This is a genomic window from Ignavibacteriota bacterium (assembly GCA_016212665.1).
GTDB lineage: Bacteria > Bacteroidota > Ignavibacteria > UBA10030 > SZUA-254 > FW602-bin19.
Genome location: JACREZ010000038.1, coordinates 1 through 57,671 on the forward strand (window position 1 = coordinate 1; position 57,671 = coordinate 57,671).

The following is a 57,671-nucleotide window of genomic DNA, read 5'->3' on the forward strand; positions in this document are numbered from 1 at the left end:
AAATCCCGTCATGCCGAACTTGTTTCGGCATCTATTCCACGTCAAAACCACGGAATATCCTTAGATAAATCCTTCAACTCAGGATTCACGGATTTAATCAAATTCAATTTCCAATCACGATGCCAATTCTTTAACTGCTTCTCACGCGCAATCGCATCCTGGATGTTTGCAAACTCCTCAAAGTAAAGAAGATACTTCACATGATACTTCTTCGTAAACTCAGAACCGCCTTCCTGATGTTGTTGCAATCGCAGCCCAAGGTTACTTGTCACACCAATGTAGAGTGTTGAACGTGTGTAGTTGGAAAGAATATAAACATAACTCTTCTTCATAAAGATGTATCGTCACCATGAACTCCTGCCCGTCCGGTCGAAGACTCGACTTGTTGAGCAGGCGGGTGTTTCAGCGTCTATCAATAGCGTAATAGATGCCGAAACAAGTTCGGCATGACGGTGAGTTGTTTTTTGATTTCATATCTCTTTTGTTCCAACATAAGATAGGAATTGCCCCAGACACTCACAAGCAAACGAGTGATAGATTCACATCGAAACGTAGTAGCGGGTCACCAGACCCGCACACACGAAGGAAATTTATTCCTCGTCTTCGATTTTTATATGCTTATGAATCGCTTCTTCAATCACACCAAACCAATCAATCGAATCACCGACCGATTCTTCAACACAAGAAATTTCTTTGGTCGTTAAGGTTCTCCCAAGAACTTCTTCTGCAACATTTTGCACGTCTTCAACAGTGAGTGAGTAAATTATTCTTTCTGATTTTTTCATGGAATTCCTTTTTGATTGTGAACTCTACAACTGAAAAAGTCTCTAAAAGGTCCCTTGAACAACTATCTCCTATAGATCAATTTTTCTATAATTTCAGGACCCTTTTCTTTTCCCACTTCTCTATAAATATCTAATACTTCGTAATATGTTCCTTCGCCTCCAATGAAATCCCAAAATTCTTGCCCTATAAGAATTGATTGTTCGAAATCGCAGTAAGCATGTGGATAAGGATGTTTATACTCCTCCCTTTTTTGTCCATATGGATTGTAAGCAAATGTAAAAAAAGTATATATTTTTCGTTTTGTTGACTCTCTGAGCAGATGAATCTTTAGTGCTTTTTCATTATATGTTTCGCATTGCCCGCTGTTGGGCTTTGCTGTTTTCATTTCAAAATGGAATTCTTCATTAGAAGTAGTTTCAAAGAATAAATCTGAAATTACTTTTTTTATTTTAATCATATTCCCATTAGACAATTTCACTTCGTTTAGTGCATCTGAAAACCTCGTTTTATTTATTGATAACCTGCCTTTAAGGCTATCAATTTTTTCAAGGGCATCCTCAGGTATTTCACCTTCATTTCTTTTTGCCCTTTCAGCGATAGGATATTTAGATTTAGCAATTTGAAAAGCAACTTCTTCAAAAGAACTTCCTAATGCTGTGGAAAAGGATCGCTCAAATTCGTTTATTAATAATACGCCATGAGGTAAAATTACCTCATGAAAAGGTTTTAGTTTCCCCCTTTTGTCAAGTTCTCTCGGTGGTCTTATATCTTCCGGTTGGAGATCACCTAAGTTGAAAGACTTTATTTGGCCGTCAACAAATCCTTCAAGATACCCCTTAACTCGTAGTCGAACTTCTTCATTAATTTGTGTTTTCATTTTATTTTTTCATTAAAAATATACTCTCCGAATACGCCCCTTTATCCTTCTCCGTCCTATTCAACACCGGGCGTTTAAATTGTTGAACGATGTGTAACCCTGCTTTCTCTGCAATCAACGGATAAAGATTGTTCTTGTCATTTGCAACGAGAAAAATACTGAAATCTTTTGCAAGATATTTCTTGCAGTTATTCAGTACATCCGCTATTCCTTGAACATAAGAGTCACGCGCTTCTCTTCCGTTCCCTTTGTAAAGAGGTCCAATCTCCGATTCATCACTTCGCTTGAAGCCAAACAAATCATAAGCGTAAGCATGTTGCTCATGGTAATCAATCAACCCGACATACGGTGGACTCGAGAATATTCCTTGTATTTTTTGCTTCTTCGCCTTCTTTGCAAATTCAGGATAACGTTTCTCTAACTCAGAAAAAATATCAATCTCTCGCGAATCACCGGTAAGACAATACTGAGAAGTATCCGTTCTTAGGCTCTTGAACGTTGCTAATCTTGCAATAGTATCCTTGCAGTATCGTTCCCACCAACTTAGAATAGAGAATAGCGGCTTACAAATTTTTCCATGCTTACTGCAATAATATGTTGTTGAGATAGGTTCAAGCAGTGTTGCCAAATCGGAGTGCGTGGTTGCTCTGCATGAACGTATCGTTCGGCTGAGAATAACACTTACGACACTTTTCGTGCTAACGTTTTTTATTTTTTTTACAAGCCCGAAAACAAAATCAATTTCGTTCCTGATGTGCTGTAAATACCATTTTCCTAAAAATCGCTTGTTGTCAATTTGATGGAGTTGAATGTCATATTTTTTCACTAAACGTTTATAGACGGGAAGGAATTCGCGTTCCTTTTCATTTCCAAAAGATTCTTCATCAACTTGTTTCTGCTGCACTCGTCGCTTGAATTCAGGCGAAGGAAAATACTTGTTGTTAAACAGTTTCAGTTCTTCCATCAACTCGCTTTCAAACTTTACGGTATTTGAGTCTGCAATAAACTTTCTCAACGCTTTCGTGATGTTCCCAATTTCCTTTTGTACGTCAGCAAAATCATACTTGCCGACCTTCACATTGCTGATCAAAGCATTGAATGAAGAAATATCAATCCCGATTGCATTCATTCCAAGTTCGCTTGCTTGAACCAACGTTGTCCCGCTCCCGCAAAAAGGGTCAAGAATTATATCGCCTGCCCTGAAGAACGTTTTTTTCTTGAATTCATCTGTGTGGCTGTCTAAAAAATATTCAACTAACTGTGGTATGAACTTCCCTTTGTACGGGTGCAACCGGTGAACATGTTTTGTTGTGTCTGCTTCTTTCAGATAATCGAACGAAAGCCGCCAATCAATATCATCCCCAAGTTGCTTCTTCCATTCGATTTCTCTCTTCCCATAAAAAGAATTGTAATACGTTGTCAAATCATCCTTGCTGACCAACGTTGTTCCGTTCGAGCCGTACTTTGGAATTTTTCCGTACTGAACAAGGTACGAAATATTCGACGTCGTAACATTCTTCCCCAAAAACGTTGTCGCCCAAACGCTCGCATCACGGAGAGTCAGCAAATCACCCTCCCCAAAAAGTTTCACCGAAAGAGATGTTCCATCGCTCAGGTACACAACTTCCCGCTCAGCAATCCTTCCGCTATCCGGTTGTATATTTTTATATTTCTTCTTTTTCACGTGTCGTACGAAACTTAAACTTAAAACCTAAAACCCATAACCTATAACCAATAACCTACATCATTCTCCAAACAAATTCCTCCCTTCATCGGTCAACCGGTATCCCCCCATTTTCTGCCCACCGATACGACGCATCCAACCCTTCGCTGTCAACCGCCGGATGAGCCGTACACACGTATCCTCCGGGAGTCCGGTCAACTCCATCAACTGCTTCAAGGTCGCCATATCGTTTTCATACAACTTCTGAAGTAAGAGCATGATTTGTTCCCTTCTCAGGTCAAAAGCGATTTTCAACCCCATACTGCGCAACACGTCGTCTCCGAGCATCTTCTCCTGAACAAACCGCCTTGTTTGAGCAGTTTGCGGTGTTACAGTTCTCTCCGGATTTCGTTTTTCGTGCTTTTCCGGCTCATTTTTAAGTTTTTGTGAGGATTTTCTCCCATGTAATTCGGCAATCTGCTTCTGTAACTCCGCAATGCGAGATTCTAATACCGCATTGTGTTCATTTAATTCCGCAATGTGCTTCGTTAATTCCGCATTATGCTTGTCTAATTCCGCATTGTGAGAGTTTAATTCCGCATTGCGTTTGTTTAACTCCGCATTGTGCTTCGTTAATTCCGCAATGCGTTCATCTAACTCCGCATTGTGAGACGTTAATTCGGCAATGTGGTTCTGTAATTCCGCATTGTTCGCTTCTAACTCCGCAATGCGAACCGTTAATTCCGCATTGTCGGCGTTCCCTTCACCATTGTTTTTGTCTGTACGCACCATCTCTTCAGGCATACTTCCCTTTCTTCATTATTGAAAATGTTCCTTCAAAATTCTTTTTCATCAAACCCCGAACCCCAAACCCGTAACCAGTAACTCTCTATCGAGCATCCTGCATCAAGAATCGAGCATCAAGAAACAAGCATAGAGTATCAAACCTTCGAGAGTTCGCTCTTGAGATAATCAATCACCTTCACCGGCGTCGGGTCAACTTCGTTCAGCATCGCGAGGTAGAAACTTATCCAGTCGCCGAGATAGATGAGCGAGAACATCCGGGCAAGCGGCGACTCCCCCTCGCTCCAAACTTCAATCACGTTCGGACTGTACTTCCCGACAATCTCTTTCATAATTTTCATCCGCAGTTGAACGCGTGCGTGGTCTTCTTTATCGCGGAGAAACACGACAGTCATCGTCTTCATGTGCTTCTTCAAAACATTCCATCCGACAAGTTCGTTGTGGTTCATCTCCGGCAACACATGCCCGAACGCCAGCACCTTTGCATTCTCGGCAAGTTGCCCGCGCCAGCGCAGGTTCACCGCATCGAACCGTTCGGTCGAGGAGTAGATAATCGGAAGTTTATCCTTCAGTTCGTATGCAAGCCGGAGCGCCGGATTTTTCTTCCGGTCGAGCGAACTGTACAACTTCGCTTTCTCTTCCAGCAGTTTCACCGTTTCCCGGATATCCTTGTTCGGAAAGTCAATCAACTTCATTTTCTTGAAAACCATGAGGAGAGGAAAGAACGAGTAACCGAGCGCGGCACGCGGCGGCAACCCGTTCGGGAGTTTGATATACGGTTGCCCATACTTCTTTGCAAGTTGTTCCGTCTCGCCGTTCGTGCTGATGCAAAGAACTTTCGCCCTACTGCGCGTCGCTTCAAGATGCGCGGCGATTGTTTCTTCCGTATTGCCGGAGTAACTTGCAACAATCACAAAACTCCGCTGGTCAATGTACGCAGGAAGCGTGTAATGCCGGTTGACGATAAACGGAAGTTCAAGTTCGCTCGCCGTGAACGAGCGAAGCAAGTCTCCGCCGATGGCGGAACCGCCCAACCCGGTGAGGATGATATTGTTCAGCGCTCGTACCCGGTACGGCGCAACATATTGCTCGCTCATCGCTACCGCTTCTTCTACTTGTTTGGAAAAATCCACCAACAGTTTTCGCATGTTGGAGGGGTCATAAAGGTGAATATGTGATTCGTTCAAGTTATTCATGGTAATTTCATTTTCAATTAGTGAGTATCAGTAAAAAGACTGTTTCGAACATCGTTCCCGAATTGTTCAATCAGCCTGTGCAAATTTCGTCAATACGCGCCTGAGAAAAAACCGTTTGTATCACACCGCCGAATTCCCCGCCAAAGGAATATCGGGACAGTTTTTCTTCATGAAATTTTCCAAACATGCTTCTACTTCCTGTCGCGTCGCAAACGAAAGAATTGTGTGTGCAAGTTTCTGACATTCCGCATAGTTCAGGGAACGAATAATCTTCTTAATTTCTGGAAGCATCGAAGGGACAACGCTCAGTTCATCAATCCCGATGCCGAGCAGAGCAGGAACAGCAAGCGGGTTGCTCGCCATTTCGCCGCACACCCCGACCCACACTTTTTTCCGGTGCCCGTTCTCGACGACAAATTTTATCGTGTGAAGCACCGCCGGTTCGAGTTCATGATACATGTACGAAACAAAATTATTCCCGCGGTCAACGGCAAGCATGTACTGCGTCAAATCGTTCGTTCCAATGCTGAAGAATTTTACTTCCGACGCGATGACGCCTGCCATGAGCGCCGCAGACGGAACTTCAATCATCACACCGACTTCGATATTCTCATCGAACTTGATGCCGCTCTTCCGCAAATCCTCTTTCGCATCATTAAGATGGCTGATGGATTTCCGGACTTCCTGTACCGTCGTAATCATCGGGAACATAATTGCTACATTATTTTTCTGACTTGCACGCAACATCGCCCGGAGTTGTGCTTTGAAGAAGTCGGGATAATCCAGCATCATGCGGATACCGCGCCAGCCGAGAAACGGATTTCGTTCTTCCGTCATGTCGGGAATAAGTTTGTCACCGCCGACATCGAACGTGCGCATGATAACGCGCTGGGGATACATTCTGTCCGCAATTGTTTTATATGCCTGATACTGCTCTTCTTCCGTCGGAATGTCATCACGATTGAGCAACAATGTTTCGCTCCGGTACAACCCGACTCCCTGCGAACCCTGCATCACGACATAATCAATTTCTTCCGGCAATTCGATATTGGCTGAAAGTTCTATAGATTTTCCGTCGAGCGTGACAGCAGGTAAATCTTTCAACGATGAAAGTTGTTCCTCGAATTGCAGGAACCGTTCGCGCCTCAGTTCATATTCTTTGATGCGTTCCTGCGTCGGATGCAGAATAACGGTTCCGTCGTACCCGTCAAGAATCAACATGTCGTCCGGTTGAACGGTGATGCTCAAACCGTTCACTCCAACGACAGCCGGAATTTTCAGTGCGCGGGAAATCAGCGCCGCGTGCGATGTCACTCCGCCATGGTCGGTTCCGTACGCGAGAATATTGTTCCGGCTGAGAACCATTGTATCGGCAGGAGTCAGTGTATGTGCAATAACAATAGGCGAGCCGTCCAACTTTGAAAGTAATCGTACTTGCTGGAGATTCCTGACAATCCTGTTTTTCAAATCTTCAACGTCATGGGCGCGTTCGTGCATGTACTCTGTCCGCGCGGCAAGCATCATATCTGCATATTTCTGGAATTCCCCGCTCACAATAAACTCAGCATTCTTCATCTCCGAGCAGATCCGTTTCTTGATTGCATCGAGCAAATACTCATCCTGAAGAATCATCACCTGCGCCTCGAAGATTTTTGCTTTCGCATCTCCTAACTTCTGCTCGGCAAAGGCAAGAATCTTGAACAATTCCTTTTCTGATTTGGCAATCGCTTTATCGAGCCGTTCAAGTTCGGAAGGAATATCATCCTGAGCGAGCGTTCGCTCATCAACCCGCGGCTGTTCTTTTCTGAATAAATACGCGCGACCGATGGCAATACCCGGCGCGGCGGCGATTCCCTTCAGTATAGTTTCGTTTTTCTGCATCGTTCGTTTACTTGATAAGTTCGGGAATAATGTTCATAACCACTAAGCGCCAAGCTCTTCATCGAATCCCCGTTCAAACAAATCGGCAACGGCGGCAAGGGCTTCGTTCTCGTCGGCGCCATCGAATTGAAGCGTCAGTTTCGAACCGCATTCCGCCGCGAGTGTCATCACGCCGATAATGCTTTTGCCGTTGATATCCATTCCATCTTTACAAATAGTAAATTCCGATTTGAACTTTGCCGCTGTCTTTACCAGCGATGCCGCAGGACGAGTATGCAACCCTGCCCGGTTCCGTATTGTAACTTCGCGTTCGACCATCCTTCTTACGTATTCCGTTCGAGAAGTTGTTGTGCAAGCAAAGAAAGCATTGTCCTTGCGTTCGTCGGTTTCAGGCGATGCAACGCCTTCTGCGCGTTGTGTGTGAAAAATTCTACTTGCTCACGAGCGTGTTGCAAGACGCCTGTGTTCTGATAAATATCAAGCACAACCGGAATACTCGCGCGCGTCAACTGCTTCTTCTCAACAACCTTTTGCAATATCTTTTTCTCGTTTCCTTTCGCCCGTTCAAGCGCATTCAATAATAAATATGTTTTCTTTCCTTCCAGCACATCGCCTCCGATGGGCTTGCCGAGTTGTTGTTCCGTCCCGGTAATATCAAGCAAATCGTCCTGGATTTGAAATGCAAGTCCGAGCGACGTACCGTATGTCCGGAGAGCGTTGACTTCCCGCGCCGTTCCGTTTCCAATCAATCCGCCAATCTCACATGAAGCGGAAAGAACGCGTGCTGTTTTCTTCTCTATCATCATCAGATATTCATCGAGCGTAACATCGCATCGCGTTTCGAATTCTTTATCAAATCCCTGCCCCTCGCACACCTGAACAAACGCATCAGTGAATATCTTCATCAATCCATGTATGTTCGTTGATGATGTTTTCAAGAGAGAGTGATACGCGTACGCAACCATCTCATCCCCCGAAAGAATGGCAACATTCGTATCCCATTTTGTATGAACAGTCGCCCGACCGCGACGGAGCGACGAATTATCCATCACATCATCATGAACGAGGGTAAAGTTGTGAAGCGCTTCCATCGCAACGGCGGCATGAAGCGCGCCCTGCGACTGACCGGAGATTGCTTCACATGCAAGCAGAACCAACACCGCACGCACTCGTTTTCCTCCTGCTTCCAATACATACTTCATTGGCTGATAGACGCTTGCCGGTTCGTTCCTGTTCACTAATAAGCGAAGTTGACGTTCGATGCGAACTTTGTACCGCGAGTAACGTGTATGGAAATTCTGATTCGTCAATGAATGAGTGTCGTGAATTGTTGAATTTGAATGAATGATAATAAGAAAACAGAGGGTGAAAACAAAAGGCGGCTTGTTTCTGAAAAGGATTTTACTATCTTTGACAACCGAAACACAAACCCGTAACCAAACACACTATGAAAATTCTAAAATTCGGCGGCTCGTCTGTCGCCTCTCCCGAACGGATTCGCGGCGTTGCGAAGATAGTTCTTGAAGAATCAAAAAAAGAAAAACTCATTGTTGTCGTCTCCGCATTTCAAGGCGTAACCGATAAATTGTTGGAGTGCGCGCGTACTGCCGAGCGTGGCGATGCCACGTATGAAACTCAATTCAACATTCTTGCCGATAGGCATTGGGAAACCGCAAAGAGCCTTCACGCAGGAAAAATCCAGAAAAAACTTGCAGAACAAATCCGGCAATTGCTGAACGACCTGCACGATGTTTTGCATGGTGTGTATCTGCTTCGCCATTGCCCTCCGCGCGGGTTCGATTTAACTGCAAGTTTTGGTGAGCGATTATCGGCGCTGATAATTTCTTCGTTTATCAATAAAACTCACCCATCCTGTTTTGCCGATGCAAGAAACTTTGTCGTCACCGATGACCAGTTCATGCACGCTGAAGTGTTGTTCGAACAAACAAACGCGGCAACACAAAAATATTTCAAGCGCCTGTGGAAAGAACACCCGGCTACAACAATACCGCTCGTTACCGGCTTTGTCGGTTCTACCGAAGACGGTCGAACAACAACCATCGGAAGAAATGGTTCTGATTACACCGCGGCAATTGTCGGCGCGGCGCTTAATGTTTCCGTCATCGAAATCTGGACTGACGTTGACGGCGTATTAAGCGCAGACCCGCGTGAAGTGCATGATGCGTTCGTTCTTCCTTCTATCTCGTTTGAAGAAGCGTTGGAGTTATCCTACTTCGGAGCCAAAGTCCTCCATCCTGCAACCATTGCGCCGGCAATCGCGAGCAACATTCCCATTCGTATCAAGAACACAATGAATCCTTCCGCTCCGGGGACCATCATCGGAAAAGTCGAAGACGAAGGAGTAAGCGTTGCAAAGGGAATCACCTCTATTGATAATATTACATTGCTGAATCTGCGCGGCATTGCAATGGTCGGCGTACCGGGAACGGCAGAACGATTGTTCCGCGCTCTTGCATCGCATAAAGTCAATGTCGTGATGATTTCTCAGGCATCATCCGAACATACGATTTGTTTTGCTGTGAAAAACCATGACGTGGCGCGAGCGCGAAAAGCAATTCAACAGGAATTTCAATTCGAGTTCAGCACGAACCTGACTTCGATTGATGAAAAACCGGCGCAAACAATCATCGCTATCGTCGGTGAAGGAATGAAGGGCATTCCCGGTGTTTCCGGTAAAGTATTCCAATCGCTTGGACTGAATAACATCAACATCAGCGCAATTGCTCAGGGTTCTTCTGAACGGAATATTTCATTCGTTACCGATTCGTCGCATAAGATTCGCGCTGTCAACGTTCTGCATCAGGCATTTTTTGAAGAACGGAAGCGGCTCTATCTTGCAGTTATCGGCGTGGGAAATATCGGGGCAACACTCTTGAAGCAATTACAACAACAACACTCTGTTTTATTGAACAAGGGATTCGATATCCGTGTGTGCGCGCTCGCCGACAGTAAACATGTTGTTGTGAACCACAACGGGCTCAATCTCGAACATTGGCAGGAAGAATTACAACACTCATCGCACCGGCTCGATTTGCATTCGCTTGCTCATCGCATTGCAGAAATGAAACTGACGAATGTTGCGCTTGTGGATTGCACGGCAAGTTCCGACGTGGTCAACTCGTATCAGGCATTCGTCGAAGCGAACATGCACATCATCACGCCGAACAAGAAAGCGAACGTCCTTCCGTGGAAACAGTATAACGAACTTGTAGAACTTCTTAACAAGAGGAAGAAATATTTTCTCTACGAAGCAAACGTCGGAGCGGGGTTGCCGATTATCTCCACGCTTCACGACCTCATCGCAAGCGGCGACACAATCATAAAAATCGAAGGAATACTTTCCGGTACGCTCAGTTTTCTTTTCAATTCGTTCGATGGAACAACACCGTTCAGTAAACTTGTCGAAGAAGCACAAGTCGCCGGTTACACAGAACCCGACCCGCGTGAAGATTTATCGGGAGAGGATGTTGCGCGCAAACTTCTCATTCTCGCACGCCAACTTGGTTGGAAGATGGACTTGAATCAGATTCCTCACGAAAATCTCGTCCCTTCATCATTACAAAAAGGGACGTTCTCGAAGTCCTTCTTCAGTATGTACACAACGTTCGATAATCACATGAACAAACGATTCGCGTCGGCAGTACAACGTAATGCTGTTCTCCGGTACGTCGGTGTGTTATACAATAACAAAGCAAAAACCGCATTGCTCGAATATCCCAACTCGCATCCGTTCGCCGGAACGAAAGGAAGCGACAACATCATCGCTTTCACAACAAAGCGATATTCAAAAACACCTCTCGTTGTTCAGGGTCCCGGCGCCGGCGCTGATGTTACCGCAATGGGTGTCTTCTCCGATATTATTAAATTGTTGCACTATCTCCCGTATTGATTTCGTAACTCTCATCCAATGCTTGAAGAACATCGGAGAGACAAATTCAAAAAACGAGAGGCAATTTCTAAAAAATTCCGGAAGACAGGGATATATTTTTGTAACCGTTGAAGCTTTCTGCAGACTGTTTCAAATCAACCGTTAATAGTTTGAACGTGGTGTAGGCATGATATGGAAACGATAATTATTTTAGGATATGATTGCCATGAAAAATTGGAAAGTTAACTTGCCGATTCGCTTTTCCGGCATTGCAGAAAACAAGGGAGTTTTTGATTGCTACACCTAAATTTCTTACAATAGGCGCAATTATGCCAGCAACTCCCAATCAACATACCGGTTCTCCCGAAAGCGTTCGCAAACTCGCCGCCATCATGTTCACTGACATCGTCAGTTTTTCCAAACAGATGGGGAAAGATGAACATGCAACGCTCAATCTTTTGGATATTCACAACAGGATTGTTTCTGAAATTATCGGGAAACATGCGGGGAGAATTATCAAGAGCATCGGTGATGCATTCTTTGTGGAGTTCGATAGTTCCGTCAGTGCCGTTATGTGTGCGATTGAAGCACAAACCTCGCTGAAGGAATATAACGAAGCGCACCCCGATGAAAACCCGATTGTCATCCGTATCGGCATCCATGTCGGCGATGTGGTGAAGAAGAACAACGACCTCTTCGGCGACGGAGTGAATATCGCCGCACGCATCCAGCCGAAAGCGGAACCGGGAGGGATTTGCATTTCGGAAGATGTTGCCCGTCAGGTGCGGGGCAAAATCAATCTCCCGATGGTGAAGGCGGGAGTTGGAGATTTGAAAAACATTGATATTCCCATCGTTCTCTATCATATTGAACTCCCGTGGCAGAAAATACAACCCCAACCCGAACAGCCGACGAAGAACGTTCCATCCTCCAAGAAAAAAATGGTTGTGGCGTTGGGAATTGTTCTTGTTGCGATTGCGCTTGGTTCGTTCGGCTACTGGTTTTTCTCCAAACGAATTTCTGTTCCAGCGGGAGAACGTTCGCTGGTTGTGTTGCCGTTTCAAAATGCCAGCGAACCAGCCAATGATTTCCTTGTTAATGGAATCACGGATGAAATCAATAATCATGTGTCAAAAATTCCGGGAGCGCTCGTCATTGTAAAATCAGCAACTCAAAAATATCGGGGGACGAATTTTTCAAACGATAATATTGCAGAGCGGTTTGGTGTCCGGTTCGTTCTTTCGGGGAGCGTCCAAATGACCTCCTCGCAACTCAACATCTCCGCAACGTTGTATGATGCAAAAGAAAAAGCCGTTCTGTGGGAAGAACATTTTGAGAAACCCCGTTCGGAGATTATGAACGCAGGAGAAAGTATTGAATCGAAAATATTTGAACTGTTTGACGTGCAGGAAGATGTTCGCAATCTCCACTCTAAAACCATTTCTCCGGATGCATACGAAGCATATCTCCGCGGATTACATCAACTAACAAAACAGGGAAGCAGTGAGAACGCCCTTGCTGTAGAATATTTTTCAGAGGCAATCAGCAAGCAACCGGATTTTCTCGGCGCATCGTTGTTATTGGCAGAATCCAAAGTACGTCAATATGAAAAGGGGTGGGACGTGAGCATTGAATTATTGAACGATGCTGAATCTATCGTGAAAAATATATTGCAAAAAGAACAGACCAATGCACAGGCATTTGCAATCTATGGAAGCATCGAGCAACTTCGCGCCAACCAGTTGAAAGCATTAGAATATTATCAACGGGCAATAGCGCTGGATGAACATAATGTCGCGGCGTTGACGCGCAACGCGATTCTTTATCTTTACAATCTTGGAGAGCCTGCCAAGGCAGTTACCTATCTCAAGCGGGTGTATGAAATAAATCCGAACGATGGTCTCATCTCGTCCAATTTAGGTGTTGGATATGCACAGTTACAAAATTATTCTGAGGCAAAGCGCATGTTCTGGAAAGCAGTTGAACTCGAACCAAACATTGATGACCCGTGGATTAATTTGGGTGTTGCATACGAACGGCTCGGACTTACCGATAGTGCCATGTTTTGTTATGAACGAGCAATTGAAATCGAACCGACGAAAGTTTTAACGTATGAAAATGTTTTACCGTTACTTCTCTCCCTGCGCCAATATTCAACCGCAGAATCCCTTGTTACGACAGGAATGAAAGTCCTTCAAGGAAGTCATGAACTTTTTTATTTTCTTGGTTTGACAAATGAGTATCTCGGAAAAAAGGCGGACGCGGAACAATCATTCAACCAAGGTCTTCGCATGGTGAAAATGAAAACGGAAAAGAATCCGGGTCTTGCCGATTATTATATGTATGAAAGTTTGTTTCAAGCAAAACTCAAAGTCCGCACAGAAGCGTTGAGTGCGGCTCAAAAAGCAATTGACCTTGATTCGACAAATCCCTACGCAATAATGAACAGAGCAAAAGTTGCCGCGATGTTCGGAATGAAAGAAGATGTGTTGCGTTGGTATCAGCAAGCACGTTCGATGAATTCTGATTTCGACGCTTCGTATCTTACAACAGCCATTGAGTTCGAACAGTACCGCAACGACCAGGATGTATTGTTGATTGCGCGGACGAAATAAACCGAAACAGCCTGTCCATTAATCCACCAGCAATAACTTCAAGGGCAGGCTGTTCGATTGTCATATTTCTTCAAAAAAAGAAACCGCCTGAAAGATAAAGCCCACAACCATCATAATCCTTAACTTGAATTAGTCTAACAGTGTGGGCTTGTTGTTTACTTATCTTATCATTTGCTACTTTGTTAAAGTAAGTTTCCTTATTTGACTAAACGGTTCTGCTTCTCCGTGAAGCGGAGTTGCCAGAAGTTTGTAGAAATACAATCCACTCGGTAAACCATCTGAGTGAAATTCCACCGAACGGAATCCTCCTGCCTGAACGCCTTCAACAAGCGTAGCAACTTCTTTTCCGAGTACATCATACACTTGTAATGTTACGCGGCTCTCCATTGGCAGTTGATAGTTGATAACTGTTGAAGGATTGAACGGATTGGGATAATTTTGTTCAAGAATAAATTGTGTTGGCAATGGCTTGAGTTCTTCTACTCCGGTTTTGTACCGAACATCGGGAGTGGATAGAGGGATGATGCCAGCCGCAACCGTGCCCCCTTCATTGATTGTTTCCGCGATATTTTTTGCAATTTCATAGTTGCCGCCGGAATTATCTATGAGATTATCACAATAGGTAATTGCCTGAGCAACCGTTGCGCCGTCAGCGCTGATGACGGATGCCTGATGGATAAATCCCGATGCAACGTTCAACAGAAAAGCAAAAAGGTGCTGACGAGCCTGAGATATTTTCGAAACCGAACCTTTAAGGTTCATCACCGATTTTCCTGCAAGCAATTTATCGGTACAACCTGACGAACTTGGAGGGGCGTACACAACAACGGCATTGAGCGGATGCTCATTGAAATGTTCCTGAATGATATCAAGGGAATTACAAAGTGTGGCTCCGTCAATTTGTGCCGCTCCTTTCTCTCCGGTTGCAACGGCAAACTGATGTTTCCAGAAGCCGATACCGCGCGGCGAACCTGAAGCGTTTGAGCAACTCAGTTCAAAGTTCACCGTTGCCTCATCGCCGCAGGGTAAGCTAACAGGAATTTCGGAAGAGAGCGTGGAGTACCCTAACGGCGTATGAACGGATACAAGATACTCGCCTGCATTCATCTCATCGAACGAATAGTAGCCATTTGCATTGGTTGTTGTTGAAGCGGATAACGCTCCCGTTGCAACATCAAAGACATCAACCGGTACGCCGAGAAGGTCTTGGTTCTGCGTTGAACAATTGGAGGAAACCGTTCCTTCAATTGCGCTTGTTCCGTTGGTACACGTTGATTCAAACCGAAGATTATCGAGGCGTAACACGCCATTCACGGTTTCTGTAGCATCAACAATTACTTTATCAAACGTGTAGCCCGTAACTCCTATAAATCTGAAATTGAGATTGGTAACAAAGCACTGTTCATAGATGATTGTGCCGTCATTACTTAACATCAGTTTCAGTCGCAGGTCATCTCCGGTATTTGTAAAAATTTCAAATCCGAGTTTATTAACCTGCGTCGAGAAATTCAAAACCAGGTCAGGTCGTGGAAGCGGGGCAGTTGGGTTATTATTCGAAAGGCATGCAAATCCTTGCGGGTCGAATTGGCGCGGTCGCGTTGTGGTAATAATACTCGGACCACCGCCTGAAGTCAATGCGAATGAAACACCCATACTTTCATACTGGTTGGTAATTTGTGTTCCATTAGGAAATCCTTCGAAGTCAATTAATACTGCGTCGGAACCGAATGTTGACGGGTCGGTTAAGAGATGCGGATCCGGTACACCGCACCGCAAGCCATATTGATTACCACCGAGCGTGACAAATGACGGACTGAATTCCAATGAACTTGTAACTTCGAATGTGGCTGTTCCTTCGTTGATTCCTCCCGGATTAAGTTCAAGTGTAATCCCATTTATGAAATTGCCTGCAATTGTGGGGTACAACGATTCATCGGTTACAGGCAAAGCAAATACTTCGTCTTTCAAAAAAAGTCCATAATTGTAAACACCCAGAACTCGGATAAAGGAACAACCGATATCAGATTCATTTTCATTCACCAATGAGAGAGGGCATCGCATATACATCCACTCAAAGTTAATTGGTTGCATGTTTACAGTGATTTCAACATTCTCTTCTGTACGACCAAGATCGTATTGATGAAGCATTGCCCCATCTATCGCTGGTCGAATCCAGAATTTCAAACCATGAATAAAACTTCCACTCATCGTTGGATAAATTGATTCATCGGTACTAGGAACAACGACTGGGTCACCAGACGGGATCCATTCATATCCTCCATAGATTCCCGTTACATCAAAACCGGAACCGGGAATTACTTCACCATGTTGGTTGCTAACAAATGCAGTTGTCGAAACCATCTGCCATTCGAAATTTATTGGACCCATTCCAAATGATATTTCAATATGTTCCTCAGTCCTGCCAAGTTGATATTGATGTAAAATAATTCCATTAATTGCCGGGCGTACCCAGAATGTTAAGCCATTGATAAAACTACCTCCCATTGTTGGATAGATTAATTCATCGGTAATTGGGAGGGTGACTTCTGTTCCGGAAGTAATCCACTCATATCCGCCGTAATAACCGGTGGCATCAAAACCAGAACCAGGAATTATGCTACCATACTGGTCTCGTACAAACGCCGTCGTCGAAACGGTTTGCCATTCAAAGTTGAGTGGGCCCATGCCAGTTGCAATCTCTATATGTTCTTCTGAACGACCCAGTTGGTACTGATGCAACATCACACCGTTTATTGCCGGGCGTATCCAAAAAGGGAACCCATTAACCCACGAACCCAACATGGTTGGATATACAGATTCGTCTGAGATTGGGAGAACTATTGGCGATCCGGAATTCATCCATTGATAATTGGCGCCTGCATCAAATCCTGAACCGGGAATTACCTCGCCAGCTTGGTCACGAACGTAACATGTGGTAGAGACTGTCTGCCATTCAAAACTTGCTTCTGAAGTGTTTGCATCCACAACAAGTTCCTGTATTCGTCCCAAGGCATTCTGTTCGTGGCTGTTAACTCCGGGATAAATTTTGACTGAATAGTTTCCTGATGAAAGTGTTGCCACATTTCCATTGTAGAACCATGCATCAACTGCCTGAATATAAACAGTTGAGCCGGGTATCTCGACCCCATTCTGGTCAACCACCCGAATCGTTACTTGGTTTGCTTGCAGACTCGCTACTGCAAGCGCGAAAAAAAGAAAAAGATATAAGAACGTTTTCATACGTTACTCCTTAAATTGTTTTTGTGTTGAAATTAGTTGGTAAGACTAAGTAGTAAGGTTAGGCAGAAGTAACGTGCATAGTAGAACGGGGAGATTCCGGAAGAATCTCCCCACTCATTTTCTAATCCATTATTTGACTAAAAGCATTTTCTTGTGTTGCGTAAATGATTTCTCTGTCGCCCCAACACTCGCCGCCTCCAACCGGTAGAAATACACACCCGTTCCAACATTCGATGCGTCCCAGAGTTTCGATTGATATCCTGCTTCCTGCACTTCATCAACAAGCGTGGCGACAAGTTGACCGAGCGTGTTGTAAATCTTCAATGTTACTTTCGCATCGGCAGGTAACGCGTAGTTGATTGTTGTTGCCGGATTGAACGGATTCGGATAGTTCTGTTCCAATGTAAACTCTTGCGGCAGTGTTCGTTCCTGAACAGGAGGCATGCGGAGTTCGATGGAACCGGCAGGTTCATACAACACGTGGGAACCTTTCCCGTTCAGGATAATTTTCTTCCCGTCAATGGTTAATATAGTTGAGGAAGAAGAATGTGTTCCTTCCCACTTGAGTGTAACAGGATAACGTTCCGAAGTCAGAAGAATCTTTGTTACAGATTCTTTTTCCGTTTCGGGAGTTGCAACGATTCTCTGGTTAGAAAATCTCGCATCGAACACTCCCTGCGGCGGCGCGGGCGGCATCTGATACAATGCTAATGTTTTTGCAGTCAACTTTGCCGATGTTCCGAAATAGAGATTCTGTTTGGAACCTTCTGCGTCACTCACCGTCAGCACGTTCATCTCGTTTTCCAATACTGCACGCGCTTCTCTGAACTTTGTAGTTTTGGCAAACGCGTTGACATCGAACCGGAGTTCGCCTTCCTGACTTACTTTCACCCAATGACCTTCCATCGGTTTCAATGCTGTGGTCGTTGCGTATCCGTTATCGTAAGCAAAGAAATTCGATTCGATAATATCGGACGGAGAGGAAGTTACTGCATCGGCTTGCAACTCGTAACTTAACGCACCGACAATATTCCAACCCGCAGTCACGGGAATGGAGAGATATTCTTTATCGTATCCCATGACTTCGGCTTCTTGTTCGCCGGAGAACTTCAGCCAGTATCCGCCGCCGGGAGCCAGAGAAGTTTGCTCGACATATCCGTTGTTGAATGCAAACGCACTCGAAACAGCCGTTGGAAACACACTATCTTTCTGCGCTTTCGCCGTGGCAACAGGCAACGAGACCAAGTTCCATTTGTCTTTCACCATTTTTGCGACGTACGGTCCTTGCAATAACACCAATGAATCTTCGACTAACGGATTGTCGAGTTCAGATTCATCATAGCGCATCGAAAGTTCTGCTTTAGCATTGCTTGTTCCCGATTTTTCGATGCTCAACATTCTGGCTACGCGTGGTATTCCTTCCGCACTTACCAGCGATGAATTCTTCAACGTGAGTTTCGGAATTCCCAACGCCCACTTGGTTTCCGGGAGAATATCCTGACCCGTTACAGTATTTTGTTCAACACTTCGTACACTATTGGTAACTGTCTTCCACCGCAGGCTGAATGCTCGCGGTGTTTCTTTTGCCCGCGTTGTTACTGCAATCTTCGATGGATACGTTCCTGTGCCGTTGAATTTGAGATAGGTTTTTTCGCTTTCAAAATTGTATGTTTCTGTCGATGCTGTGGCTAATGCACGCCGAATAGTTCCGTTGACAATATATCCTTCACCGGCAAGAGCCTGAGCTTCCGTATTTTCCACTTCAAGCGTATCTTCGGGACGCAAACTCAATGCTTTGATAATCGCAATGCGATTTTGAATAGTAATGTTTCCGCTACTTTGAACATCAGCAGAAGAATCAACGATGAGTGTATAGAATTTTCCAAACGTTTCGCCTTTGCCGTTTAACACCACTGTGGAATTGCCCGGAACAAATCCTTCATCCAATACAGATGCTTTTTGGAGCGAGACTTTGTTTCCTTTCCATGAACCTCCGACGATAAAGTTCGGCATTGCGTCCGTTGCCACTTTCAAGGTACCGTTCACCGTCACATCTCCCTTAACAATTACTGAAGAAACACCACTGCTAATTGATAATCTTCCACCACCGCGAACATAGAGCGAGCCGATAATTACTTGGTCCATAGGTATATCTATCACAGGATTTGTTCCGGCTGGTTGAATAACCACGCTATCAACTTTCGAGGGAATTCCAACCGGGTCCCAATTATCTGCATTTGACCATGAAGAATCAACATCTCCTACCCATAGTTTAATATTGAGCGGAAGAACGACAGAGCAAAAAATTCCCGAGCCAGCACTGAAACCAAGTTGATGTCCATTCCTTTCAACAAATGCTATCTCTTTAAGGTAGCTTGATGCCACAGATTGTATTAACCATGTATTACCGCCATTGGTTGTATAATATAATGCGGGATACCCAGCAGGCACATCATTAACTGTAGATTGAACCGGATCTCTTCTTGAAAACCCTACGGCAAATCCTGTTGTTGAATTGATAAATTTAACTCGATTCAATGCAGAATTAAAATATGGAAGCGATTTCGATAACCACGACGTACCTCCATTTGTTGTCTGTAAAACAGTCGGTATAGCAGTAGGATATGTTCCAGTCATACCAACCAACCAACCGTTTGAAGAATCAAGAAAATGAAGACCCTTCATAGAGCCTTGCGAGGGAAGATTCGCTGAGTTATCTATCCAACTATTTCCAGCATCTGTCGTTCTAAGAAGAATTGGACTGAACGTAGGGTAAGAGCCGACATCCCCAACCGTATATCCATTCAGTGAATCAATAAAGAAAACATCATATAACCATCCGCTTGTGGATTCATATGCATGAGAAATTCCATTCCACGTAGTTCCCCCATCTGTTGATTTGATTATTCTTACTGTCGTATTCGGAAATGAACCATATGTGCCGACCGCAATAATCTTTTGACGATCCAAGAAGTGCATATCTTTTATTTCCGCCGCATGCGTATTCCATGTGATGTTATGCCAAGAATTTCCTGTATCAGTCGTGATTGCAAAGGCGCCAAGCCCTCCCGCCACTGCTATCGTTGAATCATTAAGATATTTCACCGTAGAGTAACTATGATAACTTCCATTATCATCTCCTGACCAAGGATGAGGAGGGTTACCGGGAGGAAGTGCAAACCAGTTTTCTCCTCCATCAGTGGTCTTCACGATACGTCCGTTTGAGCCAACGGCTACACCTCTCATACCGTCGAGAAAATCAATTCCATGATAAACATCTCCGCCGCCTTTTGATTTTTCTTCCCATGTTACTCCACCATCTGAACTTTTAAAAATTGCCCCTCCGCTTCCAACAGCGATAGCATCATTAGCATTTATGTATGCGATTCCATTCGGTGAAATGTCTTTGCCAAAATCAAACCAACTCCATGTAACTCCGTAGTCCGTCGAACGGGTAATATAATGACTTCCGGAAAGTCCGTGCCCCACGAGCAGTGTGGCAGAATTTAATACAGAAATCGAAATAGACCTGATAGTTGCCCCCGAAGGCCGTCCGCTTTCGAAGTTATAACCCGCCCAACCGTCCCCCTTATTTCCCGTTCTGAAAAGTTCACTGCCTGCGACAACAATAGCAGAAGAGGAGTCTAAACAATGTACTTTCCGTAGCGGATTATCGGGTCCTGTTCCAATAGAGATTTGTAACCAACTCAACCCGCCATTGGTAGTTCTATAGATTGTATTACTGTCACCTACAACCATTCCAAAATTTAAATCACCAAAACTAATACTGCGAAGATGCCTTGTGGTAAATAATGGCTGACTTGTCCACGTATTCCCATTGTCAGTTGAGTTTATTATTTTTCCATATAATCCAACAGCAAAGGCAACTCCATCTGGTTTGTAAACAACCCCATCCAATTGTCCCATATCATTGAATGATTTATCTTGCCAATCGAATCCACTATTTGTAGTTTTCAATAAAGCACCTAATCTTCCTACGGCAATCCCAACGGAACCTTGAAAAGACATTGACCGTAACCCACCGAATTTACCACCTATCTTAATATTAGCACGCCACGTCAATCCTCCATCTGTTGAACGGACAAGTGTCCCTCCGTCTCCAATTGCTATAATGTTGTTTGCATCGAAGGCATGAACATCGTACAAATCGTTACCGGTAGGATACGGATAAACCGACTGCCAACTCGTTGTTACTTGAGATAAAGCGGTGAGTGAAAAGAACATCAACAAAATGATAGTGATAAAAAGTAAAGAACGATTCATAATGAATCTCCTGAAGTTATTGTTTGAAGTTATTGGTTTAAGAACAATTGATTTTCAACAGAACGAAAAATTCGTTCTTCATTTTCAGAATAACAGATACAAGGCGACGTTATTTCAATTCTACATGTCTTGTTAGTGTAAAAACAAAAGCAGAGAGCGAGGAGATTCAACTCTCCGCTTTATTCTACCTAACCGACTATTTAAGTCGAAGAACTATTGGCAACGGATGTGCCAAGTAAAATTGGGAGAATATAATCCAAAAAGCGGGTAGGACAAATTCCGATTGTTCGATTTCGAACAGGAAGTGCTCAATTTCGAGCAGAATTAGTCAGAAGAGACAAAGAAAAAAAAATTATTAGGTGAGATTTGGATTTTATAGTCCGAATTTCTCTAAGCGTCGTTGCAAAGCGTTCCGGTCTATGCCGAGAAGTTTTGCCGCCTGAGAAATATTTCCGCTAGTTTTATTGATAGCAAGTTGAACCATCTTTTTTTCGAGCGAAGAGAGAACGTCTTCGCCGGATTGGTTCTCCGAAAGCATCGAATCGAAGAGACTGTTGTTCGTTTCCGTGCTTTTTATTTCCGGAGCGATGCCGAGCGATGTAATTTGTTCGGAGGTGATTTCCTTTGAGGGGACAAAAATGGAAATCCGTTCCACGGTGTTCCGTAGTTCGCGGATGTTCCCTTTCCATTCGCGTTGTTGAAGGAACTTTAATCCATCGGGGGAGAAGTGTTTAAGTCCGCGGGAAAATTCTTCCATGAAAACATTGGCAAGGAGAGGAATATCTTCTCTCCGTTCACGCAACGGCGGGAGATGAAGAGGAATAACATTCAAACGATGGAAGAGCGCTTCGCGGAATTTTCCATCGTGAACCGCCTGAGGTAAATCAACGCTCGTCGCGGCAATCAACCGGATATCAAGTTGAATCTCCTGCGCCGAGCCAACGCGTGTGAATGTCCGCTCTTCAAGGACGCGCAATAGTTTCGGTTGCAGTTCGCCCGGCATTTCTGAAATTTCATCGAGAAAGATTGTTCCGTGATTGGCAAGCTCGAACTTCCCGAGTCGCTTTTCGAGCGCTCCGGTAAACGCGCCCCGTTCATGTCCGAACAGTTCCGATTCAAACAACGAGGCAGGAATTGCCGCGCAGTTGATCGCAATGTACGGTTTGCTTGCCCGGTTGCCGTTTGTATGAATTGCCCGTGCAATCAACTCTTTTCCCGTTCCGGTTTCACCGATGAGCAATACTGTCGCCGTAGAGGAAGCAACGATGGAAACTTTGTTCATCACTTCTTTGATTGCAGGAGTCTCACCGACGATTGTCCTGTTGCCGAATTGTCTTTGAAGTTCGGTTTTCAATCGTACATTATCCTCGAACAATGTTTCGTGCAAACGCGCCCGCCTGATAAACTGTGCGGCAAGCGATGAAACAATTTGTGCAACGCGGTATGTGTCATCGGAGAACGACCGCTCGCCGAGACGATTGGCAAGGCTTAATACGCCAATTGTTTTTCCTTCAATTGCAAGTGGCAATGCGAGGACAGGTCCGATGTGTTTGATGCTTTCAGGCGGATTTTTGTACTTCATCAACTCCAGGATGTTTTCCGTCCTGAGCGCTTGTTTATTGGTAATCACCCAACCGGTAATCAATGAATGAAGACGATGGTCAAGGGTAGGTTTTTCATGCTCACGACTGCGGACGAGGGTTTTGACAATTTCCGATGATTGCGGGTCAAGCAAGGAAAGAAGCGCGTACGACGCCCTGCATAGCGTCGAACACGATTCAATAATTGTACGAAGCGTTTCATCTACTTCAATGGTTGAACTGAGCGCTTGTGAAAGTTGAGTGAGTTCTTCCAATTCTTTCAGTCGCTCTTTAAGAAATTCTACTTCGTGTTCCATCGTTTGGCAATTGATTCATACTACGTGTATCAGAAGGTAGCAAATCCATTTGATAAAAAAAATCATCAATTTGGCTCTGCCTGAAATTCTCTGTACTTTTCAGCCGTTATGCTCGGAAAAATTGTTTCTCATTACAAAATAGTTCAGAAATTAGGCGAAGGCGGCATGGGAGTGGTGTATAAAGCCGAAGACCTGAAATTAGAACGAACGGTTGCGCTGAAGTTTTTACCGCTCTACGGGGAAACCCGCGATGAACAAAGCACACGGTTTATTCACGAAGCGAAAATTGCTTCTTCGCTCGACCATGTGAACATCGGCGTGATTCATGAAATCGGAGAATCAGACGACGGAATGATGTTTATCGCTATGGGATTTTATGACGGAAAAACTCTGAAACAAAAAATCCGCGAGGCGGTTTTATCCGAACAGGAATGTCTTACAATTCTCCTGCAGGTTGCAAGAGGAATTGCCTACGCGCACCGACAGGGAATTATTCACCGGGATTTGAAGCCGGCGAATGTTGTCATCACGAATGATGGAATAGCAAAAGTTATAGATTTCGGATTAGCAAAATCGGCAGACATGTCGAAAGTTACACGTAGCGGAACGCAGGTCGGAACAGCAGCGTACATGTCTCCCGAACAAGCGCGTGGAGAACCGACAAACACTTCATCAGATATCTGGGCACTTGGAGTCGTGTTGTATGAAATGCTGACGCAACAACTTCCGTTCACTGCCGAGCATGAACAAGTGGTTTTGCATAAAATCATCCATGAAGAGCCGCAAGAAATTCGTACGCTCAGACCTGATGTTTCTGAACCTCTCGTACTGTTGTCGAAAAAACTTTTGCAAAAAGAACCGGAAGAACGATTCCAAACGATGGAAGAAGTTGCACAGACGCTTGAACGTTTGATACGGAGAAGTGAATCGGAGAACGATACTTCGTTGCTTGATTTATTGAAACAGAAACGTTCCGGCTCGAAAAGAAAATTCAACGGGTTTGTCATTGCATCCATAGTGCTGATTCTACTGTTTGGAATTTCATTTTTTGCTTGGAAATGGAACAATTCACCGGTTGATTCGGCGAAGGGAATCTCGTTCGTGTTCCTCCCGCTCACAAACAACAGTAATCCGTCGTTCGAATATTTAGCAGATGGAATCAGCCGGGAATGTATCAATCAACTTTCCAACAATACCACCGTCTCCGTAACATCCCCAACAACCGCATTTGTTTATAAGAATTCTGATAAATCACTCAAGGAAATCGCCCAGGCATTGGAAGTAAACTATATCGTGAAAGGGATATTTACTCTGGATGCCAACACAATTCAGATTAGTTTATTGTTGTTTGATGTGAAAGCAAATGAACCGGTACAGATTTCTTCAAAACATATCGCTGTGGAAAAACGAAACCTCGCGAGCATCGGGCAGGAAATCGTGAATGAAGTCGCAGAGCAGTTACATTTCCCCCGGACTTCAAACATATCTGCCGGAGTTTTAACAACTCCCGATGTGTATGAAACATATCTCCGCGGCTTGTATCATTTCTTTCGTGATACAGAGGCAGATAACGCCTTAGCGCTTGAATATTTCTCCAATGCAAAAACTTCCGATTCTTTATTTCTCCACGCGCAACTTTCATATGCGGATGCACTTGTTACCGACTATGAAAATGGCTGGAACATCCTCGAAAAAAATCTTGATGAAGCGATGCAACAATGCAACGACGTGCTTGAACATGATTCAACTTCTTCCCAGGCATATTTTCTCCTCGGACGCATTCAACGGTTGAAAGGGAACCCGGAAGCAAGCATTGGCTATTGGGAAAAATCTGTCAGGTTCGATGCAAAAAATTCTCCGGCAATTCTTCATCTCACCGGACTTTATTTATTCGATAAAAACGAACCGGCAAAAGCAGTCGTTTTCCTGAAACAATTACAAGAGATTGACCCGACAAACTGGATGAACAATTCCAATGTTGGAGTCGGGTACGCACAAATGAAAGATTATGATGAAGCAATTCGGTGGTTTCGAAGAGCCATCCAATTATATCCGGCAAATGATTTATCGTGGATTAATTTGGGATACGCCCTCGAAAGAACTTCGCGGTTAGACAGTGCATTGGTATGTTATCTCAACGCAGTAACAGTCAATCCACGGAATCTTCTTTCCTATGAGAATGCAATTTCTGTTTTTCTGGTGAAAAATACATTTGCACAAGCTGAATCACTCGCAACAAGCGGGTTGAATAATTTATCAAACAGTCACGAACTTTTTTACTTACTTGGTGTAACGAGATTGTTCGAAGGAGCCAAACAAAAAGAAGCAACTTCTGCATTGCAAACAGGGCTGACGCTCGTGAACGAAAAAATAAAACAGAATTCAGCAATTGCAGGATATCATGGATACAGAGCATTATTTCTTGCACGGCTCGGTCAACGCAACGAGGCAATCGAATCGGCATCCAACGCATATCGCATCAGTTCGTCAGATAATGAAATCATCCTCACGTTGGCGAGAGTGTATGCAATACTTTCCGACAAACAAAGCATGCTCATCTGGTTTCAACGCGCTCATGCGATGAACAGCGAGTATGATGTCGAATTTCTCAGGACAGCATTAGATTTCGAGAAATACAGGAACGACAACGACCTGTTACTCGCCGCCCGACACAAGTAACATCCGTTTTGAACGATTTGCATTCTTCGATATAAATACCTATTTTAAGTTCAGATATTTCAAACTTAAAACATTTATAGTGAAATCAACTCATAAATATGGAAAAAAGGCTGACCGGGCTTTAACGATGTGGGTAAAACTCGCTCGTGCCGCCGCAACGATGGGAAAATTCAGCCGCGAAAACATCGAGTCGTTCGGCTTAACAGAACCGCAGTTCGGCGTGCTGGAAACCCTTGGACACAAAGGACCGTTGTTGTTGGGTGAGTTAAGTAAGAAGCGGTTAGTGAGTGGTGGAAACATCACCTGCGTGGTGGACAATCTCGAGAAAGAAGGATTCGTTGAACGTGTTCACAGCAAGGACGATAGGCGGGCTATCATTGTTCGACTGACGCAGAAAGGGAACAAACTGTTTGATGAAATCTTTACGAAACATGCGGAGCATATTACCAAACTGGCTTCCGTTCTCAGTGAAAAAGAGCAGGAAGAACTCGGACGACTTTGTAAAAAATTAGGATTGGCGTTACAGAAATAGCACTATTTTTTTGTACTGATATTTTAAATTTCAATTATATAAATTCAAAATGAATCAACAGGCACTCCACCCCGAAACAAAAATCGGTCACGTTCACCTGAAAGTATCTGACCTTGAACGCTCGGTGAAGTTTTACACTGAAGTGTTGGGGTTTGAAGTTACGGCAAGGATGGGAACTAACGCCGCATTTCTTTCAGCCGGCGGTTATCATCACCACATCGGGTTGAATACGTGGGAAAGCTTAGGTGGCGCGTCTCCTCCCATAGGAACAACAGGATTGTATCACGTAGCAATTCTTTTTCCGAACAGAAAAGAACTTGCGCGCGCTGTTCAGCGATTGCTTGACCATCATTGGCAAATTGATGGCGGTGCAGACCATGGAGTGAGTGAAGCAATTTACCTTCACGACCCGGACAACAATGGAATCGAACTCTATGCGGATAGACCGCGAGGGGAATGGAAATACGATGAAAATGGAAGTATCGGTATGGTAACGCTTCCGCTCGATTTTAATTCTCTCATGAAAGAATTACAATAAAAATTCAATACTCACATTAATTACTTCGTTAAACAATACAAGGAACACTATCATGAAAAACACTATTTTTCTTTTCATTCTTACACTCATAACCGCGTTCTCTCTTTCGGCTCAAACAACATGGAAGATTGATGCGTCACATTCGAAAGTGCTGTTCACGGTCAGTCACATGGTCATCTCGGAAGTAACCGGGCGGTTCACCGACTTTGATGCGACGTTAATTCAAAACGGAAATGATTTTTCCAGTGGAACATTGAATGCAATCATTAAAACGGCATCTGTTAACACGGATAACGACGCTCGGGACAAACACCTCCGCTCTGCCGATTTCTTCGATGCGGAAAAAAATCCTGAGATAACATTTGTCAGCAAATCGTTCGAGAAGACAGGAAAAGATACTTACAAAATTACGGGGGATTTTACTCTTCGCGGCGTTACGAAAGCCGTCTCACTCGATGCAAAGTTTAACGGCACGATGAAAGACCCATGGGGAAATACCAAGGCAGGATTCAAAGCCACAACAACCATCAACCGAATGGATTTCGGCGCGAAGTGGAATAAGGCATTGGAAGCAGGCGGTTTGCTCGTTGGAGAGAATGTTGACATAACATTGCAAGTTGAACTTCAACAACAGGCGAACGAGAAGCAAGAGAAAAAAGGATAAATTCGTATATGAACTCCGCGAAGTGTATCTTCGCGGAGTTTTTTTTATTAACCATGACAAATTTCTTTGAAGAATCGTACGCCGGAATTCCTCCGTGGGAAATCGGCAAGCCGCAAGCCGAGTTTATCAAATTAGAACGGGAAGAATTATTCGGAAAGAATATTCTCGATGTCGGTTGCGGGACAGGAGACTTGGCGATTTATCTTACTTCGCTCGGCTATACCGTCGTCGGGGTTGATTGCGCGCCAACTGCAATCAAGAAGGCACAGGCAAAAGCGATTGAGTACAATGTGAACATCAAATTTGAAGTGATGAACGCGTTGGAACTTCAATCATTCAATCAGCAGTTCGAGACAATAATTGATTGCGGACTCTTCCATGTGTTTGAAGAAAAACTCCGTGAGAAGTATCGCTCGAGTTTGGAATCGGTGTTGAAGCCGGGGGGAACATATTACATGCTTGTCTTCAGTGAATTGGAAACACGCGAAGGCGGTCCGCTTCGCATCACGCAGGAAGAAATCCGGCGAGCATTTCAAGCAGGTTGGAACGTGAATTGGATTCGTGCGGCGCGGTTTGAAACGCATCTTCACGAAGACGGTTCGAGAGCCTGGCTGGCTTCGCTCACATTCACGCCATAATGCTTCTTCAATTTTTCTGCTGAAAGTAAAATCACTTCACCCGTTGCAGGCAGAGAAAACTCCGGTTCAACTTCATGATTGCCAACGGCTGAAATAGCATCCTTGATTGCAAGCCAGACAGAAAGCGCCAGCATGAAGGGCGGCTCACCGACTGCCTTGCTTTGCTTGATTGTCTGAGCAACATTTGGCGCGGCATCGAGAATTGCAACCCGAAAATCTTTCGGAATATCCCGCACCGCCGGAATCTTATACGTGTCCGGCGAATGATTCAGCAAGTTTCCTTGTTCATCCCATTTGATTTCTTCCGTCGTCACCCAACCAAGCCCCTGAACGAATCCGCCCTCAATTTGTCCCATATCAATCGCACGATTGATTGAATTGCCGACATCATGCAAAATGTCTGTTCGCAGTAACGTGTGCTGTCCGGTTAACACATCAATCATCACTTCACTCACTGCCATTCCAAAAGCAAAATAAAAGAACGGCTTGCCGAATCCCTTCTCTTTATCCCAGCCAATGCCGGGAGTCTTGTAAAATCCCTGCGCGCTTAAACTGACCTGACGAAGAACCATCAGTTGCATCGCATCGTTGAAAGCAATTCTTCGTTCAGGGTGTTCGGTATCAAAAATAATTCCGTCCTCAAACTTGATGGAGTGTTGGAGTGATGGAGTGATGGAGTATTTTTCCGAAAACATTATAGCGATGGTTTCCGCAATTCTTCCCTTCAAAATCTCACAAGCGTTCTTGACCGCCATTCCGTTCAAATCCGTTCCGGCTGATGCGGCAGTTGCTGAGGTGTTTGGAACTTTGGAAGTGTCCGTAGCATTGACTTTCACTTTGTCAATGCTGATACCCAATTCGGCGGCTGCTATTTGCTGCATCTTCGTGTGAAGTCCCTGTCCCATTTCCGTTCCACCATGATTGACAAGCACAGTTCCATCTTTGTAGATGTTCACCAACGCGCCTGCCTGATTGAGAAACGAAGTCGTGAACGAAATACCGAACTTTACCGGAGTGAGTGCAAGTCCTTTTTTATAAAATTCATTCGATGAATTGAAGGCGTTGACCGCTTCTCTTCTTTGTTGATAGTCAGATGATTTCATCAACTGTTCGTACAGCATGAACAACCGATTTCCTTCGATAGTTTGTCCATAATGTGTGATGTTATTCGATTCACATCCATAAAAATTCTTGAAACGAATTTCTGCTGAATCCTTTTTTAGAAAACGGGCGATGCGGTCAACAATTTCTTCAATCACTGCCATGCCTTGTGGACCGCCAAAGCCGCGGAACGCCGTGTTGGATGGAAGATTAGTCTTATAGACATTCCCGGCAACGCGGAAGTTCGGAACGTAGTACGAATTATCCGAGTGAAGCATCGCGCGTTGCATGATAGCAAACGATAAATCTGTCGCCGCGCCTCCGTCACCGTTCAGTTCGATGTTGGCGGCAAGGAGTTTTCCTTCATCATCAAATCCAACTTCATACTTGGAAAGAAAACGATGGCGCTTGCCGGTTATCTTTTGGTCATCGTCTCTGAACAAACGGATTTTCACGGGGCGTTTTGTTGCATGGGCAAGCAACGCGCTCCAGCAGGCAACATGATTTGCCTGTGTTTCCTTCCCGCCGAACGCACCCCCCATTCGTCGCACTTCCACCACGACTTCATTCTTGTTGATACCGAGAACTTCCGCAATCAACGCTTGTGTTTCTGTCGGGTTTTGGCTTGAAGAAAAAACATTCATCTCCCTCCCTTCGCCGGGAATACACAAACAGGATTGTGTTTCCAAATACCAATGTTCCTGCGCTCCGGTTCTCAACTCACCCCGAAGAACGTGAGGCGATTTGAACAACGTTTCTTTCACTCCTCCCCGTTCTATTTTCATCGGAGGTCCGAGCAGAGAGTTTTTCTCGATTGCCTTTTCGATGGTAAGAATCGCTTCGAGCGGTTCGTACTCAACTTTTATAAGCCGCTCTGCTTCCAAACATTGTTCCTCCGTTTCCGCCGCGATGAGAAACATTGCTTGACCGATAAATGTCACTTCATCAATCGCCAAACAGAGTTCATCATGAATAACCGGACCCATCTGGTTATGTCCCGGAATATCTTTGTAACAAAGGACAGTATGAACACCTTCAACCTTCTTCGCTTCACTCAAATCAAACGATTTGATTTTCGCATGTGCGTGAGGCGAGTAAACTACCCGTCCTACAAGAAGCTGTTCATTGCAAAGGATGTCATCAACATACACCGCTTCGCCGGAGACGTGGAGTTGAGCGGATTCGTGAGGAATATCCTTTCGGAGTATTGGAGTATTGGAGTTTTGGAGTATCGTCTCCTTCACACTTTTCCTTTTTTTATTCATTACTTCCATCAATCCATATCTCCATTACTCCGCCACTCCATTGTTTGTCTCACTCCAAAACTTCATCAACAAATTCCTCGCAACTACTTTCCGAAACTCCGCGCCTGCACGTGCATCAGAAATCGGAGTGAAGTCTTTGTCAATAAGTGACATTGCTTGTTCAATTGTTTCCTGGTTCCATAGTTTAGCAAGTAAAAAGTTCTCAGCGGTTGTCGATCGCTTCGTTCGTTCCGCCATTCCTCCGTACGCTATTTTGATTGATGCAATTTGATTGTTGTCGTTTAATTCAAGTCGGAAACCCGCACTCACGGTGGAAATATCCAAGTCTCTCCGCTTGGAGACTTTATACGATTTGACAATTGTACCGTTCGTCATTTTCGGAATCACCACTGCGGTGATAAGTTCGTCCGGTTTACGAACTGTCTTTCTGTAACCGACGATAAAATTATCTATAGGAATTTCTCTCCATCCGTTAATTCCTTCGAGAATAACTTTTGCATTGTACGCCATCAGCACCGGAATCATATCACCGATGGGTGAAGCAGTTCCGAGATTTCCGCCAAGCGTTGCAAGATTTCTGATTTGCTGTGAACCGAACACGGAGAGCATTTCAAACAAAGCAGGGAAATGTTGTTCTACAATTTGCTTGACATCATTCAAACACAAACCCGCCCCGATTGTGAGCGAAGATTCATTCTCCGACCATTCTTTTAATTCCCAAACATCGGATACATCAATTATTTCTTTCAGCAATTCATGTCTTTTGGTAACACGCAACGCAATATCCGTCGCACCCGAAATAACAATCGCATCGGGATGTTGATGCTTCAGCGTGATTGCTTCTCCGAGGCTTGCGGGCTTTAGGTATGTTTGCTTGCTTGTTTTGATTTGGATAGAGCCTTTTGGAATCTCAAGGAGGAGTTTTGAGGTTTGAGGTTTGAGGTTTGAAAATTCATCATCAACATATTGAACACATGCAGTTGCTGCGGCTTGAATGATTGGTCGGTAGCCGGTGCAACGACACAGATTTCCCGTGAGTGAATCTTCAATCTGTTCTCTCGTCGGATGTTCATGATTTTGATAAAGCGAGAAGAGTGACATAACAAATCCCGGCGTACAGTATCCGCACTGACTTCCATGCTCATCCACCATCGCCTGCTGAACGGGATGCAACTCGTCATTTTCGTTTTTCAAACTCTCGACTGTGAGCAACTGTTTACCGTGAAGCATAGGAACAAACACAAGACACGAATCAACCGATTTGTACCGTAGCGTTCCATCGTTGGTTAGTTCACCAAGCACGACAGTGCATGCGCCGCAATCGCCTTCTGCGCAACCTTCTTTCGTTCCTTTGAAATCGGGAAGACTCCGAAGCCAATTCAAAACAGTCGTTGTTGGTGTGATGTGAGATGACGGATTGAAATCGAGCGTTCTCGGTTTTCCATCATGAAGAAATGTAATTGCTGTCTGCATGTTACTTCACTTTCACAATGCAACTCTGTCGAGCAATTTTGTCAATTCACTTCGTGAGTCAGCCACAAGTTTTTCTTGGTCTATCTTCACAAACTCTTTCTTCCGATACACCCACTCTCCGTCAATCATCACCGAGTCAACATTTTCGGGAGTTGCGGAATACACAATTGTTGAGTACATGTCTTTCTCCGGTAGAGTGGAATTCCAGACGTTGTTCAAATCGAGCAACACAATATCCGCTTTCTTTCCGACTTCGATGCTTCCGATTTCCCGTTCAAGTCCAAGCGCTTTCGCGCCGTTGAGCATTGCCATCTGAAATACTGATTGCGCAGGCATCGCCGTCGGTCCGTGAATCGGTTTTTGCAGAAGCGATGCGAGTCGCATTTCCTGAAACATGTTGAGATTGTTGTTACATGGCGCGCCATCCGCACCGATGGAAACATTAATGCTGTTTGATTGAAGGTGCGGAACGTTGGCAATTCCGGAACCAAGTTTCAGGTTCGATGAAGGACAATGTGCAACGTTTGTTCTTGTGTTCTTCAAAATTCCTACTTCGTTTTCATTCAAATGAATGCAATGTGCGAGACACGCTTTTTCCGAAAGTACGCCAAGATGATGTAAAAACTCAATATTTTCCATCTTGCATCGTTCACGCACAGCCTTTACTTCGTTCTTGTTTTCGGAAGCGTGTGTGTGGAACAACATTCCGTTAAAGTTGCCGAGCATTTCGTTCGCTTCTTTCATCAGCGAATCGGAACAGGAGAGAACAAAGCGGGGAGCGACTGCATACTTTACTCGACCGTTGTATGAGTTGTGCCATCGCTCGGCAAGTCGTCGAGTTGATTTCAACGATTCGTCTGTCGTCTCTTTTAATTTTTGATACACGCCGTTTACATCCATCATTGCTTTGCCGACGAACGCACGAAAACCGGTTTCGCCGACGGCACGAATAATTTCTTCCTGATGGTTGACGCTTCCCATATCAAGAATCGTTGTCGTTCCCGAACGAATCAGTTCAGCAATTCCAAGCATTGCAGAACTATACATTGAGTGCTCATTGTGTGCCGCTTCAAACGGCATGATGCGTTGTTGAAGCCAGTCGAGTAATTCCAAATCATCAGCAAGCCCGCGAAAAAGCGTTTGGCAAAGATGAACGTGTGTTTGAATGAAACCGGGAATGGCAATGAAATTTTTCGCGTCTACAATTTCTTCATTGTTCTGAGGAATAGAATCGGAAGGAAAAATCTTGACAATTCTGTTCTTTTCTATTTTGATTGAAACATCTGTAAGAACGTCTCCCGATAGCTTCCCTGTTACAAGTCTTCCGACTTGAAGTAGTTTTGTCATACTGTTTTTTGAAAATCGAACTGAGAAAAAGTCTTGCTCAAACCTGAGCAAGTTCGCGGTAGCGTTTCAGTTTTCCTTCGATAACGCTGTTCAAGAGTTCCACATCAAGCGGTTTGAAGAGAATATCATCCACGCCAAGTTGTGCGGCGCAACGGTAGAGCATGGTATCTTGATTACTGCTGATGAGTATAAAAGGTATGCGGCGTAAGGTGAATTGTTCCTGCACCGCATTGAAAAATTTAAAGCCCTCAAACTGACCCTCGGGAAAACGTACATCACTGATGATTAGGTCAACAAATTCATTGTTCAGTATTTCGAGAGCTGTCTGGATGTTTGCGGCAACGAGTGTTTCAAAACTCCGCTCATTCAGCCCGTTTCCGACCATTTCATTATGCGCAGCCTCCGCATCCACAATGAGGATTCTTCCTTTCACATCGAACTTTTTTACACGACTGAACACCATTGATTCAGCACGGGATGCCTGCTCTGCACTTAACTTATATTGATTCCGGAGTTCATCAATTTTTGAATACGTGTGAAGAGTTACCTCTCCGAGTAAAATTTTCCTCCGCAGACTGTACATGTATAATTCTTCTCGTACTTCCGATTCGATTGCGAGATGCTCGTCGTAGGTAAGTTCAAGCAGTTCCTTCAGTTCCATCAACTTTTTTGCTTCATCCTGAGTCGGCTCGCCTTGTGCATAGTACGTTCGCATTTTCTTTTTATAATGTGTCAGCGCGTCGGTTTTTGTATCGGGAACATGAATATCGAGCAGTTCCATTTTGCGTTCGTATTGTTTTGAAATAAGTTCAAGCATCCGGAGAAAATTGTTTTCCATTTCACGTCGCACTTCTGCGCGTACCGTCCGAACATTCTCGTTTTGCCGTGCTGCCTTAGCAGTAAATTCTTCCTGTAATCGTCGTCGCTCAACTTCAATCAGTTGTGTTGCTTCATCTTCGATTTTCTTTCTATCAAGAGCAATTTGTTGATGATACTTTTTCAGCAATTCGCTCCCCATTTCTTTTACCGACTTCGCGCCGCGGAGATTAATATCTTCTATCCCGTTAAACGCAGATGATTCCATTTTTTTCCATGAAGGCAACGCCTGTGATTTCGCTTCCGCTTCGACCTGAAGCCGGAGTTTGTCGGAAAATACTTCGCGCACTCCTACGACAGTTGTACCCTGTTGACCAAATGTGGGGGAAAACGTGCTTGACTCTAATAATTGTAGGCGCGATTCGAACGCACTAAGATACGGGTTCACCGGGTCAAGGCGTTTCGCTTCATCAAATTTCTGCTTGGCATCAGAAACATTTTTTGCTTTGATGAACGAATCTACTTCGCGCAAACACTGTCGAAACCGTTCGTTGATTTGTTCTTTTGTTAATGAGGATGTTACTTCTGTCATAGAATAAACTCCAAGTAAGTTGTTAGCTCGGATATTAATGAACTGCTGTTTTTCAAACAGGCACAAGTTCAGAAAAAAAAACGGAATTGTCAAACCCTTGAATCAAACAAAAACAGTACAATTTCACCTCGTATAGAGGGATTTTTACAGATGTACGTTGAACCCTAATGTCTCGAGAATTTTTCTTGCTGATGCTTGCTCACGAGACAAATGAACTGTAAACTGATTAAACTCTCTCCGGGTTCGGTATGAAGCCCTGAGTTTTCTGAAATAACTTCCTTGCTCATTTGTCGGAACAGTTACAATCCGCCGTAACGCCGTATCATCAACTTCAATGTTGTATGCTTTGTTCACAGCGTAAGCAACGATTGCCTGTGTATCGGTGAGCGTACCTGGAATGATAATTTTTGTTGATTGTTCATCGCCATGAAAATTGGCGTCTGAAGTTTTACCGAGAAACAGACTAACATCTCGATAGATGTTTCTTAGCGCGTTCAGTTTTCCATCGAGCGAGTACCCTGCAATGTGAGGAGTTCCGAGCATGACTTGTGTTAGTACATCAACAGGAATATTCGGTTCACCTTCCCAAACATCAAGCAGAGCAGTTGATACATGATTCGAAGTTAATGCACGAAGTAACGCGGCTGTTTCAACTACTGCGCCCCGTGATGTATTGATAAGAACCGAACCGCGTTTCATGTTCCTCAATCGTTCTTCATTAAACAAGTGATACGTTCTGTCAACTCCTTCGTTTGTCAGCGGAACATGAATTGTGATAATATCAGCGTTCATTAGTTCATCGAGTGAAAGAAAAGAAGAAGTATCACCAACTCTTGCAAGCGGCGGGTCGTTCAACAACACATTCATCCCAAGTGCTTGTGCAAAGCGTACAACCTTACTTCCAACATTTCCCACACCAACCACACCAAGCGTTTTCCCTTTCAACGATTTCCCGATTCTCTCTGACCACACCAACATTGCCGCGACAACATACTCGGCAACAGAATTTGAATTACTTCCGGGCGCGCTTGTCCATATAATTCCTTTCGAGGCAAGATAGCCTGTATCGAGATGGTCGGTCCCGGCAGTTACAGTTCCGACAAACCGAACAGAACTTTCATCAAGCAAGTGCTTATCAATTTTTGTTTCTGAACGGATGATGAGTACATCCGCCTTTTTCACAGTTTCATTAGTAATCAAAGAAGTTTCAAGCGGCACAACGTTTCCAAGTCGGGAAAACAGTTCGACCGCTTGCGGGGTATGAGCGTTAACGATTATGGTAGGATTGTCAAGCATTATGCACAATGTAAAAAAAATCCCACTCTTTGTTTCTCAAAAAGTGGGATTGTTGCTCCAAAGGTAGGACTCGAACCTACAACCCTCCGGTTAACAGCCGGATGCTCTACCATTGAGCTACTTTGGAATAGACTAAATATGGAATAAAATGCCCGATGTGTTACCATCAGGCGGAACAAATATAGGGAAAATTTCTGGATTTGTCAATTAGCCTACAAGCAAAGAGTGTTACAGAAATATTTCTATCGGCCGGAAAATTATTTTGCTTTGCCCTGATTTGCCACCGATTGCATTGCTTGCTTGATGGCTTCTTCATCGCCAAGATAGTGGCTTCGAATCGGTTTTAACTTCGCATCTAATTCATACACTAACGGGATTCCCGTCGGTATATTCAAGCCAATAATTTCTTCTTCGGAAACATTGTCGAGATATTTCACCAACGCACGAAGACTATTCCCATGCGCCGCTATGACTACCCGCTTACCTGAAACGATAGTCGGCGCGATGGTCTCATACCAATACGGAAGAAATCGTTCGACTGTATCCTTCAAACATTCGGTTGTTGGTAATTCTTGTTCTGTAAGATGTTGATACCGGATATCGTGTCCGGGAAAACGCGGGTCATGTTTTTCTAACGGTGGTGGTTGAATATCATAACTCCGTCTCCAAATACGAACTTGTTCTTCGCCAAACTTCTGCGCTGTTTCTGATTTGTTCAATCCCTGCAACGCCCCATAATGTCGCTCGTTCAATCGCCACGAGTGGTGAACCGGCAACCACAACAAATCCATTTCATTGAGCGCATACAAGAGTGTTTTAATAGCGCGCTTTAAGACGGAAGTATAAGCAATGTCAAACATGAAACCCTGTTCTTTGAGAACTTTTCCTGCTTGCTTCGCTTCCTGAACTCCTTTTTCCGAAAGGTCAACGTCGGTCCATCCTGTGAACCTGTTTTCTTTATTCCAATCACTTTCTCCGTGACGGAGAAGCACCAGTTTGTACATAGTCTTTGTTAACGTTTGTTGAATTGTAAATTAGAACGGAACAACATTATCCGGCAAAATCGTCGGTGTGGGTGGAGGCGCAAGCGCTTCCAACGCACGATGCGCTAACCGCTCGAAACTCGCGTATTCTTTTCGGAACGAAAGACGAACGATTCCCGTGGGTCCGTTACGTTGCTTGCCGATAATAATTTCCGCAATGCCTTCGGTCGGGATCGGAGTTCCATCTTCGTCTTTTATTTCTGTTATGCCGTACGTTTCCGGGCGATGGACAAACATGACAACGTCTGCGTCCTGCTCGATGGCGCCCGAATTATGAGTGAGAATTCCATCCGCTAACCATGTTGAGGTTTTCGGAACTGTTAAATCATACACATCCTCTTTGCCTAAAGGAGTGATTTCTGAAATAGTATCCCAGAAGATATCGTTCGTTGCATAATTTTTCAGTGTTGCATCGCCAAGGAGAGTAGCGTATTCCATCGCCAGGTTTCGTGACGGTGCAAAATTGAAATGCGCACTTCCTCCGTAAACTGTTCCCCGCATTGAAGCCATCTCGCGATGTGTTATTCCTTGTGCTTTCATCGTCTTTTTCACAAGTCTGAAAAATTCAACCGGAAGAGTATCAACATTCGTGTTTGGAATTACCCCGTTAAGGTTTTTCAACAGTAATTTTGCCTGCGGGAGACGGGGACCGAAGGCGCCTATTTCGTTTAAAAAAATATGTAATTGTTCGGTACCGGTAATTACTACGGAATAATTAGGACGATAGTTAGCCTTTTTTGTTGTTTTGATTCGGGCGACTATCGAAAAACGAAGGAGAAGAGCGGCAACATCATGTGCGAGTTGCGCGCTCGTTGTTGAATAATATATTGTACTTGCACCACGTTTCCTGAAATGAATACATCCATCAGTTGCCCAGAGATGACGCAGGAAAAGAGCAAGTTGAACGTTCGCAAGATTGAAGAGTTCATCCGGGATATGTTTCTCGTACGAACGTTGATTAAAAATTCCAAGTTTTCTCAGCCACAAATTTACACCGGTTGGATGCCAGCGGTTTCCGTTGCCACTCAGCAATAATTGGTGCCACGAATATTTTCCCTTGTATCGTTTCACGGTTGTTCCGAATTCTTTCTCAGCGGCTTTAGTTACCATCAAACTATTTTCGGAAGAACTTGTCGTGTATCGAAGCGGTTGACCTTGCAAGTAACTTCCATCACCGATTAAGTGGGCAAGTAATGCAAGCCTGTAATCTGTCCACTGGTTTTTGTGTGAATCTGATGACGTAATTTTCCGTGCGATTGCAAGACGGTCTCCCTCTTTGAGCGTTCGCACTTCACGCCAGCCATCAAATGTATAGAGCCTATGTTGTTTTGTAGCTTTAATTGTTCTTCCGCTCGCCAACCGAACTTCAAATACTTCCTTCTTGCCAACCTGCCAGACTTTATCGCTTATTGTGCTCGTGAGTTTTCCTTCCGATGTCATCGAAAGAACTTTAGGTTGTTGACCGACAAGGTCGCGAATCGGAATTCGTCTTCCATCGGCAAGCATGACAAGTGTATCGCCGGTAACACATTCTCGTAAATCCGAAAGCATCGGTCGCTTGTCGCTTCGTCCTTCAACAGCGCGGTTCAACTGCGAAAGCGCAATAACGGGGATTCCGATTTCTTTCGCGAGCGCTTTCAACGAACGGGAAATCATCGAAATTTCCCGTTCACGCGACTCTGAGGATTTCGGTCCCTGAATCAATTGGAGATAATCCACAATTACTAAACCGATATTGTGTTCCGCTTTGAGTCGGCGTGCCTTTGCTCGTAATTCCAAAATCCCGAGTGCGGGTGTGTCATCAATAAATATTTTTGTTTGCGTAAGTTTGCCTGCTGCCCGGCTAAGTTTCGTCCAATCCTCATCTTGCAATCTGCCCGTGCGAAGTTTATGCGCGTCCACTCTTGCTTCAGAGGCAAGCATACGAACGGCAAGTTGTTGCTCTGCCATTTCGATGCTGAAGATAAGAACCGGTGTCGGTTTCTGTTTATCCGTCGCGGAGTTCCGGGCAATAGATAATGCAAATGCTGTTTTTCCCTGACTCGGTCTTCCCGCGATAATAATCAAATCGGAATTTTGAAATCCTCCGCTTAACTCGTCAAGACCGGAAAAACCTGTCGGAACACCGGTAACTCCTCCGTGCTGTCCGTGAATTTCATGCAACATTTCAAACGTATCGGTAATTGCTCGCTTGATTGGCGTTGCGGCTTTCTTCAGTCGTCGTTCGGAAATCTGGAAGATTTTTGTTTCGGCATCATCAAGCAAATCGAGAGCATCTTCCGTTTCGTTGTATGCGCGTGAGGCAACATCGGTCGAGGCGGCAATCAATCCGCGCTTCAATGCTTTCTCCAATACGATGCGGGCATGATACTCCACATTTGCAGAAGAGGAAACATTCATCGTCAGTTGTGCGATGTACACTGGGTCTTCGGTCGGATTGAGTTGCCCGCGCCGCCGTAATTCTTCAACAAGAGTTACAGCATCAACCGGCTCTGCTTTTTCAAACAACGCCGTCATTGCTTTGAAATATTTTTGATGCGTCGGGTTATAGAAACTCGAATCATCCAACACTTCGAGCGCCTTCGGGAGCGCTTCACGGTCAATCAGCATCGCCCCGATAACAGAACGCTCGACATCAACCGCCTGCGGGGGAATCCGCCCGCCGGAAACATCATCGCCGTATTTTTGTTCGATGTATTCAGCCATCAGGTGGTTGCTTTCATTTCATCGTACAATTTTTTAAACATCTTCATATCTTCCCACGCGGGATATTTCCAGTTCGGGTTGCGGAGAAGCGCGGCCGGATGATACGTGACGATAAGTTTTGTTCCATGATAATTATGCACTTTCTCCCGCAACGAGCCGAGCGTCGCATTGGTTTGCAACAGCCACTGAGCGGAAATTCTACCGAGACAAATGATAAATTTCGGTTTTACTAATTCAATTTGTTTGGTTAAATACGGAGTACAGGTTTCCATTTCCGTCGGTTGCGGGTCCCGGTTGCCCGGCGGTCTGCATTTCAGAATATTGCAGATATACACATCTTCCCGCTTCATCTGCACTGCTTCGATGATTTTGTTGAGCAGTTGTCCTGCACGACCAACGAACGGCTGACCTTGCGCGTCTTCATCCGCGCCGGGGGCTTCACCGATAAACATCACATCCGCGTTCGGGTTGCCGACGCCGAACACAAAGTTTGTTCGCGTTTCTCCGAGCGGACATTTCAAACAGGTACAAATTTGTTTGTTCAGTTCGCCAAGTGTTCCCGCTTTTGTCCACTGCTCATCCGAAACGATAGCCACTTCTTCTTTCTTCTCTTCTTTATACATGATGTTGCCGAATAAATCAGTTTGTTGCACGAGATACTGCTTTGTGTTTTCGATGACGGAGTGAAATTCTTCTTCGAGTGATGGCATCGTTACGCTTTCATGTTCTTTGCGACGCGGTCAAGGATGGCGTTGGCAACATCAAGTTTTGACATTTTCGGGAGTCGCTCGGTTTTACCTGCGCGTGAAATAATGCTGACGATGTTCGTATCAACACCGAACGCAGCGCCTTCTTCAAGCGCATTGTTCAACACAATGAAATCAAGATTCTTCGATTTCAGTTTCTCTTTCGCGTTCTTCATTCCATCATGCGTTTCAAGAGCGAAGCCGACGAGTATTTCGTTTTTCTTTTTCGCTCCCAACGTTCCGAGAATATCTTTCGTCTTTTTCAAGACAGTTACCCACCCCTGCTGCATTTCTTCTTTTTTGATTTTCACCGAATGAACATTCTGTGGAGAGTAATCGGCAACAGCAGCAGACATGATGATCACATTCTTTTTCGTCCGATGCTTCATGACGGCATTGAACATTTGCTCGGCAGATTCAACATCAATGCGATGAACATTGTTCGGCGTTTCAAGATGAGTGGGACCGGAAACGAGTGTGACCTTCGCGCCGCGTAATGCCGCGGCATGTGCAAGCGCAAATCCCATTTTCCCTGATGAACGATTCCCGATAAACCGAACCGGGTCGAGCGCTTCATATGTCGGTCCGGCGGTCACTAAAATATTTTTGCCGCGGAAATCTTCATACGTGCGGGAAAGAATTCTCTCAAGTGATTTGACAAGCGATTCTACTTCCGGCATTCTTCCTTCTCCGACCAAGCCGCTTGCAAGTTCCCCTGTTTCCGGGGGAAGGACAAAATATCCAAGTTGTCTGAGCGTGGAAAGATTTTTCTGTGTTGCAGGGTGATTCCACATGTCAACATCCATCGCCGGAGAAAGAATCAACGGACAACGAAGCGCAAGCGTCAACATTGTCACCGCATTGTCGGCATAACCATGTGTAAGTTTGGCGAGTGTGTTTGCTGTCGCTGGCGCAATCAGCATCGCATCTGCCCACTGACCGAGATTCACATGCCACGTCTCCGCCTTAACGACGGAATCTTCGGGTGGAAAAATATCAACAATAACTTCATTGCCGGAAAGCGTAGCCAGTGTTTCCGCCGTGATGAATTGTGACGCCGACTTCGTTATCACGACTTTCACTTCCGCGTTCGCTTTTTTCAGAAGTCGAACGAGAAGCGGGATTTTATACGCGGCAATTCCTCCCGTTACTCCTAGGATGATATGTTTACCGTTGAGCATCGTCGGGGTGTCACGTACAGATGAAGTTAGAATTCCGATTCTTTGTAGCGGAAGGAGAGTTTATCTCCCATCACTTCTTCGAGAGCAGTTTCTGTTGGTTTCGGTCGGATTTCAAAATCACGAGCGATGAGAATTTGGTCGGGATTGGTCACCGGCTGGTCCGGTTCCGTTTCTTCCTCAACCATTTTCGGCGGAAGCATTTCAACGCGTTGGTTGAATTCAATTTTCATCTCTTCGTTGATTTGCCGTGCCCGCTTCGACATCACCACGATTGCTTCATAAATGTTGTCTGCTTTTGATTCAAGTTTATTTATATCTAATGGACGTACTGCCATGTTCATTCTTTCTTGATTGTGATTATATGATGTTCAAACACTCTGAGTTAACTGTTCTTCGTCAATGTAACGTTTGATGATTGCATCAACATCGGTAATTGCTTTTTCCAAATTATCGTTCACAACATGTTCGTCGAAGTGAACACGTTGTTCCAGTTCCATCGGCACACGTTCAATGCGCCGCTTCAGCGACTCACCATCTTCCGTCTTGCGGTTTTTAAGCCGTTGAATCAATTCATCCAAACTTGGCGGCTCAATAAAAATCAACACCGCTTGTTCAGGATAATGTCGTTTGATGGAAAGCGCGCCCTTCACATCAATATCAAACACCATCGAACATCCCCCAAGCAATGCCCGGTCAACTTCACGACAGAGTGTGCCGTAATAATTTCCGTAAATCTCTTCCCATTCAACCAGCGCGCCATCACGGATGTTGCTCATAAATTCTTCGAGCGGAATGAAGAAATAATCTTTTCCGTCAACTTCGTTCGGGCGTTTCGGTCGTGACGTTGCCGAAACGGAAAACAGCATTTCAGGATGCCGTTGCAAAATTGCGTGTGCAATAGTCGTCTTGCCGCAACCGCTCGGAGCGGAGAACACAAACAGTTTCGGTCCGCTCATTCGATGTTCTGAAGTTGTTCCCGGATTTTTTCCAATTCTTCTTTGATGAGGACGACCTTCTGCGCGATTTCCGCGTCCATCGTTTTCGAGCCGATGGTGTTTGCTTCCCGGTTCATCTCTTGCAAAAGGAACGTAAGTTTTCTTCCGGCTGATTCATCTTTCTTCAATGCTTCAAGAAAAAATTTTGTATGACTCCGAAAACGAACACACTCTTCTGTTACGTCGAGTTTATCCGAGAGTAAAATAATTTCCAGTTCCAGCCGCTTGTCATCAATAATTGATACATCGCTTGCAAGTTGCGCGACTCGTTCCCGCAACTTCACCCGTTCGTTCGGAATCCGTTCCTTACTCATCGCATCAATTTCTTCAACAGTATCGGCGATGAGGTTGATGCGGCTACGGACATCCTTCTCAAGTTCTTTCCCTTCGTTCGAGCGCATCGTCATGAGCGAATCAATCGCTTTCGTCAATGCTTCGAGTGCAACTTCCCATTCCTCCGTGTCGGTTTCGTCTCCTTCGGGCGCTTCAAATATTTCGGAAAACGTCAGCAAATGTTGCAACGAAACTTCTTCTTGTATCCCCGATATTTTCCGAATGTCCTGTAACAAGTTCATGTACGCCTTCACCGCCGCTTCGTTGACGGTAATCGGCAGTTCCTCCGCGTTGTCCCGCTCAACCGTTACGGAAACATTAATTTTTCCCCGCGTCAACTGCTTGCGGACAAATTCTTTTGCATCGTTCTCCCGCAACTGAAGCGAGCGAGGAAGACGCACGGTCAGTTCCATAAAGCGGTTGTTGACGCTCCTGACTTCGGCACGTGCGGAGATACCATTGCGTTCGGCTTCACCGCTTCCGTAGCCGGTCATACTAAAAATCATAGATTTTTCTTTGTTTTGAAGGAATTGTCTAAAAAGGCAACTCTAAGGTACAAAAAAATCCGGTAGGCTTCAAACGGTTGTTTTGCACAGGTTTTCCACCGACTTATCCACAGGCTTTCCACAGGGAACATCTGCTTTTTGTATTTTTTTGCTTGATTTGATTACTCTGTGGAAAACTTTTTCGAGTTATGCACACTGGGCGGATACCAATTAGCTAAATATTTTTTGACGGTTGTTTATCTCACCTTTATTGTCGTTAAGTTTACCCGGGTGGTCACGTTCCACACAGTGACAGATTTACCATTGGTCATGGAATGGTCATTACTGCCCAGAGAAATAAATAGCCGGTTTTGCTCTTGACTGCAAGAGGAGACACATGTATTATACTCCCGTGATTTTTCCGAGAATAATACGCCGCACAAACACCGTTATGGAATTGAATATTTCCGATATGCTTTGTATGTTGGAAAAGAATTCTATAACAAGAAAGGTGTACAATGAGTAAGCGATTGCTCGGACACTCAAAACGAATTGACCAATGGTTAAATAACAGGAGACTGATACCATCGAACAGAATATTCAATGGAAGTTTGCTTGAATGAATATCAAGGACATAGGTTTTAGTTTTTCACATTTCAAAATGAAATATGTGCTTTCTCAACAATTTGAGAGAACAGATAAACAAAAAGTAGTTTCATTTTTGCTGCTTTCTCTTCTGACGACAATCATGAGTACATTCAATGTTTGGGCAAATAATGTGCTATCAAACCATTCTTCGTTTATTAAAAGTGAACGGATGAATTCGACGTCTCAATCAATGTTTATTGATTCCTTCACCATCAGAGTTAAGCCGGGATGGAATCTGATCTCAATTCCTTTTTTTCCGGATGAACCTTGTCTGAGAAATATTTTCTCCAGCTCGAAGTCAACTGCCTTTTTTTACAACGGAAAAAGTTATTTCCCCTATGATTCTATAATTTCCGGTAAAGCATTTTGGATGAAGTTTTCAGCGGAGGATTCATTCACCATGTACGGGCAAAAACAATTTGAAGAAGAAATTTTTCTCCATCCACAATGGAATCTTATTTCGGGAACCCGAAAAGCGTCAGCAACATCTGGCTTAATGTTTTCTTCAGATACGTTGCTTGCTACCGGTTTTTACGGATATAATACCGACACCGGATATTCGCTTACAGATACATTACAATCTGGAAATGGATACTGGGTTAAAGCAACAACAACAGGAAAGATAATGACAACCCAATGGGAATATCTTGGACTTGACGGTGAACGAATTTCATCCATTGCGATTCATCCACAGAATCCGAATATTGTCTATTGCGGAAGTCTTTCAGATTTTAGTTCGGGAGTGCCTGGGAAACTGTTTAAATCTACCAATGAAGGATTTGATTGGGACACTGTACTCATCGGAGGATACTTCAAACAGATTGAATTCGACGTAGTACACCCTGAAACAATCTACGTCGTGAACGATTTTATTTTAAAAAGTACAGATGGAGGAACGACGTGGGCGCGAAGAGATAGCGGTATCTATATTGATTGGGAAACTTTCGTTTCCTGCTTGGCAATTCATCCAACAAATAGAGATGTACTCTATGCCGGTACAGCGGGATTTTATGGCGGGAAATTTTATAAAAGCACCAATGGTGGTCTCTCATGGCAAGATGTTACAACTAATGATACACTGAGAGATGGAGTAACGGTTATCAGAATTGACGATACAAACCCAAACACTATGTATGTAGGAACCGGATGGAGTGGTACACTCTTGAAAACCACGAATGCAGGCACCACGTGGTCAACAACAGGATTCAAGCCGAACGGTTGGATTATCAACGATGTGTTCATTCATCCGGTACGCACTAATGAATTGGTTCTTGCAACTTATGACACAGCCTTTTATCGAAGTTCTGACGCTGGTGTGACGTGGTATCCATATGACGCTGGTTTGCCACATAATTATCCTCCATCTCCTGAATTACCGGATACAATCGTTGTAGGAACTAAGTTAATATTTGATAAGGAAAAAGATATAATTTTGGGGTTGTTTGGACAAGGACAGACAGATCCCCCTTATCATCTAGGAACAGATAGAGGTATCTATGTATTTCCACATGATAATTCACCTTGGTATAAAATAAGATTTCATACAATTAGTGCTTTTGGCGAGGTAGATATTAATTTATCTCCAAACACTGGCTTTCTTTATCTAGGGGGAATGGCTATGTATAGGTTGAAGTACAAATGAAAATAATTGAAAAGGAACGTAGTCCACCCACCAAAAAAAGCGCCCCCAAGCAACATATCAGCATTAAAAAACCGTTTCTCGTTCCCACGCTCCTATCAATTATCAGGAGTGGGAATGTAAGCCCGAATGCTCCGCGTCCTTCATAAAACTATTTCCCAATTCATCCTGTCCACGATTATCAATCAGTTCCAACTTTTCTCGAATATTGAGTTAGTACCGATGAAAACGAACTCAAATCGCTCCTCCCTCAAAAACACTCCGATTTCGCCTGTTTTCCGTCCGTAATTGAATTCCGGGAGTCCGTAACTCCGCCACGGACTCCCGTACCTGTGCCACGGACTCCCGTACCTGTACCACGGACTCCCGTACTTGTGCCACGGACTCCCGTACCTGTGCCACGGACTCCCGTACCTGTACCACGGACTCCCGTACTTGTGCCACGGACTCCCGTACCTGTACCACGGACTCCCGTACCTGTACCACGGACTCCCGTACCTGTACCACGGACTCCCGTACCTGTGCTACGGACTCCCGTACCTTTGCCACGGACTCCCGTACTTGTGCTATGGACTCCCGTAGCCGCGCCACGGACACCTGCTTCCTATGACGGATGTTTTCTCGTTCCCACGCTCCTATCAATTATCAGGCGTGGGAATGAATAGCCGGACGCTCCTGCGTCCTTTAGCGGGCAAAGAGCGACTCACTTACACTGAAGTAAACATGTTTATTGTTCTCACCTCCCTTTTGAATATATTGCAGAAAATTTAACCCAACAATTCATTCCCATGTTTGTCCATTATTTCACGCTTCGCACGTTGTGCAACGAACTCCATGAATCGCTCCATGGCACTTCTATCGTAGAAGTATTTTCCCAGCAGAAGAATGAACTTTGTTTGATGCTGGAAAAAGAAGGAACGGAGATGACGCTTTGCATTTCCGTTGAGTCGGGGATGAATTATTGTCTGCTGAGAAATGATTTCAACCGTGCGCGGAAAAATTCCGTTGATTTGTTTCAACCGCTTCCTGGATTGAGCATCAAACAGATTTCCATTCATCCCACAGAAAGAATGCTGGTGGTTGATGTTGAAGACGGGATGAGGTTGTCTCTTCAACTGTATAATACTGCCGCGAGCAATATTCTTCTTACCAACCGTGAACAGGTTGTGAGTGAAGCATTCAAACGCGGAGATGAACTGAATGGGAAGCCGATGACAATTTCTTCCCGCGGCGATTGGAATATCGTGAAGGACAATCAACATTTCACTGACGCGTTAAAACAGTTTGGGGAGAGGTCGGTGGAGGAAAGTATACGAAAAATTCTTCCCATGTTCGGGATGCTCTATTCAAAAGAAGTGCTGGTTCGTTCAGGGATTGACAGATTGAAGCAGACGGCATCACTAAACGAAACAGAAGTTCATTCCCTGTTCGATTCCGTTACCTCGCTTCTTCGCGAACTGGAACACGCGCACCCGGTTGTGTATTATGAAGAAGGAATTCCCGTCACTCTTTCGATGATGGAGTTACAACAGTTCAAAGAAAACGATTCAAAACGGTTTGAGAGTGTGAATGAAGCGGTGAGAATGTTGCTCGGTCAATCCTTCCGTGCGAAAAGTTTCGAGCATAAGAAGAATGAATTGCTTGATGCTCTCCGTCGTTCACTGAATCAAACAGAACGAACGGTGAAAGCAATCGAAAAAGAACTCGCTTCTTCCGAACGTGCAGAAGAATACGAACGAACCGGACACGCGATTATGGCAAATCTTCATTCAATCAACAAAGGAATGAAGCAAATAGAATTAAGCGATGCGGAGGATTCAGAAAAGCAATTGAACATTCAACTCGAACCGGCGCTGACGCCGCATCAAAACGCCGAGCGATATTTTGAAAAAGCACGGAAAGCAAAACTCGCCCGTGCTGAAGCGGAGCAACGGCTTCACTCTCAAACTCGGCATCATTCAATGCTTCAACAATTTGTTAGTGAATTAGAAACATGTAGCTCACCGGATGAATTAAAAGAATGGATGATTCGGAACGAAGAACAGTTGTTGTTTCTCAAATCATCAAAAAATGATGAAGAGCGGATTCCGTTCCGGGTGTTTATGGTGGCAGGCGGTTTCGAGGTATGGGTGGGGAAAAGTTCTGCCAATAACGATTTACTGACAACAAAATATGCCAAGCCGAATGATTTGTGGTTTCATGCACGCGGTGTTGGCGGTTCTCATACGGTGTTAAAAGTATCCGGCGGAAAGGTTCCGCCGCGCGAGGCAATCCAACAAACGGCGAGCATTGCGGCATATTACAGCAAAATGAGAAACGCACGCAATGTTCCGGTCGCCTACTGCGAGCGAAAATACGTCCGGAAACCGAAGGGCGTTCACGAAGGGACGGTGTTTCTTGAACGGGAAGAGGTGATGTTTGTGGAGCCGCGACTTCCGTAGTTGACTAAATGCTCCCCATTCACTATATTCGGTGTGCCAAAACGGCACACAACAATTTTCAATAATCAAATAGGATTTACATATGGCGGACATATCACTTGATGCACTCGGAATGGTAGAAACCAAAGGATTGGTCGGCTCCATCGAAGCTGCCGATGCAATGGTCAAAGCGGCAAAGGTTACGCTTCTCGGAAAAGAAGTTATCGGCGGCGGTTACGTAACCGTTATGGTACGCGGCGACGTCGGCGCAGTGAAAGCGGCAACCGATGCAGGCGCGGCGGCGGCACAACGAGTCGGTGAATTGGTTTCGGTGCATGTCATTCCTCGTCCGCACTCCGACGTGGAAATGATTCTTCCGAAACGCGGATAATATTTCCTCGCAACTCCACTTTCATTTTTCTTCCGAACGTATGTTGGATTATGCTCTCGGGCTGATTGAAACGCGCGGGCTTGTCGGCGCAATTGAAGCGGCAGACGCGATGGTCAAAGCGGCGCATGTCGAATTGATTGGCAAAGAACGCGTTGACGCGGGGTTCATCGTCATCAAAGTCAAAGGCGATGTTGCTTCCGTGAAAGCGGCGGTTGATGCCGGCGCTGCTGCGGCGCAACGCGTTGGTGAATTGATTTCCACGCACGTCATTCCTCGACCGGATGCCGATGTGGAAATTTTGATTTATCCTCCGCCATCGCAAACGAAAGAGAAATCGCTTCCGCATTTTCCTAAGGCAGAACCGGAGAAGAAGAAGAAAGAAAAACCCACGGCGGTTCCTCCGTCGGAACCAAAGAAAAAACGGGGGCGACCCGTAAAATCAAAAAAAGGAATTCAGCAAAAAATTGAAGAGCAACCGCAGGTTGAAATTCCTCTTGTAGTCGAACAAGCAGCGGAACCAATTCCGGTTGTCGAGCCGACGGCTCCGTTGCCGATAGTGAATGATTCGATTCCCGCTGTGGATGAACAATCATACATGGCGGAACTTGATAAACTTTCCGTCCATGAGTTGCGGCACTATGCGCGAAGTGTTCCCGGACTTTCTATTTACGGACGACAAATATCCCGCGCAAACAGGGGAGAGTTAGAAGCGGAATTGTTGAAAGTAAAATTCCCAAAGTAGTTTTTTCTTGATTCTGGTTTCTTGATTCTCGATACTTGATGCTTGATGCTGGGTTCTTGAAAGAGGATTCGAGTGTGTCATCACAGAAGACAGTAATCAAGGATCAAGTATCCAGCATCCAGCAACATCACTTATCAACAAGAATATGCGTCTCGCCATCAATATTGACCACATAGCAACCATCCGAAACGCACGCGGCGGAATATTCCCCGACCCGGTTGAAGCCGCACATATTGCCGAACAAGCCGGAGCGGAGGGAATTGTCTGTCATCTGCGCGAAGACCGGAGACATATTCGCGATAATGATGTGTTTCGCTTGCGGAAAGAAATTACGACCAAACTCGATTTGGAGATGGCGGCAACTCCGGAAATCATTTCAATTGCAAAACGGGTGAAGCCGGAACTCGCAACGCTTGTCCCGGAAAAACGGAAAGAACTAACAACGGAAGGAGGGCTTGATGTCCTTCGGAACTCCAAACTCCTCAGAAAAGCGATTGCTCAACTTCATGATTCCGGTATCGCTGTCAGTTTGTTTGTTGACCCTGTCCGTGAACAGATTGAAGAGTCAAAATCCATCGGCGCGGACATGATTGAAATTCATACCGGTGAATATGCCGACGCAACAACTTCCTCTGCGCGGAAGAAACATCTAGACGCAATCAAATCCATAGCGAAGTTTGCCCGCACACTCGACCTCGGAGTGAACGCCGGGCACGGACTCGATTACACCAACATCAAACCGATTGCCTCAATCAAAGAAATTGAAGAAGTGAGTATCGGTCATGCGATCATTGCGCACGCGGTGTTTGTCGGGTTGGAACCGGCGGTGAAAGAAATGATTGAGTTGATGAACAATAGAAAACGATAAGTTGAAGAAAGCGAAAAAGGCATCCCGCAGTCACAGGATGCCTTTTTGCTTGTTCTCTGTTTTTTTGAGAGGAGGGTTACTTTATCAGCGTCATTTTCTTTACCGCTGAAAATTCTTGCCCGGATTTTTCTGTAACTGTTACACGATAGAAATAGATTCCGCTTGTCAGGTGCGATGCATCGAACGGGACCGAAAATTCTCCGGCTTCCATTTCCCGATTGTTGAGGAGTGTTGCAACTTCCTGCCCAAGTAAGTTATACACTTTCAAAGTCACTAATCCGAAATTGGCAATCCGAAATTCGAAATTCGTCGTGGGGTTGAACGGATTCGGATAGTTCTGGTGCAAGGAAAATTCTTTCGGAGTCGCCTGTCCCTGTACACCGAGAACGAACCGTGTCGTTCCGCCACGAACATTATTCACTACTACTTTTTTGTTACCATTTGAGGTGGCAATTGTTTTCCCATGTTCATTCTTCAATGAATACCTGAAGCCTGCTTCGGGAATATTCCACTCAATCGAAACCGGCGCTTTCAGTGCATTCAAATTGATTGCAAATTCTTTCGTTGAGGTCAACTTTGATGAGTGAACTTCAGCAAATCTCTGTGAAGCAAATCGAACATCAAACGCATCGCCCGGAGGAACCGGCGGCATCATTGCATCAACATTGTTTAACGAACTGCCGAAGTATAACGTGCCTGTGTTTCCATCGGCATCACGGAACGTGAGCGAATTCAATTTTGCAAATGATGACATTGACGTACCGAATGATTTCGGCGCGCCCGATACGCCATTCATCGTCACTGTTCCGCTTGCTGATGAGTACACCCAATATCCTTTTCCGGGTTGAATGTATTGCGATGGTTGATACCCGCGTTGATATTCCCAAATATTCCCGGAGAGAATTCCTTCGGGCGAAGTTACAAGCGAAGTGGTAGCAACCGGATGAGAAACTGAACCGATTAAATTCCACCCTTCGCTCAACGAAACCGTTTCGTCATTACGTTCTGTTCCGCTGACTTGCATAATTGCCGTGAGCGGGAATTTCATCCAGTAGCCGTTCCCGTTTACAAGTGTTTCGGTTGATTGGTAGCCCGCAACCGAAGTGAAGTGGAACGCAGCAGAGTTGGCGTCGGGGAACACCGCCGTCCGCTGCGCATCCACCACCGTCACGGGAAGTGACACTAAATTCCAACCACGCTGAATGCTCATGATACCGATTGCATTTCCCGTGCCGTCGCTCATCAATGCATTGACGGTTGAAATAGTTGGAATGTTGTTTTGATACGAAACCTGTGTTTGTAATTGAACCGGATTGAGTCCCGGTTTCTGGAAGGTTACGTTGTATGTTCCGGGGGCAATACCACTCGTGTTGTACGAGCCGTTGTTGTTTGTAATTCCGTTGCTGACGACTTTTCCTGTTCGAACTTCTGAAATGGTAACGAGAACGCCACCGACCGAAAGAGCAGAGAACGTTGAGTTAGTTTTTCCAAACGCTCCGGCATTCACCTGACCGGCAATCATATTCAAACCGTCAACCGAATCCTGAAGAGCATAGATATCAACTCCACTCACCGCCGCTCCGCTGACGAGAACAAGCGTTGCGCTATCGGCGAATGCGGTTCCGCCTGCAAGATTGTAAAATGTGGGAATAAAATTTCCTGCCGGCACTGCAAGAATAGTGTATACTCCATCGGGAACATTGCTTATCGTATAGTTTCCGGTTGAATCGCTGTAGGTCGAGAAGACATCATCGCCTGCAAGCGAATCAAAATCATCATTATGAAATGCGACGACGAAACTGAATAATCCTGCGCTATCAAATCCGTTCCGAATCATCCCTGAAATTGAACCGGCAGTAACGATGCTTGTTCCTAACGTGAAATCAATTCTGGTAATGTCGTTATCTTCGAGATGAATATCCTCTGCTTCGAGCGGAGAGGAGACGTGATTCCAATACTGCGGGGCAAATCCATTGGCAGATGCGCCGACGACATAATGTCCCTCAGGCATGGTGAAACTGTACAATCCGTTACTGTCGGTGGTTGTGGTTGCAACAACTTCGTGTTCGTTACTGTCATCATCAAATTCATCGTTGGATGAACTATCATCATCGGCAGAGAAGAGAGTTACCGTTGCGCCTGCAATCGGAAACGCCGCAGTATCAAGCACGGCTCCTGAAAGAGTGAATGTCGTATTCACAACGCTATCGAGCGAAGCAGAGAAGTTCACCGTCGTTGAACTTCCGGCAGTGACAATCACCGGAGTTGCGTTCGTCATTGAATGAACTCCGTCGTACCAGATATCTTCAAACAAATCGTTCTCAGAATCTAATTTAAAATAATATGTTGACGGATTCAGTGCGGGGAATGAATAATACCCGAGTGAATCTGTATACACCTTCATGACGAATGCACCGTTGGTAACATCGAACGCTTTAATTTTCATGCTGTCTAATCCGTTACCGTTCTGGTCAACCACAGTTCCAAACACGCTTCCCGGAGTTCCTGAAAAAACGAGGAGATGATATTCCTGTTCGTCCTCACCTTCGGGACCGGAACAGGTTCGCGCTTCCACTTCAATTTCAAACACACCGAACCGCGTAGGCGTCCATTGAATCAAACCGGTTGACGTATCAATCGTCATTCCTACCGGTGCATGTTTGAGTGTAAAGCAAATGGGAGTACCAACCGGTGCGCCTGCAACTTCAATATCATATTCATACAATTGACTGAGGAATGCATTGCGCACGGGAGTTGAGATAATGGAAAAATCAACACTGCCACTATCTTCCGATGAATCGGCAGTCGTTAAAACACTTATTGTGTTGGAGGGAGAACTTTCAACGTTGCCTGAATACAACGCTGTAACATAATAATTATATGATGTCCCAATCGTAATGTTTGAATCATCAAATTCAGGTTCGGGCGCGCTACCGATAATTGCAAAGGACGAAAGAGAATCATCCTGACGATAGACATTGTACGATAACGGACTTGACGGAGGAGCAGGACTGAGCCACTGCATTTCAACTTTTCCATCATCATCGAAATTGCCGGATAAATTAAGAGGCGGGTCGGTAGGACCTCCGCCGCTGCCACTACTATCGGAACCGGCAGTTGCCCATCGTGTTACCGTTGGTGAACTTTCAACTCCCGAATAGACTGCGGAGATGTAATAAAAGTATGTCGTTCCAAGTGTGATATTTTCGTCATCATGTCTTCGGTCAGTTGGTGTGGAAATAACCGTGAAGAGAGATTCTGTCTCTGCGCGGCGATAGACATTATAATTCGTTGGAAGCGGACCATCTGGATGGTGCCATCGCAATTCAATCGCGTGGTCTAACGCTGAGTAATCGGCTTCAAATTCCGTGGGCGGAAGTTGCGCGAAGCCAATGCTGACGCTGAGAAGTGTCAGCACAAAAAGAGCAAAAAGTGGTAACCTGTTCATGGGTTTGTCCTTTGTTGATAGATACATAAAAATTACAGTCTAAATCTGATGGACTGTATTTATCAAAGCCTGTGCCAGCAGGTTTATTCTTCAAAAAGGGGCGAATGCAGAGTATATCAGAAACTTTCTTGATTCACCGAAGTGAAAGGTGGGACAACTATACCACATCAAACAGTAGACTCTATGCTTGGATGTGGAATGGGTGGGACAGATTAAAAGATAATAAATATTACAATTTTGAATTGTTGCTTCGGTTAGTCAAAATTACTAACTTTGTATCAGAGAATCGAATCAGATTTCCAATCCGATCATATCAACTTCTACCTTTCTGTTCTTTCAAGATTTTACTGCGATTGGGTGATAGACTCACCTCGCCTTCGATAACGCAGAAGAGCTTGAACAATACTATTTCTTTTTCTTAAAACAACACAAAGGTATTACAATGAAATATATTAGCATACTTTTTTTATTTTTAGTTTTTACACTTCACACCATCGCTCAAGAAGCAACAAGCTGGCAGCAAATTTATCCGTACCCTACCGGCAGCCTTCTTTTAGGCGTCTTCGCTCAAAATGAAGATACTGTTATAGCTGTTGGTTCGTATGGCACAATAATCAAAACTACAGATGGCGGTGAACGATGGAGTATTCAGCAAAACGCAGGAGCGGTCGCTGGGGTCAGTCTTTATTCTGTGAAATTTTCCTCTGACGTTGTTGGATATGTTGTTGGCACACTTGGCACAATACTAAAAACCACCGATGGAGGAGATACGTGGATTCAACAATCAAGTGGTACAACTTCGACGCTTTATGGAGTAAGTTTTGTCAACGATACTGTAGGTTTTGCGGTGGGTGGCACTTCGTTTACTATTACCGGCTATCCAGACTGGACCTTGTATAAGGACCCGGTTGTATTACGTACAACAAATGGCGGCAAGATATGGGTAAGTCTTCCATTTCCTTTTTTTTCTGGATTGAAAAGCGTTGTATTTCGGGATGCATTAAATGGTATTGTTGCAGGAGATAGTTTAAGTGTCTTTAGAACTTCTGATGGAGGAATAACGTGGGATAGAGTTTTATCAAGCAGCACCGTAGCGAATTCAAATAAATCGGTTTGTTATGCCGGGAACAATACATATTTTACCATCGGCTCTGGTGATGTTCATCGTAGTACTGATGACGGACTTACCTGGGAGTTGCTACCGTATCCTCCCGTAGATGAAAACCCATTTCGAGATCAATATGCAATATCATTTTTTGATAGCACGCATGGAGTGACTTCGGGGAGATGGTATCTTTATGGAACGTCGAATGCCGGTGTATCGTGGACATCAACGTACAATTACGGAATGCATATTTGGGATATTCATATGGTTGATTCATTAACGGCATTTGCTGCTGGATATTATGGGACACTTCTGAAAACCACCGATGGTGGCGTATCATGGACAGTGCTTTCAGGTAGTCCCAAACCAGTAAACATTTATGGTGTACATTTTACAGATGCGAATAATGGTTTGGCAGCGGGAATGAATGCGGTGTTGAGAACAACTGATGGCGGCAATACATGGAATCCTCATTCTATTCCTGTTAGTACAGATTATATTTTCAGGGATATTTATTTTCCGGATAATCGTACCGGATATCTTGTGGGTGAAACATCCGTACCTGGTCCTGACACTTGCATTTATCTGAAAACAACCGATGGTGGCGACCACTGGTTTCAATTAAACAAACCTCCTACTGCAGCAGACCAAGCCGTTCATTTTGTTGATTCACTCAACGGCACCGTTGTTGGTGATACAGGGAACTTCCCGAATTTTGCTTGGACTGTCATACATACAACCGATGGTGGAGTTACGTGGTCATGGCAAGATACACCTTTAAGTGATTCGGTGAACGGTTGGCCCTGGGGTTTATATTTCTCAGATGTAGATCATGGGACCATTGTTGGTACAAGCAATAGTGGAAGTACTCCTGCAATTCTTCATACAATCGATGGAGGTGTTAATTGGGTTAGACAATCCTGCCCAGTAGTAAAAGGAATACTTCGAGACGTTTATTTTTCTGATAATATAAATGGAATGATTGTAGGCTCAGAATATAATGTTAATAACAAAGCAGTGCCACTTCTTCTAAAAACAACTGATGGTGGAACGAACTGGATTAAACAATCCCATCCATACGACACGTTGCAGGGTCGTTCGTTTACAAAAATGTATAGTATAAATTCGAACATAATATTTCTGAACGGTTCAATGGGGAATCTTTATACAACCGATGGAGGACTGACATGGACAAAACAATCATCTCCCATAGGAGGATATCTTGGGATGGATTTTATTAAGATAGGGAATGGTTGGAAAGGATATGGTTCATATCTTGGAATAGCAACTACAACAATTGGTGAATTACCGGCAAAGTATTGGGATGGTAATGTTGACTCATCGTGGGATAACCCAAATAATTGGGACCCTGTGGGAGTGCCAACTTCAGGTGATAGCGTAGTAATTCGTCCAAACGGTACATCGCCTGTTATCTTCATGCCCAAAACACAAATAACAATTGCGGCATTGACCATTATAGGGGCTGGTCGGTTAACAATTACTGATGCTCTTGCACAACTTGTCGTTCTGGGTAATGTTGATATAAGGGGAACATTAAAGGTGAGACAAGGAGCAAGAACCCGTTTTCTCTGCGGAGGAAAATGGAAAAACAAACCGGGGAGCCTTTACAAATCGTTTGCTGAAACTGACGAAGGATTTGTGCCTGCAAATTCCACAGTCTATTTCAATGGTCAGGGTGATTTTCAGGGAAATTTCTATAATCTTGTGTTCGATACAACCGCTATCATGGAAACAGCAGGCAATGTTGTTGTAGAAAACAATTGTACAATTTTAAAGACCCTTTCCCTCCGCCCGCAAGATACGCTCTTCGTAAGTTCGACAGAGCCACAGGCGTTATATGGTAATGGGATAATTAATAAAGGTACGGTGAAAAGATATATTAATCCGGACATGACAGAACCATATCAGTTCGAAAGTAAGTATTCCTATGTTCAGTTTGATAATCAAGGAACAAAACCAACCTCGGTAGCTATGCAAGTATTTCCTGAAACAACCGCAACTAATTGGGGAGAAGTATGGGAAGAAGTTCAAAGCACAATTGATACTGCAAATAATACGATAATGGCATCAGGAATACAGGAATTTTCTAAATGGTCGTTAGGGATTCCCAGACCTACCGGTACTTCACCTTCAGTTAACCGAGTGTATGCAATTACTGCACAAGGAGGACAAAACTTTGCCGCACAACTTTCATTACGATTCGACCCGTCAGAAATGGAACAAGGAACATCGAAAGATTCGTTACGGCTATTACGGTTACTCGGCACCTACGCAACGAACTCAATGCAAGAGAAATGGAACATGATCTCTTTACCAGTAGAACGTAAACGGGACGAATTACGAATGAAAGATTCATTGTTCAACTCATCTATCTCAGATGCTTTCGCATTCTTCCCTTCTTCCGGATATATTCAGAAGGATACGTTGGAGTACGGAGTAGGTTATTGGTTGAAGTTCCCCGCTGCTGAAACAATAAAGGTACTCGGTGAAAAGCGAGATGAAGCTAAAATACTCGTCGAACCCGGGTGGAATATGATTGGGACATTAAGTACACTCATCAACACTTCGTCCGTGACTTCCGAACCAGCTGGAATAATTGCAAGTGAATTTTTCGGGTATCAAAGCGGTTATCTGAATGCTTCTGTATTAGAGCCTATGAAAGCATACTGGGTGAAAGTATCAAGTGAAGGATTCTTAAAGATGCAAACATTCACAAATACGAATAAACAAAGTGGGATAAATCAGGCAACATTACAACTTCAGAAAGTAAATCCGCTGTCTATGAACGATGCTACCGGGAATTCACAGGAATTGTATTATACAGGTA

At 44.6% G+C, this 57,671-nt stretch carries 38 protein-coding genes and 1 tRNA gene (1 of these 39 running past the window's edge); 13 read left to right on the forward strand and 26 right to left on the reverse strand.

Annotated features, from left to right (window positions below):
* Positions 1-41: 41 nt before the first annotated feature.
* The 9 genes from HY960_13505 to HY960_13545 all read right to left on the reverse strand — a co-directional run bounded on the left by HY960_13505 (position 42) and on the right by HY960_13545 (position 8,517).
* Entirely contained in the window at positions 42-332 is a 291-nt protein-coding gene (locus HY960_13505; GenBank protein ID MBI5216763.1) for a GIY-YIG nuclease family protein, read from the reverse strand.
* 258 nt (positions 333-590) lie between these two features.
* Positions 591-785: a hypothetical protein gene (locus tag HY960_13510; protein MBI5216764.1), complete on the reverse strand. Its 195-nt coding sequence runs from the start codon at positions 783-785 to the stop codon at positions 591-593.
* Between the two features lie 62 nt (positions 786-847).
* The gene (locus tag HY960_13515) at positions 848-1,663 is read right to left on the reverse strand and encodes a TdeIII family type II restriction endonuclease (GenBank protein ID MBI5216765.1); all 816 of its coding nucleotides are present in this window, start codon (positions 1,661-1,663) and stop codon (positions 848-850) included.
* 1 nt (position 1,664) lies between these two features.
* Positions 1,665-3,254, reverse strand: coding sequence for a site-specific DNA-methyltransferase (locus tag HY960_13520; GenBank protein MBI5216766.1), 1,590 nt, complete (start codon positions 3,252-3,254; stop codon positions 1,665-1,667).
* A 153-nt stretch (positions 3,255-3,407) separates the two neighbouring features.
* On the reverse strand, positions 3,408-4,130 hold the full coding sequence (locus HY960_13525; GenBank protein MBI5216767.1) for an Rrf2 family transcriptional regulator: 723 nt from the start codon (positions 4,128-4,130) through the stop codon (positions 3,408-3,410).
* 137 nt (positions 4,131-4,267) lie between these two features.
* The gene (locus HY960_13530; GenBank protein MBI5216768.1) at positions 4,268-5,326 is read right to left on the reverse strand and encodes a bifunctional phosphoglucose/phosphomannose isomerase; all 1,059 of its coding nucleotides are present in this window, start codon (positions 5,324-5,326) and stop codon (positions 4,268-4,270) included.
* A 120-nt stretch (positions 5,327-5,446) separates the two neighbouring features.
* Entirely contained in the window at positions 5,447-7,207 is a 1,761-nt protein-coding gene (ptsP, locus tag HY960_13535; GenBank protein ID MBI5216769.1) for a phosphoenolpyruvate--protein phosphotransferase, read from the reverse strand.
* 42 nt (positions 7,208-7,249) lie between these two features.
* The gene (locus HY960_13540) at positions 7,250-7,525 is read right to left on the reverse strand and encodes an HPr family phosphocarrier protein (protein ID MBI5216770.1); all 276 of its coding nucleotides are present in this window, start codon (positions 7,523-7,525) and stop codon (positions 7,250-7,252) included.
* A 5-nt stretch (positions 7,526-7,530) separates the two neighbouring features.
* Positions 7,531-8,517 (reverse strand): polyprenyl synthetase family protein, encoded by a 987-nt coding sequence (locus tag HY960_13545; GenBank protein MBI5216771.1) that lies wholly within the window; start codon positions 8,515-8,517, stop codon positions 7,531-7,533.
* A gap of 137 nt (positions 8,518-8,654) precedes the next feature.
* Between HY960_13545 and thrA the strand changes: the two genes are divergently transcribed.
* Both thrA and HY960_13555 read left to right on the forward strand, forming a co-directional pair.
* Positions 8,655-11,117, forward strand: coding sequence for a bifunctional aspartate kinase/homoserine dehydrogenase I (thrA, locus tag HY960_13550; protein MBI5216772.1), 2,463 nt, complete (start codon positions 8,655-8,657; stop codon positions 11,115-11,117).
* A 308-nt stretch (positions 11,118-11,425) separates the two neighbouring features.
* A complete protein-coding gene (locus HY960_13555) occupies positions 11,426-13,711 on the forward strand; it encodes a tetratricopeptide repeat protein (protein ID MBI5216773.1) in 2,286 nt (761 codons plus the stop codon).
* Positions 13,712-13,885: 174 nt separating this feature from the next.
* Here HY960_13555 and HY960_13560 read toward each other — a convergent pair whose 3' ends face one another.
* The 3 genes from HY960_13560 to HY960_13570 form a co-directional block, all read right to left on the reverse strand.
* A complete protein-coding gene (locus HY960_13560; GenBank protein MBI5216774.1) occupies positions 13,886-16,951 on the reverse strand; it encodes a carboxypeptidase regulatory-like domain-containing protein in 3,066 nt (1,021 codons plus the stop codon).
* Between the two features lie 129 nt (positions 16,952-17,080).
* A complete protein-coding gene (locus HY960_13565) occupies positions 17,081-21,235 on the reverse strand; it encodes a T9SS type A sorting domain-containing protein (GenBank protein MBI5216775.1) in 4,155 nt (1,384 codons plus the stop codon).
* 373 nt (positions 21,236-21,608) lie between these two features.
* Complete coding sequence (locus HY960_13570; protein MBI5216776.1) at positions 21,609-23,132, reverse strand: sigma-54-dependent Fis family transcriptional regulator; 1,524 nt, start codon at positions 23,130-23,132, stop codon at positions 21,609-21,611.
* 108 nt (positions 23,133-23,240) lie between these two features.
* On the opposite strand from HY960_13570, the gene HY960_13575 reads away from it, so the two are divergent.
* The 5 genes from HY960_13575 (at position 23,241) to HY960_13595 (ending at position 28,183) form a co-directional block, all read left to right on the forward strand.
* On the forward strand, positions 23,241-25,811 hold the full coding sequence (locus HY960_13575; GenBank protein MBI5216777.1) for a protein kinase: 2,571 nt from the start codon (positions 23,241-23,243) through the stop codon (positions 25,809-25,811).
* Positions 25,812-25,938: 127 nt separating this feature from the next.
* Positions 25,939-26,343, forward strand: a complete 405-nt coding sequence (locus HY960_13580; protein ID MBI5216778.1) for a MarR family transcriptional regulator — start codon at positions 25,939-25,941, stop codon at positions 26,341-26,343.
* Between the two features lie 49 nt (positions 26,344-26,392).
* Positions 26,393-26,881, forward strand: a complete 489-nt coding sequence (locus HY960_13585) for a VOC family protein (protein ID MBI5216779.1) — start codon at positions 26,393-26,395, stop codon at positions 26,879-26,881.
* 52 nt (positions 26,882-26,933) lie between these two features.
* Positions 26,934-27,545 (forward strand): polyisoprenoid-binding protein, encoded by a 612-nt coding sequence (locus tag HY960_13590; protein MBI5216780.1) that lies wholly within the window; start codon positions 26,934-26,936, stop codon positions 27,543-27,545.
* A 53-nt stretch (positions 27,546-27,598) separates the two neighbouring features.
* Positions 27,599-28,183: a class I SAM-dependent methyltransferase gene (locus HY960_13595; GenBank protein MBI5216781.1), complete on the forward strand. Its 585-nt coding sequence runs from the start codon at positions 27,599-27,601 to the stop codon at positions 28,181-28,183.
* Here HY960_13595 and xdhB read toward each other — a convergent pair.
* The 13 genes from xdhB to HY960_13660 form a co-directional block, all read right to left on the reverse strand.
* Complete coding sequence (gene xdhB, locus HY960_13600) at positions 28,132-30,549, reverse strand: xanthine dehydrogenase molybdopterin binding subunit (GenBank protein MBI5216782.1); 2,418 nt, start codon at positions 30,547-30,549, stop codon at positions 28,132-28,134. The genes HY960_13595 and xdhB overlap by 52 nt on opposite strands.
* Before the next feature lie 24 nt (positions 30,550-30,573).
* A complete protein-coding gene (gene xdhA, locus HY960_13605; protein MBI5216783.1) occupies positions 30,574-32,022 on the reverse strand; it encodes a xanthine dehydrogenase small subunit in 1,449 nt (482 codons plus the stop codon).
* Positions 32,023-32,034: 12 nt separating this feature from the next.
* The gene (locus HY960_13610; GenBank protein MBI5216784.1) at positions 32,035-33,369 is read right to left on the reverse strand and encodes a 5'-deoxyadenosine deaminase; all 1,335 of its coding nucleotides are present in this window, start codon (positions 33,367-33,369) and stop codon (positions 32,035-32,037) included.
* Positions 33,370-33,406: 37 nt separating this feature from the next.
* Positions 33,407-34,777 carry a response regulator gene (locus HY960_13615; GenBank protein ID MBI5216785.1) on the reverse strand — a complete coding sequence of 457 codons (1,371 nt, stop codon included), beginning with the start codon at positions 34,775-34,777 and terminating at the stop codon, positions 33,407-33,409.
* A gap of 144 nt (positions 34,778-34,921) precedes the next feature.
* On the reverse strand, positions 34,922-36,073 hold the full coding sequence (locus tag HY960_13620; GenBank protein ID MBI5216786.1) for a 4-phosphoerythronate dehydrogenase: 1,152 nt from the start codon (positions 36,071-36,073) through the stop codon (positions 34,922-34,924).
* Positions 36,074-36,128: 55 nt separating this feature from the next.
* Positions 36,129-36,200, reverse strand: a tRNA-Asn gene (locus tag HY960_13625).
* A gap of 130 nt (positions 36,201-36,330) precedes the next feature.
* Positions 36,331-37,077, reverse strand: coding sequence for a 2,3-diphosphoglycerate-dependent phosphoglycerate mutase (gpmA, locus tag HY960_13630; GenBank protein ID MBI5216787.1), 747 nt, complete (start codon positions 37,075-37,077; stop codon positions 36,331-36,333).
* Between the two features lie 30 nt (positions 37,078-37,107).
* On the reverse strand, positions 37,108-39,822 hold the full coding sequence (locus HY960_13635) for a replicative DNA helicase (GenBank protein ID MBI5216788.1): 2,715 nt from the start codon (positions 39,820-39,822) through the stop codon (positions 37,108-37,110).
* A complete protein-coding gene (locus HY960_13640) occupies positions 39,822-40,532 on the reverse strand; it encodes a uracil-DNA glycosylase (protein ID MBI5216789.1) in 711 nt (236 codons plus the stop codon). The genes HY960_13635 and HY960_13640 overlap by 1 nt, the downstream gene beginning before the upstream one ends.
* A gap of 2 nt (positions 40,533-40,534) precedes the next feature.
* Positions 40,535-41,749, reverse strand: a complete 1,215-nt coding sequence (coaBC, locus tag HY960_13645; GenBank protein MBI5216790.1) for a bifunctional phosphopantothenoylcysteine decarboxylase/phosphopantothenate--cysteine ligase CoaBC — start codon at positions 41,747-41,749, stop codon at positions 40,535-40,537.
* A gap of 26 nt (positions 41,750-41,775) precedes the next feature.
* Positions 41,776-42,084, reverse strand: a complete 309-nt coding sequence (locus tag HY960_13650; GenBank protein ID MBI5216791.1) for a DNA-directed RNA polymerase subunit omega — start codon at positions 42,082-42,084, stop codon at positions 41,776-41,778.
* A gap of 33 nt (positions 42,085-42,117) precedes the next feature.
* Positions 42,118-42,705: a guanylate kinase gene (gmk, locus tag HY960_13655; protein MBI5216792.1), complete on the reverse strand. Its 588-nt coding sequence runs from the start codon at positions 42,703-42,705 to the stop codon at positions 42,118-42,120.
* A complete protein-coding gene (locus HY960_13660; protein ID MBI5216793.1) occupies positions 42,702-43,583 on the reverse strand; it encodes a YicC family protein in 882 nt (293 codons plus the stop codon). Before HY960_13660 ends, gmk begins: the two co-directional genes overlap by 4 nt.
* A 640-nt stretch (positions 43,584-44,223) precedes the next feature.
* On the opposite strand from HY960_13660, the gene HY960_13665 reads away from it, so the two are divergent.
* The 5 genes from HY960_13665 (at position 44,224) to HY960_13685 (ending at position 50,270) form a co-directional block, all read left to right on the forward strand.
* The gene (locus tag HY960_13665; GenBank protein MBI5216794.1) at positions 44,224-45,852 is read left to right on the forward strand and encodes a hypothetical protein; all 1,629 of its coding nucleotides are present in this window, start codon (positions 44,224-44,226) and stop codon (positions 45,850-45,852) included.
* 785 nt (positions 45,853-46,637) lie between these two features.
* Positions 46,638-48,290, forward strand: a complete 1,653-nt coding sequence (locus HY960_13670; protein ID MBI5216795.1) for a DUF814 domain-containing protein — start codon at positions 46,638-46,640, stop codon at positions 48,288-48,290.
* A gap of 82 nt (positions 48,291-48,372) precedes the next feature.
* On the forward strand, positions 48,373-48,660 hold the full coding sequence (gene eutM, locus HY960_13675) for an ethanolamine utilization microcompartment protein EutM (protein ID MBI5216796.1): 288 nt from the start codon (positions 48,373-48,375) through the stop codon (positions 48,658-48,660).
* 40 nt (positions 48,661-48,700) lie between these two features.
* Positions 48,701-49,402 (forward strand): BMC domain-containing protein, encoded by a 702-nt coding sequence (locus HY960_13680; GenBank protein ID MBI5216797.1) that lies wholly within the window; start codon positions 48,701-48,703, stop codon positions 49,400-49,402.
* A gap of 145 nt (positions 49,403-49,547) precedes the next feature.
* A complete protein-coding gene (locus tag HY960_13685; protein ID MBI5216798.1) occupies positions 49,548-50,270 on the forward strand; it encodes a pyridoxine 5'-phosphate synthase in 723 nt (240 codons plus the stop codon).
* Positions 50,271-50,346: 76 nt separating this feature from the next.
* On the opposite strand, the gene HY960_13690 is transcribed toward HY960_13685, so the two are convergent.
* Positions 50,347-53,718: a carboxypeptidase regulatory-like domain-containing protein gene (locus HY960_13690; protein MBI5216799.1), complete on the reverse strand. Its 3,372-nt coding sequence runs from the start codon at positions 53,716-53,718 to the stop codon at positions 50,347-50,349.
* A 442-nt stretch (positions 53,719-54,160) separates the two neighbouring features.
* Here HY960_13690 and HY960_13695 point away from each other — a divergent pair, with 442 nt between their 5' ends.
* On the forward strand, positions 54,161-57,671 hold the 5' portion of the coding sequence (locus tag HY960_13695) for a T9SS type A sorting domain-containing protein (GenBank protein MBI5216800.1). Its footprint extends 599 nt past the window's final position; 3,511 of the gene's 4,110 nt are visible here — the first part of the coding sequence; the start codon lies at positions 54,161-54,163; its stop codon lies beyond the right edge, outside the window.

What these genes read in the sequence shown, in the direction of transcription:
- HY960_13505 (MBI5216763.1), bottom strand. Translation starts at nt 332, where the DNA reads ATGAAGAAGAGTTATGTTTATATTCTTTCCAACTACACACGTTCAACA.
- HY960_13510 (MBI5216764.1), bottom strand. Translation starts at nt 785, where the DNA reads ATGAAAAAATCAGAAAGAATAATTTACTCACTCACTGTTGAAGACGTG.
- HY960_13515 (MBI5216765.1), bottom strand. Translation starts at nt 1,663, where the DNA reads ATGAAAACACAAATTAATGAAGAAGTTCGACTACGAGTTAAGGGGTAT.
- HY960_13525 (MBI5216767.1), bottom strand. Translation starts at nt 4,130, where the DNA reads ATGCCTGAAGAGATGGTGCGTACAGACAAAAACAATGGTGAAGGGAAC.
- HY960_13530 (MBI5216768.1), bottom strand. Translation starts at nt 5,326, where the DNA reads ATGAATAACTTGAACGAATCACATATTCACCTTTATGACCCCTCCAAC.
- ptsP (MBI5216769.1), bottom strand. Translation starts at nt 7,207, where the DNA reads ATGCAGAAAAACGAAACTATACTGAAGGGAATCGCCGCCGCGCCGGGT.
- HY960_13540 (MBI5216770.1), bottom strand. Translation starts at nt 7,525, where the DNA reads ATGGTCGAACGCGAAGTTACAATACGGAACCGGGCAGGGTTGCATACT.
- thrA (MBI5216772.1), top strand. Translation starts at nt 8,655, where the DNA reads ATGAAAATTCTAAAATTCGGCGGCTCGTCTGTCGCCTCTCCCGAACGG.
- HY960_13555 (MBI5216773.1), top strand. Translation starts at nt 11,426, where the DNA reads ATGCCAGCAACTCCCAATCAACATACCGGTTCTCCCGAAAGCGTTCGC.
- HY960_13560 (MBI5216774.1), bottom strand. Translation starts at nt 16,951, where the DNA reads ATGAAAACGTTCTTATATCTTTTTCTTTTTTTCGCGCTTGCAGTAGCG.
- HY960_13565 (MBI5216775.1), bottom strand. Translation starts at nt 21,235, where the DNA reads ATGAATCGTTCTTTACTTTTTATCACTATCATTTTGTTGATGTTCTTT.
- HY960_13570 (MBI5216776.1), bottom strand. Translation starts at nt 23,132, where the DNA reads ATGGAACACGAAGTAGAATTTCTTAAAGAGCGACTGAAAGAATTGGAA.
- HY960_13575 (MBI5216777.1), top strand. Translation starts at nt 23,241, where the DNA reads ATGCTCGGAAAAATTGTTTCTCATTACAAAATAGTTCAGAAATTAGGC.
- HY960_13580 (MBI5216778.1), top strand. Translation starts at nt 25,939, where the DNA reads ATGTGGGTAAAACTCGCTCGTGCCGCCGCAACGATGGGAAAATTCAGC.
- HY960_13585 (MBI5216779.1), top strand. Translation starts at nt 26,393, where the DNA reads ATGAATCAACAGGCACTCCACCCCGAAACAAAAATCGGTCACGTTCAC.
- HY960_13590 (MBI5216780.1), top strand. Translation starts at nt 26,934, where the DNA reads ATGAAAAACACTATTTTTCTTTTCATTCTTACACTCATAACCGCGTTC.
- HY960_13595 (MBI5216781.1), top strand. Translation starts at nt 27,599, where the DNA reads ATGACAAATTTCTTTGAAGAATCGTACGCCGGAATTCCTCCGTGGGAA.
- xdhB (MBI5216782.1), bottom strand. Translation starts at nt 30,549, where the DNA reads ATGAATAAAAAAAGGAAAAGTGTGAAGGAGACGATACTCCAAAACTCC.
- xdhA (MBI5216783.1), bottom strand. Translation starts at nt 32,022, where the DNA reads ATGCAGACAGCAATTACATTTCTTCATGATGGAAAACCGAGAACGCTC.
- HY960_13610 (MBI5216784.1), bottom strand. Translation starts at nt 33,369, where the DNA reads ATGACAAAACTACTTCAAGTCGGAAGACTTGTAACAGGGAAGCTATCG.
- HY960_13615 (MBI5216785.1), bottom strand. Translation starts at nt 34,777, where the DNA reads ATGACAGAAGTAACATCCTCATTAACAAAAGAACAAATCAACGAACGG.
- HY960_13620 (MBI5216786.1), bottom strand. Translation starts at nt 36,073, where the DNA reads ATGCTTGACAATCCTACCATAATCGTTAACGCTCATACCCCGCAAGCG.
- gpmA (MBI5216787.1), bottom strand. Translation starts at nt 37,077, where the DNA reads ATGTACAAACTGGTGCTTCTCCGTCACGGAGAAAGTGATTGGAATAAA.
- HY960_13635 (MBI5216788.1), bottom strand. Translation starts at nt 39,822, where the DNA reads ATGGCTGAATACATCGAACAAAAATACGGCGATGATGTTTCCGGCGGG.
- HY960_13640 (MBI5216789.1), bottom strand. Translation starts at nt 40,532, where the DNA reads ATGCCATCACTCGAAGAAGAATTTCACTCCGTCATCGAAAACACAAAG.
- coaBC (MBI5216790.1), bottom strand. Translation starts at nt 41,749, where the DNA reads ATGCTCAACGGTAAACATATCATCCTAGGAGTAACGGGAGGAATTGCC.
- HY960_13650 (MBI5216791.1), bottom strand. Translation starts at nt 42,084, where the DNA reads ATGGCAGTACGTCCATTAGATATAAATAAACTTGAATCAAAAGCAGAC.
- gmk (MBI5216792.1), bottom strand. Translation starts at nt 42,705, where the DNA reads ATGAGCGGACCGAAACTGTTTGTGTTCTCCGCTCCGAGCGGTTGCGGC.
- HY960_13660 (MBI5216793.1), bottom strand. Translation starts at nt 43,583, where the DNA reads ATGATTTTTAGTATGACCGGCTACGGAAGCGGTGAAGCCGAACGCAAT.
- HY960_13665 (MBI5216794.1), top strand. Translation starts at nt 44,224, where the DNA reads ATGAAATATGTGCTTTCTCAACAATTTGAGAGAACAGATAAACAAAAA.
- HY960_13670 (MBI5216795.1), top strand. Translation starts at nt 46,638, where the DNA reads ATGTTTGTCCATTATTTCACGCTTCGCACGTTGTGCAACGAACTCCAT.
- eutM (MBI5216796.1), top strand. Translation starts at nt 48,373, where the DNA reads ATGGCGGACATATCACTTGATGCACTCGGAATGGTAGAAACCAAAGGA.
- HY960_13680 (MBI5216797.1), top strand. Translation starts at nt 48,701, where the DNA reads ATGTTGGATTATGCTCTCGGGCTGATTGAAACGCGCGGGCTTGTCGGC.
- HY960_13685 (MBI5216798.1), top strand. Translation starts at nt 49,548, where the DNA reads ATGCGTCTCGCCATCAATATTGACCACATAGCAACCATCCGAAACGCA.
- HY960_13690 (MBI5216799.1), bottom strand. Translation starts at nt 53,718, where the DNA reads ATGAACAGGTTACCACTTTTTGCTCTTTTTGTGCTGACACTTCTCAGC.